The sequence below is a fragment of the Vibrio sonorensis genome (assembly GCF_001854765.1).
Taxonomy (GTDB): Bacteria; Pseudomonadota; Gammaproteobacteria; order Enterobacterales; family Vibrionaceae; genus Vibrio; species Vibrio sonorensis.
Map to the genome: position 1 here is coordinate 57,534 of NZ_LJJE01000092.1, position 57,671 is coordinate 115,204.

The 57,671-nt window shown below is 45.1% G+C and carries 48 protein-coding genes and 5 pseudogenes (1 of these 53 only partly in view); 23 read left to right on the forward strand and 30 right to left on the reverse strand.

The window, feature by feature from the left end; all coding sequences use genetic code 11:
* From BLO31_RS16075 to malT, 3 genes are all read right to left on the reverse strand, one after another.
* Positions 1-43: the beginning of a DUF4344 domain-containing metallopeptidase gene (locus tag BLO31_RS16075; protein ID WP_070968927.1), read on the reverse strand. Its footprint begins 740 nt before the window's first position; 43 of the gene's 783 nt are visible here — the first part of the coding sequence; it begins with the start codon at positions 41-43; its stop codon lies beyond the left edge, outside the window.
* 81 nt (positions 44-124) lie between these two features.
* The gene (locus BLO31_RS16080; protein WP_070968931.1) at positions 125-508 is read right to left on the reverse strand and encodes a VOC family protein; all 384 of its coding nucleotides are present in this window, start codon (positions 506-508) and stop codon (positions 125-127) included.
* A gap of 142 nt (positions 509-650) precedes the next feature.
* Positions 651-3,359, reverse strand: a complete 2,709-nt coding sequence (gene malT, locus BLO31_RS16085) for an HTH-type transcriptional regulator MalT (RefSeq protein WP_070968934.1) — start codon at positions 3,357-3,359, stop codon at positions 651-653.
* A 518-nt stretch (positions 3,360-3,877) separates the two neighbouring features.
* Here malT and BLO31_RS16095 point away from each other — a divergent pair.
* The 4 genes and pseudogenes from BLO31_RS16095 (at position 3,878) to BLO31_RS16110 (ending at position 12,230) form a co-directional block, all read left to right on the forward strand.
* Entirely contained in the window at positions 3,878-6,331 is a 2,454-nt protein-coding gene (locus BLO31_RS16095) for a glycogen/starch/alpha-glucan phosphorylase (protein WP_070968940.1), read from the forward strand.
* A 93-nt stretch (positions 6,332-6,424) separates the two neighbouring features.
* Positions 6,425-8,607 (forward strand): annotated as a pseudogene (gene malQ / locus BLO31_RS16100) (4-alpha-glucanotransferase).
* Positions 8,608-8,907: 300 nt separating this feature from the next.
* Complete coding sequence (glgB, locus tag BLO31_RS16105; protein WP_070968943.1) at positions 8,908-11,088, forward strand: 1,4-alpha-glucan branching protein GlgB; 2,181 nt, start codon at positions 8,908-8,910, stop codon at positions 11,086-11,088.
* A 170-nt stretch (positions 11,089-11,258) separates the two neighbouring features.
* Complete coding sequence (locus BLO31_RS16110; RefSeq protein WP_070968946.1) at positions 11,259-12,230, forward strand: aldo/keto reductase; 972 nt, start codon at positions 11,259-11,261, stop codon at positions 12,228-12,230.
* Positions 12,231-12,241: 11 nt separating this feature from the next.
* Here BLO31_RS16110 and BLO31_RS16115 read toward each other — a convergent pair whose 3' ends face one another.
* Complete coding sequence (locus tag BLO31_RS16115) at positions 12,242-12,592, reverse strand: MerR family transcriptional regulator (RefSeq protein WP_070968949.1); 351 nt, start codon at positions 12,590-12,592, stop codon at positions 12,242-12,244.
* Between the two features lie 85 nt (positions 12,593-12,677).
* Positions 12,678-13,232, reverse strand: a complete 555-nt coding sequence (locus tag BLO31_RS16120; protein WP_070968952.1) for a TetR/AcrR family transcriptional regulator — start codon at positions 13,230-13,232, stop codon at positions 12,678-12,680.
* A gap of 97 nt (positions 13,233-13,329) precedes the next feature.
* Here BLO31_RS16120 and BLO31_RS16125 point away from each other — a divergent pair, with 97 nt between their 5' ends.
* From BLO31_RS16125 to BLO31_RS16135, 3 genes are all read left to right on the forward strand, one after another.
* Complete coding sequence (locus tag BLO31_RS16125) at positions 13,330-13,791, forward strand: HPP family protein (RefSeq protein ID WP_070968955.1); 462 nt, start codon at positions 13,330-13,332, stop codon at positions 13,789-13,791.
* 96 nt (positions 13,792-13,887) lie between these two features.
* Positions 13,888-14,274, forward strand: a complete 387-nt coding sequence (locus BLO31_RS16130) for an MAPEG family protein (protein ID WP_070968959.1) — start codon at positions 13,888-13,890, stop codon at positions 14,272-14,274.
* Complete coding sequence (locus BLO31_RS16135) at positions 14,268-14,798, forward strand: DNA mismatch repair protein (protein ID WP_070968962.1); 531 nt, start codon at positions 14,268-14,270, stop codon at positions 14,796-14,798. The genes BLO31_RS16130 and BLO31_RS16135 overlap by 7 nt, the downstream gene beginning before the upstream one ends.
* Positions 14,799-14,841: 43 nt before the next feature.
* Here the strand turns inward: BLO31_RS16135 and BLO31_RS16140 are convergent, their stop codons facing one another.
* The gene (locus BLO31_RS16140) at positions 14,842-15,864 is read right to left on the reverse strand and encodes an acyltransferase (RefSeq protein WP_070968965.1); all 1,023 of its coding nucleotides are present in this window, start codon (positions 15,862-15,864) and stop codon (positions 14,842-14,844) included.
* A 190-nt stretch (positions 15,865-16,054) separates the two neighbouring features.
* Here BLO31_RS16140 and BLO31_RS16145 point away from each other — a divergent pair, with 190 nt between their 5' ends.
* From BLO31_RS16145 to BLO31_RS16170, 6 genes are all read left to right on the forward strand, one after another.
* On the forward strand, positions 16,055-16,648 hold the full coding sequence (locus BLO31_RS16145) for a TetR/AcrR family transcriptional regulator (protein ID WP_070968968.1): 594 nt from the start codon (positions 16,055-16,057) through the stop codon (positions 16,646-16,648).
* Between the two features lie 75 nt (positions 16,649-16,723).
* On the forward strand, positions 16,724-17,581 hold the full coding sequence (locus tag BLO31_RS16150) for an alpha/beta hydrolase (RefSeq protein WP_070968971.1): 858 nt from the start codon (positions 16,724-16,726) through the stop codon (positions 17,579-17,581).
* A 220-nt stretch (positions 17,582-17,801) separates the two neighbouring features.
* On the forward strand, positions 17,802-19,190 hold the full coding sequence (locus BLO31_RS16155; protein WP_070968974.1) for an SLC13 family permease: 1,389 nt from the start codon (positions 17,802-17,804) through the stop codon (positions 19,188-19,190).
* 237 nt (positions 19,191-19,427) lie between these two features.
* A complete protein-coding gene (locus tag BLO31_RS16160) occupies positions 19,428-20,369 on the forward strand; it encodes a M23 family metallopeptidase (protein ID WP_070968977.1) in 942 nt (313 codons plus the stop codon).
* Positions 20,336-20,701: a bactofilin family protein gene (locus BLO31_RS16165; RefSeq protein WP_245688517.1), complete on the forward strand. Its 366-nt coding sequence runs from the start codon at positions 20,336-20,338 to the stop codon at positions 20,699-20,701. Before BLO31_RS16160 ends, BLO31_RS16165 begins: the two co-directional genes overlap by 34 nt.
* Positions 20,702-20,810: 109 nt before the next feature.
* Complete coding sequence (locus tag BLO31_RS16170) at positions 20,811-21,062, forward strand: DUF3081 domain-containing protein (protein WP_070968980.1); 252 nt, start codon at positions 20,811-20,813, stop codon at positions 21,060-21,062.
* 54 nt (positions 21,063-21,116) lie between these two features.
* On the opposite strand, the gene BLO31_RS16175 is transcribed toward BLO31_RS16170, so the two are convergent.
* On the reverse strand, positions 21,117-21,473 hold the full coding sequence (locus BLO31_RS16175) for a MaoP family protein (RefSeq protein ID WP_070968983.1): 357 nt from the start codon (positions 21,471-21,473) through the stop codon (positions 21,117-21,119).
* A 171-nt stretch (positions 21,474-21,644) separates the two neighbouring features.
* Here BLO31_RS16175 and BLO31_RS16180 point away from each other — a divergent pair.
* A pseudogene (locus BLO31_RS16180) lies at positions 21,645-22,486 on the forward strand (LysR family transcriptional regulator).
* A gap of 52 nt (positions 22,487-22,538) precedes the next feature.
* On the opposite strand, the gene BLO31_RS16185 reads toward BLO31_RS16180, so the two are convergent.
* On the reverse strand, positions 22,539-22,742 hold the full coding sequence (locus BLO31_RS16185) for a hypothetical protein (protein ID WP_070968984.1): 204 nt from the start codon (positions 22,740-22,742) through the stop codon (positions 22,539-22,541).
* Positions 22,743-22,993: 251 nt separating this feature from the next.
* Between BLO31_RS16185 and BLO31_RS16190 the strand changes: the two genes are divergently transcribed.
* The 3 genes from BLO31_RS16190 to BLO31_RS16200 are packed head-to-tail and all read left to right on the forward strand — an operon-like array spanning position 22,994 to position 25,217.
* On the forward strand, positions 22,994-24,358 hold the full coding sequence (locus BLO31_RS16190) for an Ada metal-binding domain-containing protein (RefSeq protein ID WP_070968988.1): 1,365 nt from the start codon (positions 22,994-22,996) through the stop codon (positions 24,356-24,358).
* Positions 24,358-24,837 carry a methylated-DNA--[protein]-cysteine S-methyltransferase gene (locus BLO31_RS16195; protein WP_070968993.1) on the forward strand — a complete coding sequence of 160 codons (480 nt, stop codon included), beginning with the start codon at positions 24,358-24,360 and terminating at the stop codon, positions 24,835-24,837. The genes BLO31_RS16190 and BLO31_RS16195 overlap by 1 nt, the downstream gene beginning before the upstream one ends.
* Positions 24,834-25,217 carry a hypothetical protein gene (locus tag BLO31_RS16200; protein WP_070968997.1) on the forward strand — a complete coding sequence of 128 codons (384 nt, stop codon included), beginning with the start codon at positions 24,834-24,836 and terminating at the stop codon, positions 25,215-25,217. Before BLO31_RS16195 ends, BLO31_RS16200 begins: the two co-directional genes overlap by 4 nt.
* A gap of 4 nt (positions 25,218-25,221) precedes the next feature.
* On the opposite strand, the pseudogene nhaD reads toward BLO31_RS16200, so the two are convergent.
* Positions 25,222-26,657 (reverse strand): annotated as a pseudogene (gene nhaD, locus BLO31_RS16205) (sodium:proton antiporter NhaD).
* A gap of 338 nt (positions 26,658-26,995) precedes the next feature.
* The gene (locus BLO31_RS16210; RefSeq protein ID WP_070968999.1) at positions 26,996-28,300 is read right to left on the reverse strand and encodes a dicarboxylate/amino acid:cation symporter; all 1,305 of its coding nucleotides are present in this window, start codon (positions 28,298-28,300) and stop codon (positions 26,996-26,998) included.
* A 453-nt stretch (positions 28,301-28,753) separates the two neighbouring features.
* On the opposite strand from BLO31_RS16210, the gene BLO31_RS16215 reads away from it, so the two are divergent.
* Complete coding sequence (locus BLO31_RS16215) at positions 28,754-29,515, forward strand: MBL fold metallo-hydrolase (RefSeq protein WP_070969002.1); 762 nt, start codon at positions 28,754-28,756, stop codon at positions 29,513-29,515.
* Here BLO31_RS16215 and BLO31_RS16220 read toward each other — a convergent pair.
* The 5 genes and pseudogenes from BLO31_RS16220 to BLO31_RS16240 all read right to left on the reverse strand — a co-directional run bounded on the left by BLO31_RS16220 (position 29,495) and on the right by BLO31_RS16240 (position 34,519).
* Positions 29,495-31,537: a VIT and vWA domain-containing protein gene (locus BLO31_RS16220; RefSeq protein ID WP_070969004.1), complete on the reverse strand. Its 2,043-nt coding sequence runs from the start codon at positions 31,535-31,537 to the stop codon at positions 29,495-29,497. The genes BLO31_RS16215 and BLO31_RS16220 overlap by 21 nt on opposite strands.
* 121 nt (positions 31,538-31,658) lie before the next feature.
* On the reverse strand, positions 31,659-32,396 hold the full coding sequence (locus tag BLO31_RS16225; RefSeq protein ID WP_070969710.1) for a helix-turn-helix domain-containing protein: 738 nt from the start codon (positions 32,394-32,396) through the stop codon (positions 31,659-31,661).
* A gap of 17 nt (positions 32,397-32,413) precedes the next feature.
* Positions 32,414-33,726, reverse strand: a pseudogene (locus BLO31_RS16230) (alpha/beta fold hydrolase).
* A gap of 81 nt (positions 33,727-33,807) precedes the next feature.
* A complete protein-coding gene (locus BLO31_RS16235) occupies positions 33,808-34,185 on the reverse strand; it encodes a nuclear transport factor 2 family protein (RefSeq protein ID WP_070969007.1) in 378 nt (125 codons plus the stop codon).
* A gap of 97 nt (positions 34,186-34,282) precedes the next feature.
* Complete coding sequence (locus tag BLO31_RS16240) at positions 34,283-34,519, reverse strand: hypothetical protein (protein WP_070969010.1); 237 nt, start codon at positions 34,517-34,519, stop codon at positions 34,283-34,285.
* Positions 34,520-34,807: 288 nt separating this feature from the next.
* Here BLO31_RS16240 and BLO31_RS16245 point away from each other — a divergent pair, with 288 nt between their 5' ends.
* Positions 34,808-35,572, forward strand: coding sequence for a ferredoxin--NADP reductase (locus BLO31_RS16245; protein ID WP_070969014.1), 765 nt, complete (start codon positions 34,808-34,810; stop codon positions 35,570-35,572).
* A 15-nt stretch (positions 35,573-35,587) separates the two neighbouring features.
* Here the strand turns inward: BLO31_RS16245 and BLO31_RS16250 are convergent, their stop codons facing one another.
* On the reverse strand, positions 35,588-35,923 hold the full coding sequence (locus tag BLO31_RS16250; RefSeq protein WP_070969017.1) for a hypothetical protein: 336 nt from the start codon (positions 35,921-35,923) through the stop codon (positions 35,588-35,590).
* Positions 35,924-36,060: 137 nt separating this feature from the next.
* On the opposite strand from BLO31_RS16250, the gene BLO31_RS16255 reads away from it, so the two are divergent.
* A complete protein-coding gene (locus BLO31_RS16255) occupies positions 36,061-36,516 on the forward strand; it encodes a GNAT family N-acetyltransferase (RefSeq protein ID WP_070969020.1) in 456 nt (151 codons plus the stop codon).
* 13 nt (positions 36,517-36,529) lie between these two features.
* Here BLO31_RS16255 and BLO31_RS16260 read toward each other — a convergent pair whose 3' ends face one another.
* Together BLO31_RS16260 and nagB are read right to left on the reverse strand one after the other, a co-directional pair.
* Positions 36,530-37,429: a DMT family transporter gene (locus BLO31_RS16260; RefSeq protein WP_070969024.1), complete on the reverse strand. Its 900-nt coding sequence runs from the start codon at positions 37,427-37,429 to the stop codon at positions 36,530-36,532.
* Between the two features lie 197 nt (positions 37,430-37,626).
* Positions 37,627-38,427, reverse strand: a complete 801-nt coding sequence (nagB, locus tag BLO31_RS16265; RefSeq protein WP_070969027.1) for a glucosamine-6-phosphate deaminase — start codon at positions 38,425-38,427, stop codon at positions 37,627-37,629.
* A gap of 547 nt (positions 38,428-38,974) precedes the next feature.
* On the opposite strand from nagB, the gene BLO31_RS16270 reads away from it, so the two are divergent.
* A complete protein-coding gene (locus tag BLO31_RS16270; protein ID WP_070969030.1) occupies positions 38,975-40,141 on the forward strand; it encodes a tetratricopeptide repeat protein in 1,167 nt (388 codons plus the stop codon).
* Positions 40,142-40,219: 78 nt separating this feature from the next.
* Here BLO31_RS16270 and sstT read toward each other — a convergent pair whose 3' ends face one another.
* From sstT to BLO31_RS23585, 5 genes are all read right to left on the reverse strand, one after another.
* Positions 40,220-41,437, reverse strand: coding sequence for a serine/threonine transporter SstT (gene sstT / locus BLO31_RS16275; RefSeq protein WP_070969033.1), 1,218 nt, complete (start codon positions 41,435-41,437; stop codon positions 40,220-40,222).
* A gap of 209 nt (positions 41,438-41,646) precedes the next feature.
* Positions 41,647-42,696: a ribosome small subunit-dependent GTPase A gene (gene rsgA / locus BLO31_RS16280; protein WP_070969036.1), complete on the reverse strand. Its 1,050-nt coding sequence runs from the start codon at positions 42,694-42,696 to the stop codon at positions 41,647-41,649.
* Between the two features lie 244 nt (positions 42,697-42,940).
* The gene (locus BLO31_RS16285; RefSeq protein WP_070969039.1) at positions 42,941-43,429 is read right to left on the reverse strand and encodes a copper chaperone PCu(A)C; all 489 of its coding nucleotides are present in this window, start codon (positions 43,427-43,429) and stop codon (positions 42,941-42,943) included.
* Between the two features lie 2 nt (positions 43,430-43,431).
* A complete protein-coding gene (locus BLO31_RS16290; protein ID WP_070969042.1) occupies positions 43,432-44,019 on the reverse strand; it encodes an SCO family protein in 588 nt (195 codons plus the stop codon).
* Entirely contained in the window at positions 44,016-44,444 is a 429-nt protein-coding gene (locus BLO31_RS23585; protein ID WP_070969045.1) for a hypothetical protein, read from the reverse strand. The genes BLO31_RS16290 and BLO31_RS23585 overlap by 4 nt, the downstream gene beginning before the upstream one ends.
* Before the next feature lie 331 nt (positions 44,445-44,775).
* Here BLO31_RS23585 and BLO31_RS16300 point away from each other — a divergent pair, with 331 nt between their 5' ends.
* Positions 44,776-46,056, forward strand: a complete 1,281-nt coding sequence (locus BLO31_RS16300; protein WP_070969048.1) for an HD-GYP domain-containing protein — start codon at positions 44,776-44,778, stop codon at positions 46,054-46,056.
* Positions 46,057-46,101: 45 nt separating this feature from the next.
* Here BLO31_RS16300 and BLO31_RS16305 read toward each other — a convergent pair whose 3' ends face one another.
* The 4 genes and pseudogenes from BLO31_RS16305 to BLO31_RS16320 form a co-directional block, all read right to left on the reverse strand.
* Complete coding sequence (locus BLO31_RS16305) at positions 46,102-48,219, reverse strand: type I secretion system permease/ATPase (protein WP_070969052.1); 2,118 nt, start codon at positions 48,217-48,219, stop codon at positions 46,102-46,104.
* A 12-nt stretch (positions 48,220-48,231) separates the two neighbouring features.
* Complete coding sequence (locus BLO31_RS16310; RefSeq protein WP_070969055.1) at positions 48,232-50,142, reverse strand: bifunctional diguanylate cyclase/phosphodiesterase; 1,911 nt, start codon at positions 50,140-50,142, stop codon at positions 48,232-48,234.
* Positions 50,143-50,147: 5 nt separating this feature from the next.
* Complete coding sequence (locus BLO31_RS16315) at positions 50,148-50,810, reverse strand: transglutaminase-like cysteine peptidase (RefSeq protein ID WP_070969717.1); 663 nt, start codon at positions 50,808-50,810, stop codon at positions 50,148-50,150.
* Positions 50,811-50,859: 49 nt separating this feature from the next.
* Positions 50,860-52,250: pseudogene (locus tag BLO31_RS16320) on the reverse strand (HlyD family type I secretion periplasmic adaptor subunit).
* A 305-nt stretch (positions 52,251-52,555) separates the two neighbouring features.
* Here BLO31_RS16320 and pdxH point away from each other — a divergent pair.
* A complete protein-coding gene (gene pdxH / locus BLO31_RS16325) occupies positions 52,556-53,191 on the forward strand; it encodes a pyridoxamine 5'-phosphate oxidase (protein WP_070969058.1) in 636 nt (211 codons plus the stop codon).
* Positions 53,192-53,206: 15 nt separating this feature from the next.
* Here the strand turns inward: pdxH and BLO31_RS16330 are convergent, their stop codons facing one another.
* The 3 genes from BLO31_RS16330 to BLO31_RS16340 form a co-directional block, all read right to left on the reverse strand.
* Positions 53,207-53,932: a helix-turn-helix transcriptional regulator gene (locus BLO31_RS16330; protein WP_070969061.1), complete on the reverse strand. Its 726-nt coding sequence runs from the start codon at positions 53,930-53,932 to the stop codon at positions 53,207-53,209.
* A 366-nt stretch (positions 53,933-54,298) separates the two neighbouring features.
* Positions 54,299-56,122: an SUMF1/EgtB/PvdO family nonheme iron enzyme gene (locus tag BLO31_RS16335; RefSeq protein WP_070969064.1), complete on the reverse strand. Its 1,824-nt coding sequence runs from the start codon at positions 56,120-56,122 to the stop codon at positions 54,299-54,301.
* Between the two features lie 144 nt (positions 56,123-56,266).
* Positions 56,267-57,379, reverse strand: coding sequence for a PEGA domain-containing protein (locus tag BLO31_RS16340; RefSeq protein WP_070969068.1), 1,113 nt, complete (start codon positions 57,377-57,379; stop codon positions 56,267-56,269).
* Positions 57,380-57,671 lie beyond the last annotated feature (292 nt).

The window sequence follows — 57,671 nt, forward strand, 5'->3', positions numbered from 1 at the left end:
CAGGCAATATTAGGGTGAACAGTAAAAGTGCGCGTAGTTTCATTTTGCTTTATCACTTTGTAAGAACTTAAAGACATAGTGGCACAATCTCGCCTTATACTGAACACCCTACGAATCTATTCACCTATTGGTTTGAGTGAAACCCTATTGTGTTGCCTTCTGTATCTAGGGCTACCGAGATAAAGCCGTGCGGACCTATCGACATTTTGGGCACTTGCACAGTGCCGCCCGCATCAGCGACGCGAGATTCTTCTACCGCACAATCTTGACAAGTAAAATAGACGAGTGTGCTATTGCCACCCGCTGGTACATTGTCCATTTTCACTAAGGCACCCGCGGCGCCATACTTTTCCATGTCCGATGGAAAGGCCCACATTTGCATATTAAAGTTTGCCGGCATGTCGATTGCTTCTAAAGGTTTTTGAAAGACTTGCTCGTAAAAGCCTTTCGCTCTTTCCATGTCATCGACATAGATTTCAAACCAGCCTACTGGGTTGTATTGAGTCATTTGTCGTTCCTCCATTTCTTAATCAAGATAGACCAGCTTTTGAAAGAGGGAAATTTTACTTTGGTTAACTGCGATCTTTTGCCAGCACAAAATGAAAAAAGGAGTGGTACTCCACTCCTTTCTCCTTGTTACTGATCGGTGATCAGTAACCCATCAACTTAAGCAGATTCTCCGCGGTTTTAATGGCTTCTTTTCGATTAGCTATATTGAGCTTTTGGTATAAGTTGCGAATGTGGGTTTTAATTGTTGTTCCTGCGACGTCGAGTTCCTGAGCGATCTGCTCATTACTAAACCCGGAATAAATCAAACCGAGCACTTGCCATTCTCGCTGAGTGAGTGGGCTGGTTCTTACCAATTCTGGAATGTCGGGATGAGAAACCAAGCGATCTACAAACTCTTCGTCAAAGTGTACTGAGCGACTGCGTTCGCTACTAGAGATACATTTCACCAATTGCTGCGCACGATGGCGAGCTAAGTCTCCGAGGTCATGGCCATGAGCCAACTGCTCTAGATGAAGCGAAATCTTATCCCCATCGATAAGGTAATTGCCCAAAATACCGGTTTGATTGGTGAGTTCTAGCGCCTGAGCCAAATAGTCGGTCGCCAGCGGATGATTATCTTGTGTTGCCGCGTGAACGGCCTGAACGATCAAGTTGCGATTGGTATCTGTGACAAGTGCGTATTGCTCGGCTTCATTGCTCAAAAAGTCTAAGGTTTGTTGCGCATCGTCAAATCGGCCTAGGCTGGTTTGTACCCGCGCTATGTTACGCCATTGAAGCTGAGTGAAGTGATTACTCGCTTTATCTGGGCGAAATGCGGTGTCCAGCCATTGCTGCATCGCTTCTTTATCGTTTCTCGCCTGCCAATACAAAATTAACGAGAGTGAGGCATTGGCTGTCCAATCGACGTGATAAGTGGACTGCTTGAGTAGGTGGCGAATTTTTTCTATAAACTTGCCTGCTTTGTCTAGCTCTCCACGGCCAATGGCAATCCTAGCTAACATAGAGTAGCTCGTTAGGTGCTTGCTCGGATCGTGATTTCCAAGGGCATCCAAGCCTTTATAAGCATACTCTTCGGCATCGTCTAAACGATTCCAACACCAGAAAACTTGTGCACGTATCCGCAGTAAAAACTCGTGGTGTGGGACTTGGTGTAATTGCTGTTCTTCGATTAGTTTGAAGGCGTTGTCTTGTACTTCAAACGCGGCTTGCACATAGCCTTGAGCGATCAAGATTTCACTCTGTTGCAGCATGGCCCAAAGCGCTTGGTGATAGACTTGGTATTGCCTAGCCAGCTTTTCGGTTTGCTGCATCATAGAGAGCGCGCGACTGAGCTCTCCCGTCACATGGTGTACTTCGCCGACAATGGACGTGGCGACGATACGGCTGAGATAAACGGTACTATCCAGTTGTCCGAGGGCCAGCTCGGCCAGCTCTAGAGCGTATTCTGGCTTGTTTTGATTGATGGCAACTTGGGCTTTTAGCGTATTAAACTCGCCTTGTTGACTTGCATTTAACGCCACGTTGCGGCGCTCCATCTCGCGCGTTGACTTAGCGATTAACGCATCTACATGGTCAAATCTATGCTGAATCTGAGCCAACCATGCTTGCAGCATACAGAGTTTAGGTTCTTGATATAGCTGGTCATCTGACAGGCTATCGATAGCTCCTTCGAGGATATCTAGCTCGCCGTGGTTAAACATTTTCCAGCCATATTGGCTCAATATTGAGCCTGTTAGGCCGCTGTCTCCGGAGAGTTGGGCATGCCTGAGTGCTTGGTGGGGAGAGTTTTCATTCAACCAAGCTCTTGCGGCATTCTGATGGAGCTCTTGTTCCTGCTTTGGAATGCGAGCACTGCGCTCGTGAGCGAGAAATTCTGCAAACAGGTTGTGGAAACGATACCAGTTTTGTTCTCCCTCCAATGGATGAATAAACAATCCAAATTTGTTGAGGTTTTCAATAATTCCCAACGCATCTTCACGTTGAGTCAGGGCGGTGACTAGGGTGTCATTAAAATGGTCAAGAATCGAGCACTGCATTAGGAACAAACGAGTTTCTTGATCCAATAGGTCAAACACTTCTTCCACTAAGTAATCCCATAAGTGGCCGTGATTAAAGTTGGAAAAGGACTCTGCGGTTTGCGCTAAAGAGCGACGCTGGTGTTGGGCTTGCAGGGCGATCAGTTGCAGTGCTGAAGGCCAGCCTTCTACGTGATGGCGAAGGCTGTCAGCGGTGACATCATCGATCCCTTCGGTAATACGCTGGTTAAAAAATCGCGTGGTTTCCTCGGTATCAAAAGCCAGTAAGTCATTGCCAATTTCTATCATTAGATCGCGAACCCTAAGGTTTGCCGTGCCCAATGGTGGCGCCGAGCGGCTAGTGACGACCAAGGTTAGATTGTCTGGCATGTGTTTGAGGAAAAACCGCATCGCTTCGTGAATTTCATCATCACTGACAAGGTGGTAATCGTCTAAAACCAGATAACACTCCTGCTGAAAGTGGCTCAGTTCGGTAAACACTTCACCAAATAGAGAGTGTAGTGAGGAGAACTGCCTCTTTTCCGCAAGCTTCTGCGAGTTTGGACAAGCGTCCTGAGTCGCCTTGTTTAGCGCTTTTAACAGGTAGTTGATAAAGCGGAAGGAGTCGTTGTCACCATCATCTATGCTATACCAGCCGACGTTGCCTTTGTCAGCTAACCATTGTGCAGCCATAGTGGTTTTGCCGTATCCGGCAGGAGAGCGAAACAGTACCAGCTTATAACACATTGCTTGCTGGAGAAGGTCTAATACCCTTGGGCGAACGATAGCATTATGCAATCGTCCCGGACGAGTCAACTTTGAAGGAATCCACATAAGTTCTGCCCTTTTTGTATAAATGTTGACCATTCTGGTCTGATGAGAGGGATGTTACTTGATGTCATTCGGCAAGGAGACGGTCTAATCAGGACTTTTTCTAGCAATTCACATTTTGTACCAGTCTACGCCCCATAATTGTGACTTTTATCACTATTGGGTGGGGTGGGAGAGTGAGAATTAAGTTCGATTTGTACAAAGGATAGTGAAATATCTGCAAAATCGTAACATTTAGTGAGATCTATGTTGCATATTAGAACTTTGCTCAAATGGTACGACATCCTTCCTTCACACTTGATAGCTAACTTTATTGGTCGAAGCCTGTGATCTCTCTCACCGACATTAGCGAATGATAGCCGGATTAGTGAGAGTTTGATCACTCTAAGAGCGTGGCCTACGCCCCTACGCCCTAGCCCCTCCTCCCATTTGACCTTAAAGGTAGGAGGATGCTTAGCTGGTAATGTCCATGCAGGATATGGGCTAGATAAATTAAAACCAAATGTAAGTGAGATTTCGTCATGAAACCTGCGCATCAAAAGCAATTCGATAAAGCTGCATTCCAACAAAGTGTCACCAAGCACCTTTCCGCTACCTACGCGACTACTGCAGAGCAAGCTAATAGCCGAGCTTGGTATCTGGCCATGGGTCGTGCTTTGGCAGAGATCACCACATTTGATCTTCTGCAAACTGAAAAAGATGAAAAGATTGTCAACGCAAAAAGCGTTAACTACTTGTCGCTAGAATTCTTGATCGGTCGATTAACAGGTAACAACCTGATTAGCATGGGACTATACGATCAAATCAACGAGGCGATGAACGAGTTGGGTCAGAGCTTAACTGATCTGTTAGAAGAGGAACGCGATCCGTCATTGGGCAACGGTGGTCTTGGTCGTCTCGCTGCGTGTTTTATGGACTCACTGGCAGCGCAGGAATTTCCAACTGTTGGCTATGGCCTTCATTACGAGTACGGCTTGTTTAAGCAATCATTCAAAGAGTGCCATCAACAAGAAGCGCCCGATGCATGGTGTGGTGTTGAAGGCTACCCTTGGGAAGTCGCACGACCTGATTTAGCTCAAGAGATTGGTTTTTACGGTCACGTTGAAGTCGTGAATCAAGATGGTCGAGAACGTCGCCGTTGGGTTCCGGGTATGTCGGTTAAAGCCATGCCGTGGGATATGCCAATTGTCGGTTACGAAAGCGATACGGTTTATCCTCTGCGCTTGTGGGAATGCCAAGCTATTGCCCCTTTCTCTCTCGCGAGTTTTAACAACGGTGACTACTTCGAAGCCCAGCACTCGCTTATTGATGCGGGTAACATCACCAAAGTGCTTTACCCAAATGACAACCACGAAAAAGGGAAGACTCTGCGTTTGATGCAACAGTACTTCCACAGTGCAGCATCGATCCGCGATATTCTTCGTCGTCACGAAGTCGCGGGTCACACCTTGGCTTCATTGCCAAAGCACGAAACCATTCAGTTGAACGATACGCACCCTGCAATCGCTATCCCTGAATTAATGCGCATTTTAATTGATGACAAAGCACTGAACTGGGAAGAGGCATGGGCAATCTGTTCCCATACTTTTGCTTATACTAACCACACTCTATTGCCAGAGGCATTAGAAACGTGGGATGAGTCTTTGATTCAACGCCTGCTTCCACGTCATATGGAAATCATTTACGAGATCAACCACAGATTCTTACAAGAAGTTCGAGCCAAGTGGCCAGGTGACGTGGCGAAGCAACAGAAGCTATCTATTATCCAAGATGGATTCCACCGTATGGTTCGCATGGCTAACTTGTGTGTAGTGGGCTCTTATGCAGTAAACGGCGTAGCGGCTCTTCATTCACAACTGGTCAAGCGCGACCTGTTCCCTGAATTCCATGAATTGTATCCAACTCGTTTACACAACGTTACCAATGGCATTACGCCACGTCGCTGGTTGAAGTTCTGTAATCCGGGTCTATCGGCATTGATCACCGATAAAATAGGCGAAGAATGGCCTGCGGATCTGGATCAGTTAGAAGCGATTGCAAGATACGCCGACGATGCAGAGTTCCAGCAACAGTTTATGGCGGTGAAAAAAGAGAACAAGGCCCATCTTGCGAAATGGGTAAAAGAGAACATGGATATCGAGCTCGATACCAATGCGATTTTCGATGTGCAAATTAAACGTCTACACGAATATAAACGTCAGCACCTAAACATGCTGCACATTTTGTCGCTGTATCACCGCTTGGTCTCTGACCCAGACTTTGAGATGTCTCCGCGCGTTGTGTTCTTTGCGGCCAAAGCGGCGCCGGGTTATCACTTAGCGAAAGAGATCATTTATGCCCTCAACAAGATTGCAGAAAAGGTCAACAACGACCCTCGTATCGGCAACAAACTCAAAGTGGTCTTTATGCCAGACTATCGCGTGAGTATGGCGGAAATCATCATACCAGCAGCGGACGTCTCTGAGCAGATTTCTACCGCGGGTAAAGAAGCGTCTGGCACAGGTAATATGAAACTGGCACTGAATGGTGCGTTGACCATAGGCACGATGGATGGTGCTAACGTGGAAATTCGCGAAGAAGTGGGTGATGAGAATATCTATATCTTCGGCCTAGAAGTCGATGAGGTAGAAGCAACCAAAGCTCGCGGCTACAACCCTTACGATTACTACAATGCGGATCCATTGCTAAAAGCATCTCTTGACCTACTACTTAGCGACGAGTTCACACCGGGTGAACCCGGTAAGTTGCGAGCGACCTACGACAGCTTACTCGATGGCGGTGACCCGTATCTCGTTCTTGCTGACTTTGCTTCTTACGTTAAGGCGCACGAAGATATGGATAAGCAGTACCGCGACCAAGCAGGTTGGGCAAAGAAAGCCATTCTAAATACCGCTTTGGTTGGCAAGTTTAGCTCAGACCGCAGTATCCGTGATTACGTTAATAACATTTGGAAGTTGGAAGCCGTTAAGCGCTAACACCTTTCTCAGTAGCTGAGAGCTGTCTCGGCTACTGACCCCTATCAAATCAACCCTACATTTTGAAGGTGATGCAGTCCTTCGGAGAGAGCGATGAACCAAAACAATGTAATAAAACAAGTCGCTGAAATGGCGAGAATTGCCGACAGCTACGTGAGCGCGTGGGGAGAAGAAGCGAAAGTTGAAACAGATACCATTGTTCGACTGTTAACGTCTTTAGGCTACGATACATCGAGTGATGAGGCCTTATTGGCTTCTGCAAAGAAAAAACACAAACCAGAAGTTCTAGCATCTGTTACCGTGATCCAAGATGGCGCGCCTGCAGAAGTGTCTATGTTCTTGGGCCCAATGCCCGAGAAAGTGAATTTAGCTGGAAATTGCAAACGGAACAGGGGGAGATATTAGAAGGCTATCTTCAATCTCAGATCGTGAGAGATGAACGCAAAGAGGGTGGCCCTTTAGTATTTAGTCTTCCAGCGGATTTACCGTGGGGCTACCACACACTAGAGGTGGTGCGAAAGCGTCGCAAAGCGCCTTACGTTATGAAGTTGATTAAAACGCCTAAATCTTGTTACAAACAGCCTGAGTTAGACGAAGGCAAGAAGATGTGGGGCCCGAGTGTTCAACTATACACTTTGCGAACTCAACACAACTGGGGGATCGGTGACTTTGGCGATCTGAAACAATTGGTGTCAGATATTGCGTCTCGCGGAGGCGATTTTGTCGGCCTTAACCCAATTCACTCCCTGTTTCCGGCTAACCCCGAAGGGGCGAGTCCATATAGCCCATCTTCTCGTCGATGGTTGAATATACTCTACATTGATGTTAGCTCGGTACCCGAGTTTGCATTGAGTGCAGAAGCGCAAAAAATAGTGGGCAGTGCTGAGTTCCAGCAGCGTTTACAAAATGCTAGAGATTCCCACTGGGTGAACTATACGGAAGTTTCAAAGTTAAAGATGAACGTATTACCTCTTCTTTTTGAAGAGTTTAAAAAACGTCATCTAGATGAGGGAACCAGTCGCGCAGAAGCGTTTTTGAGTTTTGTCGAGCTTGGTGGGGAGAGCTTACTGCATCAGGCTGCGTTTGATGCTTTGCACGGTGAGCTGCACGCTAGAGATCCTGAAGTATGGGGTTGGCCCGCGTTCCCTGAAGAGTATCGTCGATTTGACAATCAGGCCGTTAGTGAATTTATTCGACGCAATAAAGATCAAGTCCATCTGTACATGTACCTTCAATGGGTTGCCGATATTCAGATCAAAGAGGCGCAAGTATTGGCGCAAGACAAAGGTATGTCTTTAGGCCTATACCGTGACCTTGCGGTAGGAGTCGCTGATTCAGGGGCGGAAACGTGGGCTGACGATGGCAATCTAGTATTAGACGCTAGTATTGGTGCGCCACCCGATATCCTTGGACCTCTTGGGCAAAACTGGGGATTGCCTCCACTTAACCCTCAGGTGCTCCAAGCGACGGGATATGAAGCTTATATCGATCTTCTAAGAGCGAATATGAAGCACTGTGGGGCCTTGCGCATTGACCACGTGTTGGGACTACTTCGCTTGTGGTGGATCCCAAAAGGTGAAGACGCCACAAATGGCGCGTACATTTACTATCCCGTTGAAGATATGCTGGCGATACTGGCGTTGGAATCACATCGTCATCAGTGCAGTGTTATCGGTGAAGACTTAGGTACGGTGCCTGATGAAATTGTCGAAATTCTTCGCGATGCGGGTGTGCACTCTTACAAGGTGTTCTTCTTTGAAACGTCGGAAGAGGATGGGGGCTACCTTTCGCCAGCGCATTATACGCCTCAATCTATGGCTGCACTGTGTACTCATGATATGCCGACCCTTCGCGGTTTCTGGCACTGCGACGATTTGAAAATGGGCAAAGAGCTGGGCTTGTATCCCGATGAAAAGCAACTTGAAGCCTTGTTTGACAATCGATTAAAGAGTAAGCAAGGCATTTTGGACTCTGTGGCGTGGCACGGCTACTTGCCAGAAGGTGTCGGTCGCGATGCTCAATACGTTCCTATGGATTCTTATTTGGCCGATTCTTTGCAACTTCACGTTGCGGCGGGCTCTTCCGCACTGCTGAGTGTTCAGTTGGAAGACTGGCTGGAGATGGACAATCCGGTCAATATCCCTGGTACGGTGGATGAGTATCCAAACTGGCGTCGAAAACTGTCGATGAATCTTGAGCAAATCTTTGCTCATCAAGGGGTAAACCGCATTGCTCAAAAGTTGACCGAGGTACGCGCTAAAGCGAGTAAAAAGTAGCAGAGCTCTATTTCAGGCATGATTATTACTGTTAGTTTTACTACTTGGGTTAGTGATATATTTTCGTTGGATCACTTTGCGCAAAACAAACTTGAACCTCGGCAGTTCGGCTAGCGAATCAAGTATGAAAAGCAACGAGTTACATACGAAAGTATCGGTTCAGTCACTCTTGATGTTTGCAGAATTCGGTACACTAACCACACGCTGTTTTTAGCCCGCCTATTAGCGGGCTTTTTCGCTTTTACTCGGAGCGTAGTACTGCTCTGGATAGTCTAGAAAGTTAGGTTAGGAGAGAAAGGATTGAAAAAAACATCAATAGATAAAAAGACACAAGCGTATAACCAGCTTTCAAACGCTTCGTATGCAGATCCATTTGCATTTTTAGGCCCGTATATCAACAAAGGGCAAGGCGGACTTAGGGTATGGATGCCCGGCGCCGATGGGGTGGAACTTGTAATTAAAGGTGAGCCGCGCATTACTCTGGAAAGAGAAGACGCCTCTGGTTTTGTATTAACGGAGTCGCGCGATTTAAAATTCACTCACTATCAGTTAGCGGTAAACTGGAATGGTGTCGAACAGTTGATTGATGACCCATACCAGTTTCACGAAATTTATGCCGAGTATGATCACCTTCATACTCCGAAAGAGATGTATCACCACATGGGCGCACAGTTGATAACCATTGAACGAGATGGTCAGTCAATTCAAGGGGTGCGTTTCTTGGTTTACGCTCCTCACGCGAGTGCTTGCTCACTGGTGGGTGAGTTTAACGACTGGGACGGCCGTCGCCAACCTATGCAGCGCTTAGACTACGGTATTTGGGGTATCTTTATTCCAAATATGGATGTAGGAGTACGATACAAGTTTGAGTTGAAAGGCCCTGATGGCAAAGGTTTACCTCATAAAGCTGATCCTTGGGGTTTTTACTCTGAACAGCATCCGTCATTTGCGTCAGTAGTTTATGATCACAAGGCCTACCAATGGCAAGATACTAAATGGCAGACTAGACCTGTCGAAGAAAAGAGAAAACAAGCCCTCTCTTTCTATGAGCTTCACCCTGGTTCATGGCGACGCGATGACTATGGGAACTTCCTAAATTACCGAGATCTCGCGGATCAACTGGTTCCTTATTTACTGGAATTGGGATACACCCATGTAGAGCTTATGCCAGTGTCTGAGCATCCATTTTATGGCTCTTGGGGATATCAGCCTGTCGGGTTGTTTGCCCCAACTAGCCGATACGGTTCGCCCGACGATTTTAAGTACTTTGTTGACAAGTGCCACCAGTCGGGAATCGGCGTCGTTTTAGATTGGGTTCCGGCTCATTTCCCATCGGATGACCACGGTTTGGCAAACTTTGATGGTACGCCGTTGTTCCACGATCCAGACCCTCGTCGAGGCTGGCATCAGGATTGGAACTCTTATATTTACGATTTGGGCCGTGAGCACGTACGACGCTTTTTGGTATCCAATGCTCTGTATTGGTTCGAACATTTCCACATTGATGGTATTCGAGTTGATGCTGTTGCCTCTATGCTTTACTTGGATTACTCGCGCAGTCATGACCAATGGGTACCCAACATAGATGGTGGAAACGAAAACTACGACGCTATCGCCACTTTGAAATGGATGAATGAGGAAGTGTACAAATACTTCCCTAACGCCATGACAATTGCCGAAGAATCTACGGCATTTCCCGGTGTTTCTGCGCCGACCTTTATGGGTGGCTTAGGTTTCGGCTTTAAATGGAATATGGGATGGATGCACGACAGCTTGGCATACATTAAAGAAGATCCTGTTCATCGCAAGTATCACCACAATACGGTGACTTTTCCGTTGATTTACGCCCATAGTGAAAACTACGTCTTGTCGCTGTCTCACGATGAAGTGGTATATGGCAAAGGCTCGATCCACAACAAGATGCCGGGTGACGAATGGCAGCAGACTGCAAACCTTAGAGCGTATTACGGCTACATGTATGGTCAACCGGGCAAAAAACTCAACTTTATGGGGGCGGAATTCGGTCAAACGGGAGAATGGAATCACGATGATCAACTACAGTGGTTCTTGTTAGATTTTGAACGTCATCAGGGCATTAAAGCGCTGACGCGTGATCTCAATACTCTGTACCGAGATGAAAAAGCGCTGCACGAACTCGACTGTGAGCCTCGTGGGTTTGAGTGGCGATTGCAAGACGCCGCCGACGCAAGCATATTGGCACACGAACGTTTAAGTGACAGCGGGGAGCGAATCTTGGTGGTCACTAACTTTACTCCAGTGCCTCACGAGAGATTTCGTTTAGGTGTTCCTCTAGCGGGTGAGTATCAGTTGAAGTTGAACACTGACGACGCGCTGTACAGCGGTAGTAACTTCCCAGTGAAAGAGAGCATCATGTCTGAAGAGTTGCAAAGCGAAGGATTAAATCAATCCATTGAAATCGCATTACCACCGTTAGCCACCCTGTTTTACAAACTTGTATAGGTACTCCAACAAGCGTCTAAGGCCGGTATATCACCGGCCTTTTTTATCTTTAGTCAATATTTAATGTGATTTTAATCACAATATGAAATTCTTGCTTTTGCCTTAGAGTTAACTCAAACCCTTTCAATGTCGGCCAACCACAGATAACTCGTTAACTCGGAGAACACATTATGGAAACTCGTCGTCTAGGTAACAGCGATTTGGATATCAGCGTATTGGGGTTAGGCAGCTGGGCTATTGGCGGAGATATTGGAGAATGGGGCTGGGGGAGCCAAAACGAAAAGCACTCTATCGCGACAATTCACAAAGCTTTGGATGAGGGGATCAATTGGATAGATACTGCGCCTGCCTATGGGTTAGGGAATGCGGAAGTCGTGATTGGCAAAGCCTTAAAACAGAGCTCTCACACTCCATTTATTTTCACTAAGTGCGGATTTCGTTGGGAGGAAGGCGGCAGTGGTGAGTTGATTAATCGTCTTTCTCAGCAATCCATCGTTGAAGAAATTGACCTGAGTTTGTCGCGTTTGGGCGTGGAGTGTATCGACCTCTATCAAATCCATCGCCCCGTTCCCAATTACGAACTCGAAGAAGCTTGGTACTGTCTAACTGAACTGCAAAAAGCGGGGAAGGTAAGGCACATCGGCGTTTCAAACTTCGAAGTGGATCAACTTGAAAGAGTTGCTGCGATTGCGCCAGTGGTGTCTAACCAGCCGGGGTTTTCTTTGCTTAATCGCGACGTCGAAAGCGAAGTGCTCCCTTGGTGCGAAGCGCACAATGTGGGTACTATTCATCACTCTACTATGTCTAATGGACTTCTCACTGGTAGTTGGAGTTTAGAGCGCAGAGCAAACTTAGATAAACGAGATTGGCGAAATAAGAGTCATCAGTTTGCTTCTCCTCTGTTTGAGAAGAACCTAGAGTTTATAGAGTTTTTACGCGGTGTAGCGCTAGAAAAGCAGGTGACGGTTGCCCAGTTGAGTATTGCTTGGACGTTGACGAACCCTGCTTCTACTGGCTCTATTCTAGGAGCGAGAACTCCAGAACAGCTTGAGCAACTATTACCTGCTGCGCAAGTGACGTTAACTCAAGATGAACTTAAGCACATCGATAAAGTCCATGCTAACTTGTTTCACGGTTTGTAAGCGTCCTTGGCTTAAAGCAGAGTGTTGTAGTGATTGATTTTCCAGTTTACGTGTTCCAAACACTCCTCGATGTCCGCTTTTTGGGCGTCGAGGCGCGTTTTGTGTTCAACGAGAATCTCCAATAGAAAGTCGTAACGCTTCTCTTGGTCGAGTGCGATTTTTGCGTAGTTTTGAATATCTTTAAGCGGCATACCTGTTTTTTTTAAGCACTGCACAAAGTGAATCCAATGCAGGTCTTGTTCGCGATAGTAGCGATGCCCTGACGCGTCCCTAGGGACATTGTAGATAAGACCTTGTTTTTCATAGTACCTAAGCGTATGACAGGACAGGCCGCTCTTTTCTGCGACTTCTTGAATTCTCATTTGTACTTCCCTAAAAGTGTCGAATCGAAATTGAGTTAGAGTCTACCTCAATAGAATCGGCAAAAATTGCGATCCGCCTCTGAAATTATATAGAATGCTTTTCTTTTAAAAACATGGCCTTAGCTTTTTTTGCAGCGTTCAAATCTCGGCTGACATAAGCGGATACAATCGCCCCTTCTTTCACTAGACATAGATTGTCGAGCAGGGATTCGTCTTCACGTGGCATCGCCTCTTTGATGCGATTTTTAATCTTGGTTTTATGGGCGAGGCAGTAGCGCGAAATCTCCGTTTCTTCTTCGCTAAACTCCGCGCTGGTGTTGATAAAAAAACACCCTCTAAACGGGCACAAGTGTGATACGCGATTGTTGAACCAGTTGTCCAAGGCGTCGAAAAGAGCAGAAATCATGGCCTCATTGGTTGGATGCCCATTGATTTCGTTTGTCAGCCAGTCGACAAAGATGGCGTCTCTTTGCTTGAGTGAAGCTAAAATTAACGCATCTTTACTTTCGAAGTGGGTATATAGGGTTTTTTTAGCCACTTTAGAAACTTTTAACACCTCGTTGATACCAATGGTGTTAATGCCAAATCGGTAAAAAAGATCCAGTGCCGTATCGATAAGTAGCTGTCGTTTGTCTGCCATTTTTTCCTCCTAATCATTATTATCTTGACATGAGTAGACCGATCTGTCTACCGTAAAAGGAGACAGACTTGTCTACTTTTAATGGTTAGGAGATATTATGAAAGAGATTTGGGGACCTACTATTGCGGGTGTGGCTACCGCGGTAGTCATTGGAATACTTGCTTGGCTAGATCAGATCAATGGTCAACTCGCTTTGATCATGGCGCCCTTTGGTGCGTCTGCAGTTTTGATATTTGGATTACCTGAAAGCCCGTTAGCTAAAGCGAAGAATGTGATTGGCGGCCATTTTGTTACCGCATTTATCGGTGTGCTGTTTACTGAATATTTAACGGTTTCCCCCATTACACTAGCGTTGGCGACTGGTTTGGCAGTGACGACTATGCTGGTGACGAAAACCACACACCCTCCAGCAGGAGCCAACCCAATGGTGATCATGTTAAGCGGTCAAAGTTGGCTATTTATTTTGTTTCCAGTGTTAGTGGGAGCAATGACTTTGGTTGCTGGTGGAAAGGTCTGTCGACTGCTTTCTAATCAACTGAAGACAAAGAGCGCCAATTAAATTTCGATAAACTGATTAGTATGATGGTGCCATAAGCTAACCTTATTAGAACAGGTGCTTAACGCACACTGAGGTTTTGTAATAAGGAGAGTGGTTATGGTCACTGCACTCTATGCAGTTGTTCTAGCAGGGTTACTGCTGTTTCTTGCCATTCAAGTGATTTTTCAGCGCAGAAAAGCCAAGGTGAAATACTCAGACGGAGGCGTGGAAGCATTGGCAATCGCAAGAAGTGCGCATGGCAACGCCGTCGATTATATTCCCATCGTGCTGATTTTGATGGCTTTAGTGGAGTATAACGGTGCGCCATTGTGGTTTGTGCACCTAATTGGGGGGCTATTTGTTATCTCTAGAGTGATGCACGCTCGGGCGATACTAAACGAGCGCCTTTCCTACCGAGTGAAAAGTATGAAACTGACCTTCACGTGTCTTGTTACTTTGATGGTGGCCAACGTTTTTTTCTTGCCTTGGGGCTACCTATGGTAATAAAAAAAGCTGTGCCTCCCGCTTGGTTACTGGTGTTGATAGGTTTGCTCCTCAACATCGCAGCGATAGTTATGTCCAGCATTGTGCTGGATGACCTCAGTGATGAAGTGGCAGAACTGAGTGAAAAAAAGGAAGAAAACCTCTATTCCATCCAATTAGCTTGGAACCACGTTGAAACCTTAGAACGAAAACGAGAGTTTTTGCTGCTCTACTTTTCTATTGCAAATGATCAGTCTCACGATAACCCCGTTACTACAGCAGTTAAAGAGCAGTTGGCGCCTTGGATTAATTCAGAACCGAAAAATCTTGCGCTTGAATCATTGCCAACCTTTCTCGACAAAATAGAGATGGCTCAGCAAGTTCAACGCAATCGAATCGATGATTTGTACTTGGGAAATGTGGCAGTGTCAGAGCAAATGCTGGGGTTTAATGAACGCATTGCTTGGTATAAAAACATTGGTTTGTTTCTGCAAGTTTTTGGCTTAGCGCTTATATTGGCAAGAGACTTAGCGCGCAAACCATAAAAAATGGCCGCGCGGTGCGGCCACTTGTCTACTGGGTCAATGGTTATCGAATCAACCATTTTTGTAGAGGAGTTCGCTCTACAATGGCGACAAACAGCAGGGTGATAACCACCGTACCACCAAATACGACCAAGTCACCCATTGGACCTTGGAAGCCATACATCCCCGCCACGTTCTGCATAGCAATGATAAAAATAATATGGCTTACATAAATAGCGAGCACTCGCTTACCCAAGTAGTGCACAACTTTGTTGTTTCCTAGGTCTGGGTGGTTGAGTAACCAAAGGAAAAGACCAGTAGCCCAAAGCGCTGTACCAAAGAGGTAATCATGTGCGTTAAAAGCGGCATCATAGCCATCAAGTGCAAAAGCTTCGCCGAAGTGGATAAGCAAGCCTAAGACGGCGATTGCTGCTGCGGTTTTTGACTTTAACGTAAACTCGTTTTGGCGAATCAAATAGCCAATAGCGACCATTAGAGTGGCAAAGAAAGGTCCATTTCGGGTGAAAAATGGCGAAGGCAGGTCAGTGACAACGACATAGCTTCCAGCCAATACGCCATAAATGTAAAGCACGACCGCAATTGGTAATAACAGACGGGTTTGCTTGTAGTGGTTGAGTAAAGCAATAAGACCGACCGCCATGATTAGCGCAGGAATAAACCACAAGTGAACTAACCCACCTTCGAGCAATGAGTTAAGTGGCGCTTCACCAAGATAGCCCCAATAGCCTTTTCGTTCGGCGAGATAGCCGTTTTGCATGACGACGTGCCACTGGAATGGGAAAAGCAGACTAATTGCGCTCCATACCACCCAGATCCTTACCAAGGGTTTTGAATACTGTTTGAGGGTGTCAAGTGGGGCAGTTGCCAACTTTGGTTGAACAAAAAAACCAGCCAACAAGAAAAACAGCGGAACGCCAAAACGCGTTAGCTGATTAAATATGTAGGCAAACCAAGGTTCTTCGTTGAACTGGAAATAGCTGTAAAACATACCGCAATGCATCGCTAAGATAGCAAAGATTGCCACGACTCGTCCCAATTCGAGACTACTGATAATCTTCTTATTCATACTTACACCAAAATATTGATAATTAAGCTAATTTATCATGGAGATGATTTAATAGTCTGTTTTGGTTCAAATTTTAAGCTTCCGTTACATTAAGAATAATTTAAGATTCGTGTATTTTTAGAGTCAATTAACACTTGATTAATAGTACGATCGTGCTAAAAATAGTAAGCAACAAAAGTAGTGAGTGACAATGGGTAAAGGTAAAGCAACAAAAGAGCATATTCTGGCAAAAGCATTTGAACTTGCTAGCGAAAATGGTTTGCAAAGCTTAACCATTGGCGCATTGGCTAAGCACTGTGCTATGTCTAAAAGTGGCTTATTTGCGCATTTTAACTCGAAAGACAATTTGCAAATAAGTGTACTGGAGTATGCCAATCGCACTTTTATCACCAGAGTTATTACGCCTGCGCGAACGGCAAATTTCGACAAAGTGGAGAACAAGATCCACGCGCTACTTGATAACTGGCTAAGTTGGAATCACTCCTTTCAAGGCAGTTGCATGTTTTTGGATGCTTGGAGAGAAGTAGACAGCGAACAAGAGCCGACGCAACTGGCACTAAAGCAGACCATTACCCACTGGATTGATTACCTTGCTATTCAGATTGGCAAAGGCAAAGAGTCGGGAGAATTTCGAGCAGACTTAGATGTTAATCAAGCGAGCTTCGAACTTTATGGTCTTTACTTGAGTGCCCATCTGTTTTATTCGGTCAAGGGAAAACAGGCCAGTTGTGAGCACTTCTGGTGCGGTGTAAAGCGCCTGATAAGTGATTGGCAAACTAACTAATTCTACAAAAAGCAGACTCGGTTTCTGCTTTTTGTTTAAACTAAAAAAGCACGGTCGTTCTAAAAGGACAAAACAATGAGTGAGAAGATCTATTTTAATACCTCTCAAGGCTTTAGCTTTCGTCGAAGCCTGATAGGAATGAGCACAAAATTGCACCATGCACTTGCCCCCAAACACGCAGAAAAAACGGCAAGAAGACTCTTTCTGACTCCAAATCGAAGTCAGCCTAAGAACAAAGCGCCAAAAGATCTTATTAAAGGTGAAGTACAATCTAGTGAAGGTAGGCTTGCGACCTACTCTTTAGGTGAAGGGCCGGTATGGGTACTAACTCATGGTTGGTCGGGAACAGCGAGTCAGTTTTACCCCTTGATGCAGCATATTGCGGAGAGAGGCTTCACGGCTTTGGCATACGATCATCCTGCCCATGGAGAAAGTGAAGGGGTATACGGCCACATACCCGCATTTGTCCACGGTTTAGAGGCAGTATTGGACAGTGTTGATCATGTAGCTGGCGTCGTTGCTCATAGTATGGGAACGGCCTCGGCGTTAGAGTGTCGACACGCAAAGATTAAAGATTGCCCGCTGTTGTTGATTGCGCCGGTTTTAGAGTACCTAGAGAACCTGTTCGGCAGCGTTGAACGTTCTGGATACTCTATGCGTTTGTTTAATGCGGTGGTTTCTGAAATCGAGCAAGAATATCGATATCCAATTACTAACATTGACCCATATGGCCGACTAGAAAACAGGACTTCGGCAACGGTGATAGTGCACGACAAAGAAGATAAGTTCAGTCCGTTTTCTGTTTCAGAGAAAGCTGCCGTGGAACTTGATATGGTGGCTTTAGTGGCGACAAAAGGGCAAGGACACGGGCGAGTAATGAAATGTACTCAAGTTATGGAAAGCTTTGACTTGATTGCACAAATTGATAAATAACGCAGCGCATAGATTTGGTACGTTTGGCTTAAGTTTTCGACTTTTGTAATGGGTATGTTATGAAAATAACCACAATGTTGATGTGGTTAACAAATTCTGACGAATTAATATCTCCTTAGTTAATTGTATGGGATCCTATAACGGCTAAGCGACGTTCAAAAGAACTTGGAGCAGTTCGGTCGCTTGGGATAGTGAGCCCATCCTGACAAAGGAAATAATAATGAATAAGAACGATACCGTACCCTTACCCACCAACACTCGTGAATGGTTTTTTAACCGAAACAGTCTAATTATACTGGCAGATGTTCTTTTGTTTGCCATTCTCTACCACACTTTGCCCTTTGATCCTCAGGTTGTACTGGGGATCAGTACACTAATCTTTATTGCTATTTTATGGCTAACGGAAGCCCTTCACGTCACTATTACTGCCATATTGGTCCCGATCATGGCGGTGCTTTTTGGCGTTTTTGATACACAAACGGCGCTTAACAACTTTTCAAATTCGATCATTTTTTTGTTCCTTGGTGGCTTTGCTCTTGCTGCGGCAATGCACCGACAAGGTTTGGACAAAGTGATTGCCGATAAAGTACTGGTTATGGCTAAGGGAAGAATGAGCGTCGCCGTTTTTATGCTATTTGGCGTCACTGCGGCACTATCGATGTGGATCAGTAATACAGCGACCACGGCGATGATGTTACCACTGGTGTTAGGCGTATTGAGCAAAGTGAATGCTGAGAGTGAACACAAAACATATGTGTTTGTTTTACTTGGCATCGCCTACAGCGCCAGTATTGGTGGCATTGCCACCGTTGTTGGAAGTCCACCTAACGCTATTGCGGCTGCGGAGGTCGGCTTAACTTTTACCGACTGGATGGCATTTGGTCTTCCAACTACCTTGATCATGCTTCCTGTCGCCATATTAGTTTTACATCTAGTATTGAAACCGGATCTCAGTGGCGAATTTGAGCTGAATTTTGAACCAGTGAACTGGGATAAGGGCAAAGTCGTCACTTTGCTAATCTTTGCGACTACGGTTGTCTTTTGGATTTTTAGTAAGCCTATTAACGCTCTTATCGGTGGCTATGCTAGGTTCGACACTATTGTAGCCCTAAGTGCTATCGTCGCGGTTAACTTTGCCAGAGTTGTGCATTGGAAAGATATTGAAAAGACTGCTGATTGGGGTGTGTTGATACTATTTGGCGGAGGTATCTGTTTGAGTAATATCCTCAAAGCGACAGGAGCTAGTGTCTTTATTGCCAATAGCTTAAGTGAATGGATTGCCCATTGGGGGATATTCCCAATAATCGCCGTGGTAGCCCTATTTGTGGTTTTCTTAACAGAGTTTGCCAGCAACACAGCAAGCGCGGCGCTACTTATCCCCGTGTTTGCGAGTGTGGCGGAAGTGTTTGGAATGTCACCAGTGATCCTGTCTGTACTTATCGCCGTTGCCGCTTCGTGCGCTTTTATGCTTCCGGTGGCCACCCCACCTAACGCGATAGTGTTTGGTTCTGGTCATATTAAACAGCAAGAGATGATGAGAGTGGGAGTGATTTTAAACCTAGCGTGTATCGCTGTATTAGCGATGATTGCACAGGTTTTTTGGCTCTAGATTACCGTATGAAGTTTAAGGTAAAGACCGGTGTTTGTGACACTGGTCTTTATTTTTTCTAGCTTCAAAATTTATATGGTTTATTTTTTGATTTTGCCCACTATAATTCGAGCCTCAATCACAAAGTTAACAATAAGCGTGTGAGTTGGGTGCAATGTTTGAGTCATGAACTTTTTTTCCCAAACTCGCTACTGATAGTATCCTGCTGCAGGAACAGAGCTTACCACCACAATAAATATGAAAGACAGAGTAGTGGTCTCAGTATCATCGATACATGGGACGAAACATTTTCACTTTGGTAAAAAGCTAAGACGCCTATTGAAAGGGGTCAGTTGCTCTATTCTTGTGGGCGCAGTGATCGCTGGAACCACTATTTATTACTTGAAACACGAACGAGACTTTGCGGTTGTTAAACAGCAGGAACTGCAACAAGAACAGATGTCTCTTACCGAAGAAGTCGAGTCGCTGAAAGACTTAAAAGCGAACTTAGAAAACGACTTAGTTGAACGTGAAGAAAAGTTTAATTTGGTTTCCGATCGCTTGGGCGATCTTGAAAAGGTACTCGGTGTTGGTGAATCGGAAGGCGAACTTGATACTCGCCTTGATACTGCTGCGATTACTTCTTCTGTTCGCGTGGTGATGTTAACTCAGATTCCTAGTGGTGCACCTGTACACAATGCGCGTTTGTCTTCTGGTTACGGTAAGCGCAAGCATCCAGTGACAGGGTTTATCAAGTTTCATCGCGGACTCGATTTTGCGGTGAATACTGGAACGCCGATTTACGCACCAGCCGACGGTGTTGTCGAAGTGATTCGTCCGAGCAAAAAAGGCTCGGGTAATTTTCTTCAATTGCAGCATTCGTATGGCTTTACCACCTCGTATTCACACTTGAACAAGTTTGCCGTTAAGCGCGGTGAGTTTGTTCAGAAAGGGGATCTGATTGCTTACTCAGGTAATAGCGGTTTGTCTTCAGGTCCTCACCTTCATTATGAAGTGCGTTTTGTGGGACGAGCTCTGGATCCAAGGGCATTTGTCGATTGGGGGGTCGATAACTTTGATACTATTTTCACTAAAATCAGAGGCATTCAATGGGATTCTTTAGTAAACAAGGTCGAGCAAAGGGTCAGTACTCAGCTACAACTATCATCTCACAAGGCTGCCAAGTCACCGGACAGCTAAAACTTGAAAAAGACCTTCAGGTTGACGGAAAAATTGAAGGACAGATCCATGCGGATCAAACTTTGTTGATCAGTGAACAAGGTTCGGTTTATGGGGATGTTTACGCTTCGCGGGTGGTTATCAACGGGACATTCGACGGCAACTGCCATGCAGAAAAAATCGAAATTCTGTCGCAAGGTAAAGTAACTGGTACCCTATATACTGACGACTTGAGCATTGAGCAAGGCGGTAGGTTCAACGGTGAAACTAAGCCGGGTAAAGCCAAGCCGGTGGTTGATATTACTACTGCGACCGATGGGCAAAGTGAAAAAAAGCAGATTAATGCCAGTTAACGCGTACTAATCTTTGCAACACTTGATCTGAGTCACTTGTCAGTTTGGCGCACCAACTCTTCCTCGACCATACTTATATGTAGGTGACGTCGAGAGAGGAGGACAAGTGATGAAAAACGAACTTGATCCCAACAAAATTTTGCATGCTTACGAAATGGTGATGGAACGAGGCACCCCGACAGAGCACGGCAAGATGTACGAGGGTATTGAGGCTTTCTCAGATTATGATGGCTACAATATCTATATGCGTGGCAATGGTGTGGAGCTTAAAGTTGGCTTTCACAATACCTATCACCTTGAGTACGATCAAGAGCACCTCAGAGACAGCTTTTTAAAGAAAGTTGCTTTGCTCTCCAAGTAACGCTTACCGCAACGATATTATCTCAGCCCGATTAAGGGGCTGAGATAAAGATTGTTAGTCTTCTACAAGGCTTACTTCTTCCGAAAAGTCTTCGCTAACACTATCGGGTTTACTGCGGCCGTTAAGGGTGTGAAAACGTTTTCTTCCCCTCGCCAATTGGGTGTATTTCAGCCAAGTACGCTCTAGTTTTGTTTTGGCTTTCCCTGGGTTATCTAACACCTTTAGAAAGTGTTTTTCTTCACTGTTTTCAGCGTGGATCTCGCCATTTTCTAGTGCAACCATAGTGTCACCATAAAAGATTAGGATCTCTTCTTCGCTGAGCGTAAAATCTCCCGATTTCGCAAAACCTCGCGGAAATTTAGTGTTGTCGTAAAATCGTTTTTTACCCGGACGAAATTGAATATCGGACATAGTCCCGTGCCCCTGTGAGCTAATAGAATGATTCAAAGCGAAAATTAGGACTAATTGGCCAAAAAGAAAAACAAAAGTTTTTTATCGTCAGGATAGAATTTTATTATTAATCTGTATTCATAATAAGTTAAACAACAATGACACATTTGGCAGTTATGCCGGAGTAGAAAAATGGACGTAAAAGTCTTTAAAACGTTTTTGGAGTTAGCTAAAGTTCGCCACTTTGGAAAAGCGGCAGAGAATCTGTATATCACCCAAGCGGCCGTGAGTGCGAGAATCAAGCAACTGGAGAGCTATTTTGACACCCAGTTGTTTATTCGAGATCGCAATAATATCAAGCTCACTTCTTCCGGTGAACGTTTGATAGGTTACGCAGAAGTGATGGTGACGACCTTACAACAAGCGAAGATGGAATTGTCATTAGAGAGTGGTAAGGCACTGCAACTCACCATGGGTGGCACGCCCAACGTATGGGACGCTACTTACAATCCTGCTTAAGTGTGGTCACTGGAGCATTTGGTGGTTACGGATTTATCGCGGAAGTGATGGGCCGCGAAACATTGACGCGTAACTTGCAAGAACGCACTTTAGATATGGCGTTTGCTCTAGACCCGATTAAAGCTGACGAGTTTTATTGCAAACAAGTATCTAGTCTCACATTGGTATTGGTCTCTACGGAAAATAAAAACTTAAGCGATATTTTTGCGAGTCGATACATTTACGTAGATTGGGGCACTCGTTTTTCTTCCGAACACGGAGAACGCCACCCCAAAATACCCGCACCCTATTTGCGAACCTCTACCGCTCGAATAGCGTTAGATTTTATTCTTGAAAAAGGTGGTTCGGCCTATCTACCAGAAAGTTTGGTAGAACCGCACTTAACAAGCGGGGAGCTGTTTAGAGTCGGTGACGTTACGCCTTGGCCTCGGCCAGTCTATTTGAGTTATAGAAAAGCGAGCACATCGATAGAAGCGATAGAACAAGTCGAAAGGCTGTTGCAAGGCGACGACTAGTTGGCAATTGAACGCCCCAACGGTAGGGGCGTTTTTCAGCAAGCGTACGGCGTTATAAATCCATTAAACTCTCAATCGACTCTTCAAGTGATAAGTGATGAAAAGAGTGGATTTGACCGTTTTCCGAAGCATCGATCAACACTTTCTCGATACTAGAATGGCCGTATTGATCAATAAAGCCCAAAGACTGATCTACGCTAGAGCTGGTCAGCTTTAACTGATTATTCAAAACGATAGTACAAGTATGTAAGTTCATAGCCAACTTCCTTGTGAACAGAAGTATTATTGTCGTTAAATAGAGAAATCGTGATTATTTGAATTGCGATCTACTCCAAGCCTTCACTAACCTTAGACAACAACTTTGCAAACATGCAAACTTATTCGACGAGCTAATGAGTTTGTCTCGGTGCTTTTCGATACATTCAGTTCCGAAAGTGGCGAGTACTTAAGATAGACTGGCGTAAAATAAAAGGACGTAAATCGCTTCAAGGTGTTTTAAGGACAAGTATGTTTCCAATTGACCAGCCACTAAATCGCGACCAGTGTCAGAAAGCTCGTATGGCTAGGGATGCCCGTTTTGATGGTGCCTTCTACATCGCGGTGAAAACGACCAATATTTTCTGTCGGCCAATATGCCCAGCTAACTTGCCTAAAGAGGAAAATGTCGAGTATTTCCACGATCAGTCACAAGCCTTAAACGCAGGGTATCGACCCTGTTTGCGTTGCCGTCCAGATAGTGCACCAAGGTCATATGCATGGAAAGGGGTTGAAACCACCTTTGAACGAGCCATCAACTTAATCGAACAGGGTGCACTGAGGGAAGGGAGTTTATCGCAGTTAGCTGAGCGATTGGGGATAAGCGATAGGTACCTTCGCCAATTGTTTAAGCGATACTTAGGCGTCTCACCAAAGCAATATGCCCTTTATCACCAGTTGATGTTTGCTAAGCAATTACTGCATCAAAGTAAAATGAGTATTACGGATATTGCCTTTGCAAGCGGTTTTAGAAGTGTTCGCCGATTTAATGATGCGTTTTTAAAAACCTTGCAGCTTTCACCGAGTCAAATAAGAGGTAAAACAGCAGTGGGCGATTCATCTCATCAAATACTGCTGACGTTTAAAGGTCGCATAGATTGGGATAGAACGTTGGATTTTTATCGCCTTCGAGCTGTTGAAGGAATAGAAAAGGTCGATGATGTTAGCTATGAGCGCCATGCCTGTATTGGTGATACCAAAGCTTGGATAAGAGTCCAAAAAGCGACAGACCACTCTCTCCTACTCGAATACAAAATTGAAGATATCACTCGTTTAAATCTTCTCGTTCGACGCGTCAGACGAGTATTCGATTTAGATGTAGATTTAACCTCGGTGGAAAAACATCTCTTGCATGTGTCTCCTAAACTGGTCCGTTATTCAGGCATTCGCATCCCCGGGGTTTGGTCAACGTGGGAGGCTGGTGTGAGAGCAATACTGGGCCAACAAGTCTCTGTAAAAGCGGCGATAACGCATCTAAATCACCTTGTGAGCAACTTGGGTGATGGAGATAATCACGCTTTTCCAACACCACAGCAAGTCCGAGATGGGGACGTTTCCTTTTTAAAGATGCCCAACAGCCGAAAAGAGACGTTGCAACGCTTGGCGAGCTGGGTGTGCGACAACCCAGAAGGGTCGGTAAGTGATTGGCTAACCCTGAAAGGCATCGGGCCATGGACAGTTAACTATGCCTTGCTGCGAGGGCAAAGCGAAAGTAATCGTTTTTTAAGCGATGACCTGGTTGTCAAACACGCTTTAAAAAAGTTTCCTGAGTTAAATGCTGAAACCGTCTCTCCTTGGGGGAGTTACGCCACCTTACATTGCTGGAGTCATGCATAATGAAAAAATACACTATACTCAACACACCACTGGGGCTTTTGACGATTCAAACAAGTGACAAAGGGCTGTGTGGAGCTTGGTTCGAAACTCATACTACAAGACCCGAACAGCTCGGTGAACGAGACGATGAAAATCCTATCTTGACAAAGGCTTGTGCACAGTTAGTAGAATATTTTGACGGGCATAGAGCCGTTTTTGATTTGCCAATCGATACTCAGGGTACAGATTTTCAAAAACGCGTTTGGAATGTGTTACAAAAAATACCTTACGGTAAGTTGTGTACATATCAGGATGTAGCGGATAATATCGGCAACCCCAAAGCAGTACGGGCGGTGGGTGCGGCAAATGGGAAGAATCCCCTCTCTATTATCGTGCCTTGCCACCGAGTTATTGGTAAGAGTGGCAAACTGACAGGATACGCCGGAGGTGTTGAGAGAAAAGCCGCTCTGCTAGATTTAGAACAATCGGAAACAGAATGATAAACAAAGGGATGGCGAAAGCCATCATGTTAGTGTGTAGCAGCTCAATGCTTCAAGGATGTTTTGAAGAAGAGCTGGATCAATGGGCAAATAGAAAAACTTACGATTTTAAAGGCGAATACATTAATCAATACAATAGTGATCGCCTGATTTTTGACCAAGGGACGGTATATCACGAGATCGAAGGAATGACGCGAATTAGCAAAGTTTATCGCGTCGAAGATGGCATGATATATATCCAGCAGAGAAATAGCTCCAAAGAACATCGCGAAGATATCAAGATGCGTATCCACGGCTCTGGAGAATTATTAACTTGCCAACAGTGTGCCAAACACCAACTTTCCAATGTTTGGCAGCTCGCTCCGCAAGAGCTTCAGTAAATGCTTAACTGGTAAACAGGGTGCCGTTGAGCAATAGGTGGGCGGCGATACTCGCTACATAGCCCACCATTATGACCGGAGCCCACTTTAAATGACCAAAGAAAGTGTATTTTCCGTGCGCTGCTCCCATCAGTGCCACACCTGCTGCACTACCAATAGAGAGTAAGCTACCACCAACCCCAGCGGTGAGTGTCACCAGAAGCCAGTTCCCCATTGACATGACGGGCTCCATTGTGAGTACGGCAAACATAACGGGAATATTATCGACAATAGCGGACAGAACGCCGACCACAATATTGGCCCAAATTGGATCCCATTGGGTATACATAATGTGTGATATTTCCGTTAAGTAACCGAGCAGACTCAATCCACCGACACACATCACCACACCGTAGAAAAAGAGTAAAGTATCCCACTCGGCGTGGGAAACCCGTCGAAACACATCGAATGGAACCACCGATCCTAGACGTTTAAGCGCGTAGTCGTCGCGGTTAGCAATGGCGAGTGCGGCTTTTTGGCCAGTGAACGTTTGAGTGTTTTGCGAAGGTAAAAGCCAAAAAATTGTAGATAAGCGAGCCCCATCATCATACCGATAACCGGTGGGAAGTGGAGTACAGCGTGGAAGGCTACCGCCGTCGCTATAGTGAGAATAAACAGGGCGACAATGCGACGTGATCCTCGCTTTAACTCGACGTGTTGGTGGACGACATCAGGCTTGGTGTTGGGAATAAAGAAAGACATCAGAATTGCCGGTAACAGGTAGTTGATAACTGAAGGCAAAAACAGCGGCATAAACTCTGAGAAGGAAACGTGCCCCGCCTGCCAAACCATCAAGGTAGTAATATCACCAAATGGGCTAAATGCGCCCCCGGCGTTAGCGGCGACAACAATGTTAATACAGGCTAAGTTGATAAATTTTGGGTTGTTTCCGGCGACTTTCATCACTACGGCGCACATAAGTAATGCGGTGGTTAAGTTGTCCGCAATGGGCGAGATAAAAAATGCCAAAATGCCCGTTAGCCAAAACAACGAGCGAAAGTCGAAACCTTTCCCTGTCATCCATGCCTGTAGCGCATCGAATAACCTCCGTTCTTCCATCGCGCTGATGTAGGTCATCGCGACTAGAAGAAAGAGCAATAACTCGGCGTATTCAAGTAAGTTGTGCTCTAGTGCAGACTTGGCGAGTTCTATTTCACCTGATTGACTAAAGGCATAGCCGATAATGGCCCAAATTAATCCTGCGGCCAGTAAAACGGGTTTGGATTTTCTAAGTTGAAGGTACTCTTCAAGCATGACTAGAAGGTAAGCACTAACAAAGATCATTACACACACATAGCCTAAAGTGGTATCGGTAAACTGGTCGCTAGTGTGGTTTGATGCAAGGGCAAAAGAAGGCAAAAAAATAGAAAGAAGAATCGTCAAGCAGGTCAATTTCGGCATGGCTCATTCCTTTGAAAGATTTGTTGTTTTAATTCTCGATCATTGTGATGCTGCTAACCTGACGTCCCAACAGGCGTATTGACCGAGATATACCCGTACTCAAAGCAGGTACAACACTTATTCTAAAGGGGTTTTTTTGACCAATGTGTGAAGTGGGTTTGATCGTGACTAACTAATTAGAAACAAAGTTAGACAAAGATATTTTCAATCTGTTAACGCGATTGCACAAATAGCGTTGTCGCTTTTAGAATGATAGTGAAACGACTAAAAACAACGAGTTAAATGCTCGAAAGAGCAAGGATAATCCCCGAACTGAATCGGGGATTTGGAAAAAAGAGTTACGCTTTGGATTGTCTTAAGTGAACTTCTTCTTCTTTTTCTCCGGCGTGTGGGTCGTGGAATCGAGACTCATCAAAAGCGCCTTCTGATTTGGCAACAATCACCGATACTGCGCTATCACCAGTGATGTTTACTGCCGTACGAATCATGTCCAGCAAGCGATCAACGCCCATGATCAGTGCGATACCTTCTAGTGGTAGACCAACTTGATTGAGAACCATCGCCAGCATAACCAGACCAACTCCCGGTACACCTGCGGTTCCAACCGATGCTAGCGTCGCCGTCATGATAACCATAAGATAGTCGGTCATGGTGAGGTCAATATTGAACGCCTGAGCAATAAAGGCGGTAGCCACACCTTGCATGATTGCAGTACCGTCCATGTTAACGGTAGCCCCCAGTGGAACAGTAAACGAAGCAACTCGGTTGTTTACGCCCATTCTGTTTTTCACCGTCTCCATTGTCACTGGAATAGTGGCGTTGGAAGAGGCGGTTGAAAATGCAAACATAATGGCATCTTCCATTTTGCGCAGGAAGGTGATTGGGCTAAGTCCTGTTAGGCCTTTGAGCATCAAGCTGTAAGTGACCAAGCCATGCAGAATCAAGGTGCCAGCAAGTACTAAGAAGTACTCAGCAAGATTGACAATGGCGCCTAGTCCCAAGCCAGTAAAAAGCTTTGCCATTAAGAAGAACACGCCGTAAGGAGCGATGTTCATCAAGAGGGCAACTAACTTCATTATGACTTCGTTTAAGTCTGAGAAAATCGCAGCGATGCGCTCACCGGGCTTACCCGCTGCACTGATCGCGATACCAAACAACACGGCAAAGACAATGACCTGCAACGTTTTCCCTTCCGCCATTGCACTAATAGGGTTGGTTGGGAACATGTCGATGATCACTTGTCCTAAAGATGGCGCTTCTGCGGAAGTGAAAGTGTTTGCTGCGGTCAAGTCAGCACCGGCACCTGGTTGGAACAAGTTACCCATCACAAGGGCTAGGGTGATGGCTACCGCAGTGGTCGTGATGTAAAACGCGAGGGTTTTACCTCCCATACGACCCAAGGTAGAAATATCTTTTAGAGAGCTAGTACCACATACTAGCGAAACGAAGATCAGTGGTACCACGAGCATTTTTAAGCTTGCAATAAAGATTTTTCCACCGACTTCAAAAAGTCCATTTACTATGTATGCGTCTACAAATCCGTTGTCTGTAAATAGGGTACGAATAATGAACCCCGTCAAGATACCCGCTACCATGCCTAGAATCACTCGGCTGGTTAACGACATAGGTTTCTTGGTATTCATAGTGAACACTCCTTATAGTTATGCACTTCGACGTCATTTCGAAGTGAACCGGAGGTTATCAGTGCTGTTAGATCTTCAACAAACGCAAAACGGCGTAACGATTCCTATGTGTGATCTCGATCACTTAAAATTACCAAAATATAACGCCAAATTAACAATTGTTTATAGTGTTATTATCTAATTTTATCACCCTGTAACATATATTGTGTTAACGTTTGCTTTAGATACCTTTATCAATAGATAGGCAGTTGGATGCAAGGCATCTCAATGCCCATAACTAACATCGAACTTTTCCGCTGTTTACTCAGCTTATATTCGAAATTTAACCAAATTTTTAGAGTGCTATTGGCAATTAAATTTGCGGTTTTCGATATTGGTAGGGTGAGTAAAGTGCAACTAAACTAGAAAGGTTTTAGCACTCTCGTTTCCTTCTCATCCAAATTTGGAGGTTGTATGGCTTCTCAAGATATTCAACACTTTTTCCACCCTCAGTCAGGCACAATAAGTTATGTGGTCTCTGACAAAGCGACAAGAGAAGCCATCATTATTGACCCCGTTGCCGACTACGATGTTGATAGTGGAAAAATTGCCTTCGACTCAGTACAAGAAATTCTCAACTATATTGAAGAACATCAATTACATGTCTCTGCGATTATGGAAACCCATATTCACTCCGACCATTTGACCGGGTCTTTTTATTTAAGTGAAAAACTAGGCGCGCCCATTAATGTTGCTGAAGGAGTAAAAGAGGTCTATTCGCAATGGAAAGACGATCTATTGCTGAAAGACCTGTATGAGTTCGAGCATTTACTGCTCGATCAAGAGCATCTTGAATTTGGAGATTCCGATTTAGAAGTGTTACATACACCGGGGCATAGTGAGTGTGATATGACATTTAAGATTGGCAACGCCATGTTTGTTGGAGATGCGCTTTTTCACAAAGAGAGCGTAGAAAAGCATAGTGGCGTTGCAGGTGAGCACCTGTATCAGGCGCTAACCAAGTTGTACAACATGGAAGAGAGCACTCACGTCTACTTAGGACATGAGTGTTCAACTGGTGGAGAAAAAAAGCTACACGGAGCCAACTGCTTAAAGGAAGGCGTTAAACCGGAGGCGGAACCACCTCCGGCGGTCTGCTTACCCGAGCAACAAAGACATGATAAGCAAATATTAAAGTCGGCGATCTCGTACAATCTAACGGCGAAACTTCCTTAGTCGACTTATCGATAATCCAAATAAGGCAAACAGTACGAGATAGTTCAGGCTACCTCCGCCTCCAGAGTGAGTCGGTGCCGGCGAAGAGAACATGGGATCTTGAGAGTCAGCTCGTGTACTGTCAGCGTTACTGTTTTCTCTGTTAGCACGCTGCTGACGTTCGAGGTTGACTCGTTTTAGGTTACTTCTCTCGATTCCGAGCTGTTCAAATACCTGTTCTTCGACCACTAGCAGTGAGGTGTAGTCGGTGAGCAGGCCGTATTCTAGAGCGATATCTATCATCGCCTGCTCGGTTTCGGTGCGAGTTTCTCCGAGATAATCCGCTTCCCTCGCCAATTTTTCGATGTTGGAAAATGCCCATAACCTTTCTAACTCTGGAAATTCGGGGCTTTCCTCTGGTAGCTCAACTTGCGTTTTATAGGTCTTTTCAACGCCATTTATCGTGGCTGTCAAAGTGATATTGCTAATACCCGATGAGAAATAATGCCCCATCAAAGTGAGTTGTTCACCGCGGTATAGGCGGCTTGTCGGGGAGATCACTATATCTTTAATATCCGTCCCGTCGACATCGACCTTGATGTTTTGAAATGCTAGGTGGCTGAGCTTACTGCTGACGTTGGCAATATGCCCATACATGTCGTCAGAGTTGGAAATATTGACTGCAAATCCATTGGAAATCTCAGTCATAGGAACCAATAGAGGTTTGTTGGCTCCGTTACCCATGATAAAGGTAAACAACCTGACATCTTGCTGTCGAATCAAATCGAGAAAACGGGCTCGTTCGGTCACACCGACATTGGCTTCACCATCGGTCACGAGTACAACCCCAGTTGGTCGATCGGTGTTTAGCCCCTTAAGTCCCTTTTCCAGTGCCGCGTATAGATTAGTGCCACCGCTTGGTTGATGCTGATTTACACTGTTAATTGCGTTTTTCACGTTAGCCGGTGTTGCGGTTTCAAAACTCGAACTGAGCGCATAGGCGTTATTATCAAATAATACGATTTTGAAACGGTCTGACTTAGGTAGGCGAGAAAGTCCTCGCTTCACTCCGTCTAACAGTGAGGCGTACTTACCGTCCATAGAGCCGGATTTATCCAAGATAAAAACCCAGTCGCGTCCTTGTGTAATTGCGGATAAGTCATCACCGGGCGTAAAGGTGAGCTTTACGGTTCCCCTATTACTTTGCTCAGTGTTGCGGTAAGCAACCATATCGAGTCTGGCGGGCAGACCCTCGGCTAATCTCCAATAAACGGAAATGTCTTTGTTTAACTGGAGTGGCGTTTTGTCCTGTTCACTTTCTAAATTAGCACTATTGCTCAGCTTTGCTTGCCAGATCCCTAGACTTTCACCATTAGGATTAGATAAGTGTGCCTCTGGGTGTGAGGGTAGGTACATGGCATCGATTGGATAGCCTGACTTTACTCTAACGTTAAATGAAAAACCCGATTCGACGGTGTTCTCACGATGCCAAAATGCTTTCGCTTGTTCGTCTACGCCACCCTCTTCTAGCGGATATACGTAATGTCCAACACCGTGGTCGAGAAGTTGCCCTTGCAAGTAGACCAATCGGATTTTAACCGTATCTAGTGATGGCACCGGAAAGACTCGAATTCTAAAGTCATAGTGCTCATTTTTTTCAGCGACGGCTGCGGATTGACCTTGAGATTTTTGCTGCTGATAAATCTCTTTTGCGCGATTTTTTTCTACGGCTTCTGCAATGACTTGCTGCCCATTAATCCAGTAGCTGAACTCACCTACGACGGCTTTATCTGGAATGGGAAAGCTGTAAAGGGCTTCGAGTTCGGTTGCGTTCGGATTGTAAAACTCTTGTTCTACCACCGTGGTTGCAAATCCATCTTCGATGAGAACATCGACGTGATGATGTTTGATGGTTAGTGGAAGGAGCTGGCTCTCTTTTGGTGATAATAGACCACTGGCGAGTAAGTTTGGGCTGATCAATACAGCGACGATAATTACGACAAAAGCCAGTGCTTGTTTGATTACTGGGATGAATTTCGACATTTTAAGTCTCCTTGACTGCGCGGTATAACCGCTTCCTCTTGGAGCTAGAATGTCGAATAGAAAAGGCGGAAAGAAGTTTGCTTAGCCAAGTAGCGTATATTGCAACTTTGGGTGCTAAGTTTTACGACTTCTCCAGTTGGTCAAACAACGGAAGGTTCCACGGTCTAAGCGCGACCACCATAGAGGTGCCGTGGCGCTCTTCCATATTCAGTTGAGTGTCTTCTTTGCACGTGGCGTAAAAATCGCTGACCAACTTGTCGATCTTATTTTGCAACTTGTGGTGGCTGGCGTTAGAGAGAAGTCCAGTGCTCATCACTAGCTTCTCTTCAGGCTTATTAAAGTAGCTGCGGAAAAACTCATTCAATACGTGCTGGTGGAAGAACACCTGAATGGGTCCACCAGGTATCCAGCGAAACGCGGGTGATACTTTTAATCGAATGCGATCTCCGGGTAAAAGGTCGATGATTTTTAGACGGTCGAGTAAAGCGAGCTTTTGAGTCAGTTCGTTCTTGCTCAGGTCATATTGCTCTAAGATATCTTCACAGGAATAGCCGTTGATGGCACAAACGGAAACAAGGAGCAAAACTTTGTCATCAATCAGCTGTTTTTCTTGTTCATAGGTCAGCTCTTTTAACCCGCGATTGTGGGCGTTGGCTAGTTGAAATAGTTCGCCCATTTCAATGCCAATCATAGTGCAAATGGCGTTCAATCGTTCCAAACTTAGACTGGTGCCTTCTGCCAGTAGCCTTTTTACCGAAGCTTCGCTAAGGTCGAGTTGCTTGGCGACATCGGTGTATTGAATATCGCGCAGTTTCAGTTGGCGTTTAAGCTCAGTGATCACTCTTTGGCTTTCTGACAAGGTATCGTCCTCCACACTTATGACTGTCGATGCAAACTTTGCTGATTTTCTATTTTATCAGCCATTTGTATTAGAGTATCAAGAATCCGCTTACCATGGGTTCTGATACCATTGTGTTCAAACTCATTTGTGATCCAAGCAGAAGCGTTGGGGATCTTTGCCAAGGTATGGCGACTGAGCATCATGTCGACAAACATATCTTCAGCATATACCGCGCAGGCGAGGGGAACTTGGTTGTTCGCTAACACTTCCTCTTTGTACAGAGGTTGCCAGTCGGATTTCTCAGCGAGCTGATGCGCCGCTTCTTTTAACGGTGCAAGGCTGGCGTATTGGTCGAACATCCACGGGAAGACCATTTCTCCAGTAAAATAAAATGGTTTGTCTCTTTGGTAGTTAAACTCGCCAATAGACTGTCTAACGCGGTGCGCGCTCCAATTGGATGCGGCGTTCTGACAATAGATAGATTCGTGCAAAATGGCGTAGAGAGGGTTGGTGTGAAACACTTGATCGGAGAGCATTTGATAAAGAAACTCATCCTTAGTACCTCCTTGCCGTTGACCTCTATAAACGCGTTTTCAAGTAGGTAATAGATGGGTAAAAATTGGTTCGCCATACCAAAGTGAATGCCCAGTTGCTGAAACTGCTCCACCGTAAAACGTTGTCCATTGGGCAGAACTACCGGGTTGTCTAACAGGTAATTGGCAATTTTTTGGCAAAGTTGCTGAGCTTTGGGAAACTGTTGAAAGAACGCGAAATTCTTTTCTTTGGTTCTTTCAAATGTGGCTTGGTAAACATCATCAGCATGGCTAGCGATCGGCGCGACACCACCGGTGATATAACACCTTGATAAGCTATTGGGAAAGTGAGAGAGATAAGTAAGAGTGCAAAAACCACCGAAGCTCTGGCCCAAAATGGCCCATTTTTCAATCTTCATGGCTTTTCTAATTTCTTCCGCATCTCGCACTATATTGTCAGCTCGAAAAAGGGATAGGTATTCACTTTGCTGGGTCGGTGTTAAATGAGCGAGGGTTTGTACACTCAGTACGTGACTATTGCCAGTTCCCCTTTGATCAATAAGCAATACTTGATAGTGCTCGCAGGCGAAACTCAGCCATTCCAACTCGGAGCCACTGCGCGGGGACGGGAAGCCGGGTCCCCCCTGCAGGTATATCAGCCATGGCTTGTTTTTTGATGCGGGACTGTTTTTTCTCACTTCTCTGGCAAAGACAGAAATAGTATCTTTATCCCTTGCGTTGTAATTCAGAGGAACCTTGAAACGCATTGGGTTAAAACAGAGGTCAGCATCAATAAATGGCGCATAAGTCGGCATGGTGTATTCCCTTGAGTATTGGCTATAAAGCCATCCAATCAAGGGGTTACTTTAACCTGTATAGGCCGATGCTCAAAAGAGTTATTGACCAATTCTCGCGGTTGATTGAGCGAGGACAATCTGAGCTTTGTTGTCTTTGTAGCGCCAAACTCGGGTAAAGATAAAGCTTCCACTGGCATCAGCCCCATTAAAGACCCCGGTTATTGCTGCGTCGACGGTCACCGTAGCGATATCATTTGCGATTGAAATGTACTGATTGCTCAACTCGATACTAGATATTTTTAATAGGCCAGATTGGTGAGCACCAATGTCGTCTTGTTTACTCAATCGCTGTCCCAAATGGCTGATAAATACGAGGTCATCAGAAAGTAACTCATCTAACAGAGTTACATTAGAAGACAACATCGCTTGTTGGAGTGTTTTTTCTAGCTCAATAACCGAGTGTTCAGTGAAATACATCAGCGGCTTCCTTTTTAAATATGCAATGTAATTAATATGATGCAGTATCAATAGAGGAAGTGGAAGGTGTAATACTCCACTGAGATCAAAGGTTAGATCAAAAATCGCTATGCATACAAACCGTATTAGTGGGGTTTGATGCTGGAGATATAGTGGTTGTTGTGAATGAGGCCAGCTCGAGCACGACAAAATTGAGATCGGGTTTCAGACCATTGACAGTTTTCCAGTTTATTGGCGTATAGCTCTGCTTTTTGCAATATTCGGCGGCACTTAGCCAGTCGTGCCTGATCTCAGCCTCACGTGCCAAATTGGCGTAATACATATAATCATTCATAGGTTAATCCTCGCTTTATAAGTTCCCTACGGCAGAGTTGGACTGCTTGGTTGAAAGGGGGTATTTGGGAGGATTCAATAGCATTGGATAAAGGAGATAGCTAGAGCATAAAGAACTATATTGTTAATGGAGTGCATTGCTGAGAAATTATTGGGATTGTCGTCTTCTCCTCAGTTTTGAGAATTCACTGTTATCATTTTGTGAAATAGTATGGGTTGATAAATTAAATGCTTTACTTAACTTTGTTAAAGATCTAGTTTTAAAGGGTGTTTCGGAAGAGGGCAAGTGATGAAAAAATTCGCCGGATTTACTGCCGCTACCGTTGAGCAGAGGACGGATTGGACGCAAGATTTGTTTAGCCTTCGAATTGGCGGAGCGCATCTAAGTTTTAAAGCGGGCCAGTTCACCAAATTGGCACTTCCCAATGAGAATGGCGACTTAATCAGTCGAGCTTATTCTATTGTTAACGCTCCGCTAACCAGCCATGACCTTATTGAGTTCCTTCTTGTTTCGAATAGAAATGGCAAGTTAAGTCCTAAACTGCAAGGCCTTAAAGTTGGGGATACCGTGTATGTTGGGGATAAAGCCAATGGCGATCTTGTCTTCGACACCATTCCTAAATCTGCACGCGATTTATGGCTGTTCTCGACAGGAACGGGCATAGGACCATTCTTATCATTATTGGATGATATGAGCTTTCGTCCCGCTAATGAATGCATTATTTTGGTGCACGCGGTGCGCCACAAAGGTGATTTAGTTTATCGCTATCTGATTGATCAACTCGTCACTCAGTACGAGGGGCGTCTAACCTATGTCCCTGTTGTGAGTCGAGAAAAAATTCCCGGAGTACTGCAGGGCCGCATACCTGATTTGATTGAGGATGGGACTTTTGAAAAGCAACTTCAGCTAGAGTTTTCACAAGATAAAAGCTTTGTGATGCTCTGCGGTAACCCTGAGATGATTAAAGACACCCAATCTGTGCTACTTGCAAAAGGTCTCGAAAAATATCGACGCGCGACTGGGGGCAATATCGTCTACGAGAGATATTGGTGAGGCTAAGTCTCTATTTCAGTTGTCGTATATGGTCTCCGAGCGCTTCCACTTCTTCAAAGTTTCGATAGGATTGTTGCAATATCCTAATAAAATCTGATATTTAGGGTCGTATGGTTCACCGATGTAAGTGGTTCGTATCCATTCGCCACTCTTGAGATCGATTTGGGTAACGACTCTACCTTTAAAATTGTGGAATAGCGCAAACTGTTCGCTTTCATAAACCAATTGCTCTTTATAGAACCAAAAATTGTCCCTGCTATTGAGCAGCATGCACTTAAGCGGCGGAGTAGGTAACTGATCTTCGTCGGCAGGGGTTGTTAATAGCAGTGTGGCTAAAATTAGACTGTTCATCGTGGTACTCCCTATCCCCACATAGTCACTCTAAGTATAAATCATTCTTCGAACTTCAAAGACCAAACTTGCGTTCAAACCATGGCATGCATTCTGCTTTAGACCAACTTAACGGTCAGAGTTTTAAAGGAATAATGATGAATATACTTGTTGATCTAATCGACCACCCTAAGGTGATCAGTTTGCTTGAAGAGCACTTGGAAGATATGCGTTCTACCTCTCCGCCTGAGAGTGTTCACGCGTTAGATCTCAAAGGCCTCAAGCAGAACGGTCTAACGTTTTGGACGCTATGGGACGGGGACGAAGTGTTGGGGTGTGTCGCGCTAAAAGAACTAGACAAGCAACACGGTGAGATTAAATCAATGAGAACGAGCAATGAATCTCGCGGTAAGGGAATCGGTAAAAAGTTGCTAGAGCATGTGATTGAACAAGCGAGTTCGAGAGGCTACCAACGATTGAGCTTAGAAACAGGCTCTATGGATTTTTTTAAACCAGCTCGATCCCTATACAGCAAACGCGGTTTTCAAAAATGTCAGCCGTTTGCAGATTACACCAATGATCCAAACAGTGAGTTTATGGCACTCGTTCTTTAGTACAGCCCCAGAGCTAACGAGCGGCGTTGGCTGCACGATTTGACTTTAAGAGTTGTCGGATAGAGAACCCAGTGACAAGTGAAGTACCAGTGAGCACCATGGCGGTGCCTAAAAGTGTGTTCCATCCCACTGGTTCATCAAGTATCAGTGCTCCCCATAAAATGCCAAACATTGGAATCAAAAAGGTGACGGACAAAGCGGACGCCGGACCGATATCGTTAACTAACTTAAAATAGAGTAGGTACGCGACGCCGGTGCAAAGTACCCCCAAAGCGAGTACCGATGACATTTCTATTTCAGTCGGTACTTGACGCATAGGAATAAATGCCAGTAGTGGCAGCACAATGATGACCGCGGCCCACATACTGCCATGTGCATTTTCAAAGGAAGGCACTGAGGGAGCGGTTTTGGTGTAATTGGTCGCAATCCCATAGCAACACGACGCCATAATACCGGCGGCAATAGGCAGCGCGCTGGCTTTCCCTAAAGCCGCAGCGTCCCATCCGACAAGGACAGCTACACCAATAATGCCTACTCCCAAGCCTATAAGGGCTTTGGCATCTAGCCGAGTTTTGTGCCAGACCACACCAATCACGGCACCCCATATAGCGGCAGTGGAGTTTAGAATGGCTAACGTTGAAGCGTTTAAAGTCTGGGCGGCATAAGCGAAAAGCAAAAACGGAAGGGCGGTATTAAATAAACCGATAATAAAAAAATGTCGGCTATGGGCTCTAAAAGGCAACTTTTTGCGCAAGAAAAGTGACGCGATAAATAGGCTGATTGCTGCAAACCCCACTCTTAACTCAATTAGATAAGCGGGGCCAAAAGTATTGGCAGCAATTCGCATAAACAGGAAAGAACCACCCCATATAGCGGCTAAGCATAGCAAACGGACAAAACTGCCTAAAGACATGAACCTAAACCTCACAATCAGGGGGAGAGCACTAAGAAGGTTTCTTAAACAGAAAGGCGCAAGAAACCCGATCGCTAATGTGACTGAAATCGCGGGTTAAAGCAATGAATAAAAATTGGGATGGCGTTCGGCGAAATAACAACAGATAAACAAAAGGGAAGCCTTTGGCTTCCCTTAGTGATGCTGACAGCAAAAGATTAGAAACCTTTGATGTTCTCTGCTTCAAGTTCAGTGAAGTACTTAACTGTTTTTACTTTCAGTTCTTGAGTTGCAGGCTCGTCACATACAATCACTGATTTAGGGTGAAGTTGTAGTGCAGAAACTGTCCATAGGTGGTTAACGCTACCTTCTACTGCCGCTTCAAGCGCTAGCGCTTTGTTGTGACCAGTTACAAGGATCATGATTTCATGAGCGTCTAGAAGTGTACCAACACCGATAGTTAGTGAGTACTTAGGTACTTGGTTGATATCACCGTCAAAGAAACGAGAGTTTGCGATACGAGTATCTTCAGTCAGTGTCTTGATACGAGTGCGTGAAGACAGAGAAGATGCAGGTTCATTAAAGGCGATATGGCCATCGTTACCCACGCCACCCATGAATAGGTTGATTTTGCCGTAAGATTTGATCTTATCTTCGTAGCGCTGGCACTCAACTTCGTGGTCCGCCGCGTTACCATCAAGAAGGTTGATGTTTTCTTCTTGGATATCGATGTGGTTGAAGAAGTTAGTGTACATAAATGAACGGTATGACTCTGGGTGGTCAGCTGGAAGGCCAACGTACTCATCCATGTTAAATGTCACAACGTGTTTGAAGCTTACTTCACCTGCTTTGTGCATCTCGATTAGCGCTTTGTATGTCGCTAGTGGAGTACCACCGGTTGGCAGACCAAGAACAAAAGGACGCTCTGCAGTTGGTTTAAATTCGTTGATGCGCTTAACGATATGAGCTGCAGACCATTTACCTACTTGTGCTGCTTTATTCAGCGGGATAAGTCTCATTGTGTTGCCTCTAATGGTTGTATTCTAAATCTAAATTTATTTTGGATTATAAAATAAGTGATAAGCCCGCGCCATTGTTTTTGGTCAATTTTTCCTTAATTACAATGTAAGTGATAGCTTACCTTTAAGTTACACGTTTGCGTGATACAAATTCTATAAAGAAATACGTGCTACTACCGACGTGGTTAATGAAAATTTACGACGAGAAATAAGATCGTGCTACTGCTGAATTTGTGCTCTCATCGTTTGAGTTAACTGATTAGATTGTCGATAAAAATCAGAAATATATTTTATATAACAACCAGTTAAACTTATGGTCTATTTATTTCTTCAAGTGTCGTACTCACTTAGAACGGGGGGAAATGCCTGTCAGCTTGGCTGAGGTTCAAAAGGGGGGGGGGCGAAGTAGAACAACTGGTCAGGTCACGTTGATGAATATTGCGCATTACCTGAGAGCCAATGTAGGCTAACATGCAGATAGCAAACTATATTTAAAATGTTGGAGTTTGTCTGTTTTGGACAATACTCCGCTAAGAAAGAAACAAAGATGAATTTAATTGGTATTGCGATAGGCGCTACTGGACTGTTACTACTGGGTACTTTTGTCTGGATGCTGGTGCTTTCGCTGCGCAAAAAGCGATTAGAGCAAGAGAGAAGAGAGCGTGATATAGCGTTCAGGAAAGCTTTGCAAAAAAATCGAAAACAAGAACGCGAAGAGCGCGTTTTCAAAGCCGAAAATGGCCATATCCCTACCATTCTTTTTTTAGCTAAAGAAGCTGAGCGCAGCAACCCTAAAGAAGCCCTTTATTGGTACAACAAAGCGGCTAATCTGGACAATATTACGGGTATGTACGGTATCGTGCGTATCAGTAACCGCATTCGAGAAGATTTGATCCTCAAAGAACAAGCCAAGTTTTGGCAAATTAGCATCACAGCACTTGAAGGTAGTTTGGCTCACCAGTTTAAGCGCGGTGAAGCGATGTTTCACGGTAAAGGCGTTGATCGAAACTTAGTTAAGTCGATAGAAATATTGGAAGACGCGGCCGAGCGAGGGAACATAGAGTCTATGCTCTTTCTGGGTGATTGGTACGCTTCTCCAAGTAATGCTCAACGCATGCCCACTCGTTCACTTGACTGGTTACGCAAGGCAGCGAGCCTGAAAAGCAATGAGGGGCGGACAAAGTTGGGGCTCAACTATATCAAAGGCATAGGCACTCCCCCTGATCACCTTAAAGGCTGCTATTGGTTAGAACGTGCAGCCGAAAAAGGTCATACTGAAGCGATGTACAGAGCAGGTGAAGCTTGGATGGATATTTCGCCTAATGGCAATGCAATAGCCTATATATGGCTGTTTTTGGGTGGTCAACTCGGTCATGAAGGCGCAAGGGTGTTACGGGATCAAGTCGCTTTAAATATTGGGGTCGATACCGTAGTAGGCTTGCAGGCGATTTCTAAGCCGATGTTGAAAAAGATCAAAGAGAACAAAGTGGGTAAGCATGCGCTTATTAAGGCGTTGAACAAGATATACAAGCGCAAAGTCACTCTTATTGATACCGTAATAGAGCCTCAAGAAGAACTGGAATCTGACACGCAAGAGCCAAAACTAGACGTGCCAATGATGGAGAACTTGCCTGAGTCTACGGATGATGGAACAGAAGACACGGGTGAAAAACTGGATTTTAGTCAATCGCCAATAGACAGTAACAAGCCATAAAAAGACCCCCAATAATTGGTGTCCAACTATTGGGGGTCACTTCACAAATGGAGCGGTTTTTTATCGAATATCTTCAGGTTACTGAGACTTTTTCTGCTGTGATTTACAAACAGCCGCAGTAAACACAACATCAGTTGAGCTGTTAAGCGCAGTCTCTGCCGAATCTTGAACGACGCCAATAATGAAGCCAACGGCAACCACCTGCATTGCGATATCGTTAGGGATACCAAAGAGTCCACAAGCCAGTGGAATCAGCAATAGCGAACCACCTGCAACGCCAGAAGCACCACACGCCGATACCGCCGCTACTACGCTCAGCAGAATAGCCGTTAAAAAGTCTACCTCAATCCCCATTGTGTGTACGGCGGCTAACGTTAGCACTGTAATGGTAATTGCTGCACCAGCCATGTTGATCGTCGCGCCAAGAGGGATGGATACCGAATAGGTGTCTTCATCTAACTTTAGCTTGTCACAAAGCGTCATGTTTACCGGAATATTTGCCGCACTTGAACGAGTGAAAAATGCGGTAACGCCACTTTCACGTAAACATTGGAACACCAATGGGTATGGGTTTTCACCAGTTTTCACCAATACGATGATTGGGTTAACAACAAGAGCAATGATCGCCATCGCACTTAGTAGTACAGCTAAGAGTTTTGCGTAGCCAGTTAGCGCTTCGAATCCAGTAGTGGCAAGTGTAGAAGAGACTAAGCCGAAAATACCAAATGGCGCTAAGCGAATGATAAAGCGAACAATGGTTGATACGCCGTGGCTCAAGTCTTCAAAAACAGCTTTAGTTGTGCCAGAAGCGTGGTGAAGCGCAAGACCCAAACCGATCGCCCATGCCAGAATACCGATGTAGTTTGCGCTCATTAACGCGTTGACTGGGTTATCGACAAGTTTAAATAGAAGGGTGTGGAGTACTTCGCCAATACCCTGTGGAGGATTGGCGCCTTCAGCACCAGTAACAAGAGTTAACGTGGTCGGGAAAAGAAAGCTCAGAGCGACAGCGGTCAAAGCTGCCATCAATGTGCCAAAAAGGTAAAGAACCACGATTGGACGCATATAGGTGTGCTGGTTTTTCTTTTGGTTCGCGATTGACGCTGCAACCAAAATAAAAACAAGTATAGGAGCGACGGCTTTTAGTGCGCCGACAAATAGACTTCCGAGTAGTCCCGCATCTTTTGCTAAATCTGGTGAAACAGTTGCCAGAGCGACACCGATAACGATACCCGCTAGGATCTGTAACACCAAATTACCGCGTGCAAAACGGGCAATAAGAGAGTTGTGTTGCATAAGTATTCCTGCAATGAATTATTTTATAGGTATTAAATGATTTCAGTTATTTCAACTGAAGCAGGCAATATTATCGGTTTGAAATAATGTGTCTAGATTTAATTGATAAATAGCATTAATAATTATGTCATTGCTATTATTGTAAACATTATGTTGTAAAGGTGAGTGGGTGTCGTTACAAAATAATGGGGGTTGCCCCCCATATATCGTTAGTATCCTTTCTTTCGTTTTCGACTCTCTGCCTGTGTTGATTTTACGTGCTTACCAAACTGACGGTGTCGCTCTCTCTGCTCAGCGATGGACTCGGAATTTCTCCGTTGTTCACGCTCCAGTTTGAGGTAGTTGCTAAGACGTCGAGCCGACAGGGTTCCGTTATCTATTGCTTTGTTGACAGCGCAACCCGGTTCAGACTCGTGTTGACAATCGCTAAAGCGACAGCGTTCGATTAGCGTAATAACATCTTGAAAGGTCTCTTCAAGTCCCTCCGTACAATCGAAAATTTGTACTTCTCTCATGCCCGGAGTGTCGATAACTATGGTACCGTCGGGAACCCAATGCATTGAGCGTGACGTAGTAGTATGGCGACCTTTTCCATCGTCCAGGCGAATATCATTAGTCTGTTGAACTTCTTGCTGACTCAGCTGATTCAACAATGTCGATTTACCTACGCCAGAACTCCCTGTGAGCGCAATGGTTTTTCCTTCACCACACCAAGGTGACACAGAATCTATTGCTTGCGCGTCAAGGCCATTAACCGCTTGAACACTGATAAAGGGATCAATACTTTGAACCTGTTGAATGTAGTGCAGTGTATCTTCACATAGATCGGCTTTACTCAAGATAACAACGGGCTCTGGCCCGGCTTCTCTCGCTAGGGCGATAAAGCGCTCAATTCGACTGAGATTAAAGTCTTCGTTCAACGCACAGACGATAAAGAGAGTATCAATGTTGGCTGCAATAAATTGCTCGCTTATTTTTGACCCAGCGGCTTTTCGTTTAATCAAAGACAAGCGTTCTAGGCAACGAACAAAATGACCTTGTTTGTCGATCAATACCCAATCTCCAACTGTCATTGGAGGTAAGCTGTGGTGCATCTCAAGCTTGTGTTCGCCCTCTTCACCAATAAGTAAATAGTGAGTGCGATGCTGCTGAGTGACCCGAAACGGTGTGCATTCGGTCAGTTCGTCAAGTGATAGCTGTTGTTGAAACGAGTGTTTCCAACCTAATTGACCTAAGGTCATAGGTGTTGAAATAGTCATGGATAGTAATACCCCAGTTTGCAGATAATATCTGCACAATAAAGCTAGGGTCTATAAGACCCCGGTAGATAAACACCGGGTGAAAGAGGAGGGTAGAAAAAGGTTACTTGTCCTGCTTCACCGGGTGGGTATGTAATACAATCATCTTTTCCTCCGTAGAAAGTTTGAAAATAAATCCGCTTAATAATAGCAAAAAGAGTGGGGATAATCCCACTCTTTTGTTTGTGACTTTATTAATAGAACCTTAGTGATCGTGTTTGTGCTCATGACCGTGATCATGTGCATGGTCATGTTTGTGCTTCATTCCCTTCATGACTTTTTTGATAGGGGCGGTAAAGCTCTGCTTTTCACCATTGGCAAACACAACTTCAACCTCGATCTTGTTTCCTTCTTCCAGTGGTTGTTTTAACTCAAACAACATGATGTGGAAACTTCCAGGCTTGAGTACGGTTTTGCCGTTGGCAGGGATCTTAAAGTTCTCAACCTGACGCATTTTCATAACGTCACCGTCTTTAATCACATCGTGAAGTTCTACTTTACCAGCGGCATCAGTAGATGCTGAAACGATAAAACGGTCGGCATCACCAGCATTGGTGATTTCGCCAAATACCGCGCTGTTTACCGCTGTTGGCGGTGTAGCACGAGCATATGGGTCATCTACCTGGATATCTGACTGGGCATATGCCAATGGGCTCAAAACCAGTGATGCGAGCAGTAGAGTGCGTAGTTTCATTGTTATTTTCCTTCTGAAGTAATTTTATTCATAGCGGCAACGATCGGTGCCGGTGTCATAGTGTGAGGTACTTTAGTAATCAAGGTACCGTCGGGCTTTAAAAAATAAAAATAGGAGCTGTGATCTAAGGTGTAACCCAATTGAGAGTTCTCTAGTTCAGTTTTTCTAAAAATCACGCCATAGCTATCTGCAAGCGGTTTAGTCACATCTAGTGGAGCAGATAAGCCTTCAATCATAGGGTGGAAGTATTGAGCGTACTTGTGCGCATCAGCCGCGGCGTCCCTGTCGGGGTCGAGGGAGATAAAGAGCGGCCAAAATTGCTTTTGTGCGCTTTCATCAATCTCATTGAGCGCACCTGACAGCATTGCTAGAGAAGTTGGGCACACGTCGGGACATCGAGTAAATCCAAAGTAGACCACACGCACCCGTTGATCTTGTGTATTAAATAGATCAACGGCTTGGTTTTCTTTACCAAATAACACGGTGGATTCTGGTTGCTGTTCTATTTCTGCCTGTGAATCAAAATAGGTTTTGATACCAAAACCCAAAGCAAATGCGACGACTAAGAGTAACGACCAGTTTTTGCTCATTGTTGCATCCTCAATGCCGCTTTGCGGGCTTGTTGTCCATCTGAAATTTCACCCATCCAAGTCATTTTCTCGGTGGTGCAAACAGGGAGTAATACCTCACCAGAAAAAGCACCGTCAGGCTGTTTACTAAGAATGTATTTTGCCACTCCCATATCCATTTCAACCCCCTCTAACGTGACAGAAAGCTGTTTTGCTTGCGTGTCTGGCCAGTGAACGGTGATAGTGCTGGGTACTAAAGGGCGTGTGATATCGGTGTCCATAGCCATGGACACCCCATCGGAATTACACGTTTTTGTCGATAGCATGCAGTATTCGCTAAGAGACTCCGATGAAGGGGAGTCCTTAACACCTTTAAGCAACTCAGGGGCAAAAAAGCCCGCTAACAAAGCGACGGCTATCAAGGCGATTTTTATACTAGAGTGCATAAATATTCTGATAAAGATGACGTTGGCGTATCTTAGCATAGCCAGTACGTCTAATCGCAACGTGTTAGAAAAATTGTGTTTGCAATCAATCTAATGGATAAATGTAGCAAAACTGTTTGAGATTTTTATCAAACTTTCAACACCAATGTCGAGTTGTACCAATATGTAACCTGTTGTAATAATAGTGGTTTTGCTTGTGGCACGAAAATGACCGCTTTCGTTATAACTATCACATTTCTCGCAATAGTCCTTAAAATTGTGTGGTTTCTTCATTGTCAGTTGTATTAGCCTAGCGCATCAATAATAAAGAGTCTCCGAGTAAAACTTTTCAATGAATGACAGCTTAGATAGCGTGAGTGTCGACTTACGTCAAGTGATGCTTGGTATTGCTACGGCGTTAGATGCGGTTGGTGTGGATGATATCCACCATGGCCATAGAGTTGGATACATCGCTTATCAGTGTGCAAAGCGAATGGGATGGGATGAAGAGCTCGCTCAAATGGCTTTTGGCGCCGGGCTTATTCACGACTGCGGTGTTTCACAAGAGACGGAAAGGCGTCAGCTTCTCTCTCAACTTATCCCTGAAGACACTCTTCACCACTGCCGCAAGGGATATGAACTGGTAGAGGCGTGCAAGCCCATCTCGGCACTTTCTAAAGCAATTTTGTATCATCACACACATTGGATTGAGCTTTCTAGAGTGTCTGGTATCGACGATTTAGATAAACAGCTCGCCGCTCTGATTTTTCTTTCCGATCGCATCGACTACCTATTCGTGCACTCAAAGCCAGACCAGTTTGGCAACATAACCAGTAGAGATAAAACCGCCATTATTGACGAACTAATTTCTCGCAGCGGATTGGTGTTTGAACCCAATATGGTGGTACATATGTGCGAGTTGATAACGACCGACGACTTTTGGTTTTCTATGGAGGCGAACCATATTGAAAGCTTAGTTGCGCGACTACCTGAAGTACGTTTTTTTGACAGCCATACTGGCTTAGATCAGACGATAGAAATGGCAGAGTTACTGGCTAAAATCATTGATGCCAAGAGCCCTTTTACTTTTCAACATTCCAAGCACGTTGCTGAACTCTCCGCTTTTTTTGGTCAAGCGCTTGGCTACTCGGAAAAAATGCAACGCATGCTCTATCTTTCGGGGCTCTTGCACGATATCGGCAAGATTAAAACCCCATCGTCGGTATTGCACAAGCCATCGAGTCTAAATGAAGAGGAATACGCCTGTATTAAGCGACACTCCACGGATACGCGTTTTGCATTACAAGGTATGATTCGCTCTAAACAGGTGGTGTCTTGGGCGGCGAACCACCACGAAAGATTGGATGGCTCTGGTTATCCGCTAGGTAAAGTGGCAAAAGAGTTAGACAAGCCAAGCCGTTTGATCGCTGTCGCCGATGTGTTTCAAGCGTTAACTCAATCTCGACCCTATCGAGATGGACTCTCACTTGAAGATACGATGACCATTCTTCATCAGCAGGCAAATCAGGGTTTGCTGGATGCTCAGGTCGTCGAGTGCTTAGAGAGAAATAAACAGGTCTGCTATCAGATTTCGATTGGCGAAATAGGTTTTTTTCAGACGTCCAACAGCTAGGTGTGAGAGACAAAAAAAGGGGCGATTATTATCGCCCCTTCTTATCTATTGGTTGACGGCTCTTACTTTGCCTTGTTTAAGTTCATTGAGCACTTGCTCTTTAGGCCCATCGGCGATAATTGCGCCTTTCTCCATAACGACAACTCGATCAACAACGTCCAACATAGACGTTTTGTGGGTGATCAAAATAAGCGTTTCGCTATCTTTTAGCTGAGAGAGCTGATGCTTAATATGCATTTCAGAACGGTTATCCATTGCACTAGTTGGTTCGTCCATCAAGAGTACAGGAGGTCGGCCCAGTATCGCTCTGGCAATAGCGACTGCCTGTCTTTGACCACCAGACAAGAGTAAACCGCCTTCGCCAACTTGTCGTTCTAATCCCGCAGGATCCTGCTGAGTAAATACAGTGACACCTGCTCGGTTAGCAGCATCCATTACGTCGCGGTCGTCTGCGAGAGGTCGGCCTAAGGTGATATTGTCTCGAATGGAACCATAAAACAGCTGGCTATCTTGTGGTACACAGCCAATATTTCTTCGAATGTCGATATGGTGCAATTGATCGATATCGGTATCGTCAATCCGTACATGACCTTCTGTTGGCTTGTACAACCCCATGACCAACCTTTCCAGTGTGGTTTTACCTGAACCAATTCGACCAATAATGGCGACCTTTTCACCAGGCTTAATGGTTAGACTCAAATCGCGAATAGAGGCGATTGGGGAGTCTGGGTAGTGGAAAGTGACGCGTTCTAGTTCTATTTTACCGTGAACAATTGGGCGGTGAATGTAGCGTTTGCCCTCTTCCTGTTCGTCAGGCATCGACATCACTTGCTCAATAATGGACATGGATGATTTAGCTTGGTTAAATCTGGTCGATAGCAAAGAGAGTTGAACCATAGGACCAATGGCTCTACCGCTCAGCATAGTGGCTGCGATCAGGCCACCCATGGTGAGCTCGCCTTCCGAAATAAGGTAAACCCCCAATATGATCATGCCCACATTTGAGGCTTGCTGAACAAATCCAGCAGTGTTTTGGATGCCGTCGGTAATACGGCGACTTTTTATGTTCCAATTTGCCATATGTGCAACCGCTTCTTCCCAGCGGAACTGGAACTGACTTTGCGCGCCAAACAGTTTAACGGTTTCTAATCCAGATAAGCTTTCAATTAAGTTGGCGTATTTCTGCGAAGCGAGGCGTGAACCTTCTTCTATGGTTCGGCGCAGCGGTCCTTGGATCAGTAGCGAATAGATCACAAGAATCAAAACACCAGCAATCGGCACCAGCACTAAATTTCCGGCCATCAACCAGATTAAAAACAGGAATAGCAATGCAAAAGGCAAGTCTATCAGCGAGCCTATAGTTGCGGAGGTGAAGAACTCTCGGATCGACTCAAATTCTTGCAAATGTCTGGCGAAGGCCCCTACCGATGGAGGGCGGGCTTCCATCCGAATCCCCATCACTTTGCTAAACAGTTTAGAGGAGATGAGAATGTCGGATTTTTTCCCTGCGACATCGATAAAATAGCTTCGCATTAACTTAAGTGTTAAGTCGAACAAGAAGATAACGAAAATACCGCTTGCCAGAACCCATAAGGTCTCAAATGCGAGGTTGGGTACCACTTTGTCATACACCAAACGCGTAAACATAGGTGCGGCTACCGCAAACAGGTTAATTAATATGGAGGCGATAAGTACATCGCGGTAGATGCGCTTAGATTTCCATATAGTGCCCCAGAACCAGTGTCCTTCCGTGGTTTTTAGTACTTCTGGTGAGCGCTCGTCATATCGAAACTGCTTTTTAACCAAGAAGTAACGGCCGATATAGAGTTCTTCTAAATCAGATAACGGCAGAGAAACAGGGACTAAGCCCGACTCTCCAGTTACCACTTCGGCTTCTTGGGTATCAGCATTGATGCTGTTTAATACACAAGCATCACCACTTTTTAACAGTAACACCACGGGAAGAACGAGTTGGGAAATCTCGCTTAATTGGGAGCGGTTTTCTTTGGCGACTAGGCCCGCTCGCTCAGCGGAGCGAGGAAAGAGAAATGGCGTCAGTTTGCCATCCGACAAAGGAAGCCCGTTAATTAACGCCTCCGGTGAATTGGCTAAACCGTAATAGCGACTGACGTAAATAAGGGAATTGAGTAGTGGATCCTGCATTTATGTAACCTTTTATTTATCCACAATAAAGCCTTGGAACACTTCAATAAAGTGCTCTGACAAGAAGTTCAGCTGGGTTTGTGTCTCTACGCGAGAGGCAATGGTGGTTATTCCCAAGTTATGTGCCGTTCTAGAGACAGAGGTTAAAGTAAACTTCTGTTTTTCATCATCTAAGTGGTGAGTGTATAAGTAATCCAGTTTGACATAAGACGGACGGAACTCGTTAATGTAGTCCAAAGATTGGAAGTTTCGCCCGTAGTTGTCGACACCAAAATCGGCACCTGCGCTGCGCACTGCATTACAAAATAGTGCGGTGTGGTGCGGAGAGTGGATAAAGCAGTTCTCTGGGATCTCAAAGTGGAGCTTATCGGCAATATTCTTGTGTTTGCCAAGCAACTGACTCACCCAGCGAATAAAGCTAGGTTGAGCGATACTGCTTTGCGAAATGTTGATTGCCACTGGCTCAGAAAATTCGCCCGCAATCAGTTTTTCTACAATAGAACGGATTACGTACTCATCAAAGATATGGCTGGCATGTAGCTGTTCTAGAGCAAATAGGTATTGATTTGCGCTGTAACGCTCGCCATCTTTTTCTATGGCAGAGAAAACCTCGCGGTGGAACGTTTGACCAGAGTTGTTATTCGCCGCCTGAAAGCGGAAAGTGATCCAGTCGTTACTGATCGCTTCTTCGACCAAGTTTTTCCACTGCTGTTTACCCATCAGGTTCTGTTCGCTGTCGCTGCTGACGTAGCCATAAGTGAGCTCAGGGTTGGCCTTAGCATTGGCTAAAGCGTTGTCCAGCATAGTGAGGATTTCGGTCGTATTATGAGATTGCTGGTTGTAGACTACACCGAGTGCGATTTCGGCATCTGCTGTACCAGTCGGGTCTGGGTTGACATCTTGAACGTAGTTGGCGAGGCTTTCAGCCACTAGCTTGATTTCAGCACTGTCGACATTGGGCATAATAAAGCCAAATTCTTCGGTCGAAATACGTGCAATGGTCATCCCCGGAAGTGTGAGTGAAACTTTTAGGTGGTCGGCGAGTTCGCGAATCATACCATCACCGGCTTCATAGCCTTTGTCATCGTATAGCTCTTTAATAAAACTTGCTTCTAGTATTGCCACACCACCTGTCCCGCCTTCACCAAGCCAAGAGTTCAGTTGGCTCATATAGTAGGCGCGGTTACCAAGTTGAGAAACCGGGTCGATATAGGCTCTTTCGCGAAGCTGTTGAGCTTCTTTTGCTTGCGCTTTAAACGCCTTTTCTACTTGAGCCGACATGCTGTTAATTCCATCAACAACATAGATAAGGTCTTTAGTTGCAGGCCTTGGAAGCGGATCGCCAAACTGGTTTCTGGCCACCTGTTCCATTTTGGTTACGATAAGTTGAAGTGGGCGCAATGCTCTTTTGAGAATAAAAGCGATGGCGAGAAGACCGATAGTGAAAATGATTGAAAATGCAAAAACTAAACGTTCAAACGCTTTCCATAACTGGGAGTAGGCGGCCCCAGGATGGCTAACGATTTCCACTTCTGCAAGTTGCATCCAACCACTGGTAACGACTCTTCGATCGTGAATGCGGTCGAACAGGTGAAGGTTGGTAAACCACTCGGGTACATCCGTGGGTTTAATTGGATAAGAACGTAGGATCTCGTCGCCTGTATCTAAAAAGATCAAGCGAACGATGGAATAACTACTACCATCAAACAAAGCGTTAATTACAGATTCAACCGCAACTTGGTCCTTGTTTTCAAGGTAAGGTGCCAAGGCCAAACCCACCGTGTTGATGGTGTTGTTCACCTCAGAGCGTTGTTGCAACTCTAAGTTGTTTCGTGTGGTATTGAACTCAATAATGAACACTGACGCCATTAGCATCACGAACACTGCTATCATCCCCACCACGAGTTGTTTATATAAAGTCATAGTGCCTACTCATCGAAATTGACTATCGGTTTTTTAAGTTTGAGCTCTTTTTCCCTTGCTCTTAGGTCGTTCCATAGGCTCAGTCTTGAAGATTTACCTGCAAGCTGGCCTTTTTGTGATTTCATCAACCACAGATTCTTACCATTAAAACTGTATATCGGTAGCAAATCCCTACGAGTGGATGCGCGTTTTATCTGTGGATTGATATTGTCCAAAATAATCGGTTCTGCACTCGGTTTGGAATAGTATGCCAGAACCATATGAAATTGATTGAGTTCTATTGCCTTAACATAGACAAGGCGCAACTTTTTATCTGATACCCCCAACTCTAATAGGGAGAAGTACTTGGCAATCGTAAAGTCTTCACAGTCGCCGGCGTTACTACCTAAAAACTCTAATGGCGTCGCCCAGTAGTCGTTTTTTCCCCAAAGATTAATATCGTTGATAAAGTTGAGTTGGTTGAAGAAGTTGTTAACGGCGGTGAGCTTATCTCGCTCTCCCAACCCTTTGTACTGCTCCATTTCACTTCGCCAAGTTTCAACTCGGCGCCCTGCTCGATCACCATATGTGGCACGTACAGCGTCGACCCATCTTTGCTCTTTGGTGTTAAGAGCTGACGGGGCAAAAGAGGTGGCTAACAATGTGGCTAAAATGAGCCAACGCTTCATACCTATTGGCCAACCTTGCTGACAGTGCACACTAAATTCATTCGAACGATTACTCCTTTAAAGCGTTGTTTTTTGCACCCAGTATCGGCTTAAGCAGATATTCCATCACGGTGCGTTTACCAGTAATAATATCGACAGAAGCCGTCATACCGGGAATGATCGGTAAGGTCTCATCGTGACCGAGAGACGTTTCCTTCGTTCGGACTCTGACCAAGTAGAAGCTATTACCCTCTTCGTCTTGAGTGGTATCAGCACTAATGTGTTCTAACGTCCCGTCAAGACCACCGTATTTAGTGAAGTCATAGGCGCTGAACTTAACAATTGCGGGTAAGTCAGGCCTTAAGAAAGCGATATCTTGAGGGGCTATTTTGGCTTCTACCAAGAGTGTGTCTTCACTCGGTACAATTTCGACAATATCCATACCTGGTTGGATCACGCCACCAACCGTATTGACATTAAGGGTCTTCACGGTGCCGTTTACAGGGGAAATGACGACGGTTCGATTTACTCTATCTTCCAAGCCAACCGCAGATTCAGTGAGCGCCGAAAGCCTGTCTTGTGCTTCGTTTAGCAGCCCTTGCTGTTCTGAACGGAATTTTTGTGCCGCATCAATTCGACTTAATATTGCTTCTCTAATGGCAGACCGGAGTACCGGCACTTTTAGTTCACTAGAGGTAAGTTCGCGCCGTGTATCGTTAACTTGACGTTGTAGTTTTAGCAGCTCGATTTGGGGTACTACGCCTTCATCAGCAAGAGGTTTGGTGATTTCTAACTCTTTTCGAGCGAAGTTGTAACTGTCTCTTAGGTTGCGAACCCGCGCTTGGATCTCTACGAGATCTTGCTGTTTTTGCTTAACTTGCTGGTCGATCACAGAGAGCTGGTTGCGAAGCCTATTGAGATCTTGGCGATACTCTGCAATCTGGCGGGCAACTAGCTTAGGGCGTTGTTCAATAAATGGCGTTGGGAAAGCAGCTTGCTGTAATCAATATTGATACTTTCTTGCCAATCCTTTTCCGTGAACTCTTCATTGACAGTGACACTGGTAATGGACGCAGAAAGCTGCATAACGCTAGCGGTCAGGTTGGCAACTTGTTGCTCTCGTTCGCGAAAATCTGATCGAAAACGAGTGTCGTCTATCAGTAGCAACTGCTGACCTTTTTGGACTTGCTGACCCTCGCGAATCAATATTTCTTTGACCAAGCCACCTTCCAAGTTTTGCACGACTTGGATTTGTGAAGAAGGTACAACTTTACCTTGTCCCACTGTCACTTTGTCGATTTCCGCCCAAGAAGCCCAAACCGCTGCCAAAACAAAAAATAGCAACATAATCCAGAGCATCAATCGAGCGCTGGAAGGTGTGTTCAATAACAGCGCCGCTGTTTTATCGTCCACGTAGTCTAGTTCCGAAGGAGCAAGCTTATCGTAACCGCTCTTACTCATAAAAAGTCCCTGTCAATAAAATTACTAGACTCAAGTCAGATTCGAAAAGGCGTTATAGGAAATGACTTGGGTATATATATTGCTGATTTTATTACCCTAGCGGCCAAATGTTAAGAACTTGCTAGTAAAACCGAGAGAGTTATTTTAAGTATTTATAGCTTAGTTGCCTGTATAGCATCTCGCCAATGACGAAAAGTCGCGGATAGAAGCGCTATCTATCGGTAAGTGTGATTGTTTTTTCGATCTCAACTTGAGATCTAATACGTATAAGCGCACAATCAGCAAAAACTTAGTCGGGAGATAAGATGGAACTTAAGGACATTCGCCGCGAGTACTCCAAAGGCGGACTTAGACGCAAAGATTTGTGTGATAACCCAATCGATCAATTTAATCTTTGGCTACAACAGGCAGTGGACTCTGGTTTGACGGATCCAACGGCTATGACAGTAGCCACGGTCGACGAAAGCGGTCAACCTTATCAGCGCATCGTGCTACTGAAAAACTTTGATAAGCAAGGTTTTGTTTTTTACACCAACTTAGGTAGTCGTAAAGCTCAGCAAATTGAGTCTCATAGCAAGGTAAGTCTGCATTTTCCTTGGCACCCACTTGAACGCCAAGTGCACATTACTGGTGTCGCAGAAAAGTTGTCTATGGTTGAAAACATGAAGTACTTCTCCTCTCGACCCAAAGAGAGCCAAATTGCTGCTATTGCGAGTAAGCAAAGTAGCCGCATCTCTGCGCGAGGGATCTTAGAAGGCAAATACCTGGAACTTAAAAAGAAGTTTGAAAAAGGTGAAATTCCGGTACCGAGTTTCTGGGGTGGCTATCGAATTCGCCCTGAAAGCATTGAGTTTTGGCAAGGGGGAGAGCATCGCCTCCACGACCGTTTCTTATTTACCAAAGAAACGGATGGGTGGGATATCGACCGCTTAGCGCCATAGAAAAAAGTGCCTGACTTAGTCAGGCACTTCGCCATTTAAGGCAACGGAAAGCTGCGTTTTTAGTAGTGTTTGAGGTATCTGAGATCCGTAACCTTGGTCTAACGCTATTTCGATTAACTGAGCTTGGCTATGGGCGCCAAACTTGCTTCTTAAACGCATGACATAGCTTTCAAATGTCTTAATAGAGATCCCCATCACTTCGGCAATTTGCTTTGGCTTTTTTCCATACAGCAACAGGAACAGAACCTCAGACTCTCTGGTTGTCAAAGAGACAGACAAGTCGTGGGTTGATCCAAATCCTTGTCCAAGACGCAATCCTTTTTCACTACTATGGGTCAGGCCTGTCGCTCGGCATACCCAATGTCCGACCTCTAAAATGGCGGTATTAGTGAGTTCTTGTCCGTAAAAAATGGTGCCTTGAATATGACCTTGTTCATCGTGCCACGGAGTTTTGGTAAAGATATGTGCTCTAGAATGGCCGTCGTGATAGGGGTGGATATCCAACACTTTAAGGGGCTTGCCTGTTTTGATGACATATTTATCTTGGCGTTGAAATGCTTCGGCGCAATTTGTTGTGGGGCTGGGCATATCAAAATCGGTAAGGCCAATACAAGCTTGGCTATCGGGGAGCCCGACAAGCTCGGCATAGGATTGATTGGCATAGACAAAGACCGAGTCTAGGTCTTTACAACCCCAATACCCCGGTAACTGATTGAATAGGGTAACTAACTTGTTATCCACGATGCTATGCTTCCTTACTTATGCGATTTTATCATCCTACTATTAGTTCTTCGTTAATTCTATCAATAAGTTACAAGCAAATGTTGCGGTTATTTTTGCATAATTTCTGCTTATATTAGTCGTTCTTATTATTGCTCTTATCACTTGTGTTTAAGCGATAAAAAAAACCAGCCAATTAGGCTGGTGAATATAAGAATTGTCTTATCGACGTTTCGAAGAGGTCTAAAGCTTAGCGAGGGCTGCTAAGCAATAGAGATATCAATAGATACCTGACCAATGCCAAGCGAGCTTAGCGGTCAAAATTTAATGTAAAGCTTTACAATGAAAGAAAAAAGGGGGGATTTCCCCCCTCTTTATTCGATGTGTCTAGTTGATCTCACGAACGACTCGGAAGCCGACGTAGTTGGCAGTGGCTGAAGGTGCCAAGAAGAGTTTTTGGTGTGCTGAGGCCATAGAAGGTGCGAAATTCCAAGCGCCACCTTTGGCTACGCCTCTAGAGTCTTCTGTCCATTGCCATACGTTGCCCACCGTATCGTAAATACCATAACGGTTAGCTTCGAATGCGGTGACTGGGGAGGTACTTTGGTTTGACCAAGGTGTGCCACTCCAACCCGTGTTGGCTTTGCCGGTTAGAAACTTATTGCCCCACCAATAAGCGGCTTGGCTACCAGAGCGCGCAGCAATTTCCCATTCATCGACATCTGGCAAACGGTAGTTATACCCAGTTTGCTTGCTTAGCCATTTGGCGTATGCAATGGCGTCGTTGCGACTTACGCATACAACAGGTGAGTCTGGTGTTTGTTTAAAGCCGGGATCTCGCCAGTAGCTTTTAGCGATAGGGGTAATATCGCCATCTCGAATCGTGTTACAAGTATTTTTTAACTCAGCATCGGTTTGGTAATTGGTTGAACCAACAAAAACTTCAAACTGAGAAACCGTGATCGGAGTAGCTCCAATACCGAAAGCATGATCAAGGTGAATTTGCTTTGAGCCGTGCTCGCCTGTTAGGTATTCACCAGCGACAAGAGTAATGAGTTCAGGGCCTTTTGGTCCCGCTTTCATTGTGTCGGCAAATTTATCACCAGCGCGTAAAACATTGGCACGTTCGACGAGATTAGCGCGCAGAGTTTGGTCTGAGCGCAAAGAAAGTGTGCGATTAAAGGACTTGTAGCCCTCTTTTTCGATGGTTATTTCGTGCTGCCCCATAGGTAGCATGATATCAACTGGTGTACTGCCGTAGTTGACATCGTTGATCGTCACTCGGTCACCGTATTGGTTTGAACGAACGGTCAGATTGACCCAAGCAACCTCAATCTCTTGCAGTCTCTGCGCTTCTTCGTAACCGGGTGCAAAGCAGTATTTGCTCTTAATGCCTAACAGTTTGCAGGCCGCACTCTCTGATGGGCGAGCTTCCAATACTACCCCTAAGATATTGCGGTAACGAACACCATCGTAGAATCCCGCTTCTTTAACGCTATGGCGTAAAACATGGATGTTTAGAGGTACTTTATTTGCGTTCTGTTTTGCTATCACCGCCTCGGTGGTGTCTTCAATCAAAGCCGCTTTAAACTGCTTTACCGCTTTTTGCAGTGTGAGCTCTCTGGTTTGGGCGTCACATTGGGCAATGGTTAGGTTTGCTTGGCAGCGATTAGTAAAGCTGACATTTAGTGTCTTGTTATTTGAAAGCTCTTCTTTTAATCGGTTGGCGCGAGCGCGCAGTTTAGACTCATCGAGAAGATGGATAGATTGCTGTATTTGCTCTAACTCTGATTGCTTGTTGCTGAGTACCAGCTTTAAGTCATCTAACGACTGTTTGGACTCTAGGCGTGTTTTCTGATTTTGCTTAACACTTGCCCAAGCATCTTGATATGCTTGCTGACTTTTAGAGATATCAACTGAAGGGTCGTCGATAACGCGCTCGTAATCTCGCTCTAAGTTGCGCTTTGCTTTTGCAAGCGCTTCATCGAGAGCCTTAGCGTTTTTCTCTAAGTCGGCAACTTGTTGCTCTTGCTGTTCAACTTTCTCGCGTTGCTCATCTCGCGCTTTGTGCGCTTCAGATAGCTCGCTATGACGAGTGAAAAGCTGGTCGTCAATTGCTACCACAGACGCTGAGGCTTGTTCCGCCTGGACGGGGAGTGTGCCCAAACACGTGCCTAGCGCTAGCAAAAGAGCGGGTATACCTTGTCGCATTATCAATCTTCTACGTAAATTATTTGAATAATTGGTTCATTCTAAACGAAAACGCCACTTTGGCTAAAGTCATCTTGAGATAACTTCGCGACAAAATGGCGTTTTTGCTGCATCTTTGTGAGTTGTTACCTAAAACAGCGTCACTTAACTTTGCTTATTTGGTCGCAGTTTAACCCATACCGTATCGTTGCCGCTGACACTAATGACTCGATTGTATGTTTGGTATCCATCTTTGGACACGGTTACTTGATGCGTACCTTTAGGAAGTACCACTTCTACTGGCGTGCTTCCATATTCCACACCGTTAATCACTACAGCATCGTTGTATTGATCTGAACGAACAGTCACATTTACTAGGTCTTTTTTGCTGCTATCTTTCGTGCTTTTCTTTGCACTTGATTCACCTTGTAAACAGTAACGCGATGAAACGTTGAGAAGTTTACATGCGGCGACAGCTTCTGGTTTTGCCTGAAGCTGAGCTTGCATTTGAGTAAAGTAATTGTTGTTGCCTTCAAAACCAGCTCGGATGATTTGGCTCTCTTGAACGTGGATGTTCAGTTGAACGCCTTTGGAGTTCTGCTTAGCGAGTGTCGCCTCGGTTAAGCTATCCATTAAGCGAGCCTTGAAGGTTTTCACTGCTTTTTGCTTAGTAAGGTATTTACCTTGATTTGAACACTCGCCCAGCGTCATTGTCGCCGAACAAGTTGTCTTATAACTGGTTTCCAGAACTTCGCTTTCACGTAGCTCAGCAGCGATGCGCTTCACACGCGCTTCAACTTTTTGCTCTTCAAGATAAGTAAACTCAGTATTCAATCGAGCTTGCTTTTGCTTAACCTGAGACAGCTTCATTTCACTTTCAGTGATAGCTTGTCTTGTTTCAAGGACTTGGTTTTGGTTCTCTTTAACAGAGCCCCATGCCTCTTGGTAAGCTTTCTGGAAGGTAATTAAGTCGGTATCCGGATCTTCTAAAAGACGAGAATATTGTTTGTCCAGAGCACTCTTTGCGCGGTTTTGCTTAGCGTTAAGCTCTTTTTCATCGCGCTTCAGCTTAGCTAGCTGATTCTGGAGTTGCTGTAAACTTTCCGATTCTGAGGAGAACTCGGAGTTCATTGTGTCAATTTCGACTTGTTTATTCGATAGTCTGGAATCGATAGCAGCTACTGGATCGCCTTGTACGGCGTCTTCAGCTAGTACCGATGTCGAAACCCATACCGGGCACAGCGCAAGCATAAGCGCTGGGATGCGACGTGTTATCATAAGTCCCTGCAACAATTAACGTGTTAACTCACCAATGTATAAAAGACAAACTTTTGACAGCTTTAATCCATGACTGCCTAACAAAGGTATTTATATTCCATTTCACTCTCAAGACTACAGGATTTTTGCGCAAAAGCTAACCCTCTGTAAGTCATAAGAAAGTGATGTTCCTCATTTTGAGCAGATTAGAGAAATATGCAAGTGGAGATTCTCAATATCGGTTTGATTAAAGCAGAAGAAATGACATCGGCCGTAATTTATGTGCACTTGATCATTGTTCCGAACTTCTCAA

Coding starts and splice junctions, on each gene's coding strand:
- BLO31_RS16080 (WP_070968931.1), bottom strand. CDS start 508: ATGACTCAATACAACCCAGTAGGCTGGTTTGAAATCTATGTCGATGAC.
- malT (WP_070968934.1), bottom strand. CDS start 3,359: ATGTGGATTCCTTCAAAGTTGACTCGTCCGGGACGATTGCATAATGCT.
- BLO31_RS16095 (WP_070968940.1), top strand. CDS start 3,878: ATGAAACCTGCGCATCAAAAGCAATTCGATAAAGCTGCATTCCAACAA.
- BLO31_RS16110 (WP_070968946.1), top strand. CDS start 11,259: ATGGAAACTCGTCGTCTAGGTAACAGCGATTTGGATATCAGCGTATTG.
- BLO31_RS16115 (WP_070968949.1), bottom strand. CDS start 12,592: ATGAGAATTCAAGAAGTCGCAGAAAAGAGCGGCCTGTCCTGTCATACG.
- BLO31_RS16120 (WP_070968952.1), bottom strand. CDS start 13,232: ATGGCAGACAAACGACAGCTACTTATCGATACGGCACTGGATCTTTTT.
- BLO31_RS16125 (WP_070968955.1), top strand. CDS start 13,330: ATGAAAGAGATTTGGGGACCTACTATTGCGGGTGTGGCTACCGCGGTA.
- BLO31_RS16130 (WP_070968959.1), top strand. CDS start 13,888: ATGGTCACTGCACTCTATGCAGTTGTTCTAGCAGGGTTACTGCTGTTT.
- BLO31_RS16135 (WP_070968962.1), top strand. CDS start 14,268: ATGGTAATAAAAAAAGCTGTGCCTCCCGCTTGGTTACTGGTGTTGATA.
- BLO31_RS16140 (WP_070968965.1), bottom strand. CDS start 15,864: ATGAATAAGAAGATTATCAGTAGTCTCGAATTGGGACGAGTCGTGGCA.
- BLO31_RS16145 (WP_070968968.1), top strand. CDS start 16,055: ATGGGTAAAGGTAAAGCAACAAAAGAGCATATTCTGGCAAAAGCATTT.
- BLO31_RS16150 (WP_070968971.1), top strand. CDS start 16,724: ATGAGTGAGAAGATCTATTTTAATACCTCTCAAGGCTTTAGCTTTCGT.
- BLO31_RS16155 (WP_070968974.1), top strand. CDS start 17,802: ATGAATAAGAACGATACCGTACCCTTACCCACCAACACTCGTGAATGG.
- BLO31_RS16160 (WP_070968977.1), top strand. CDS start 19,428: ATGAAAGACAGAGTAGTGGTCTCAGTATCATCGATACATGGGACGAAA.
- BLO31_RS16170 (WP_070968980.1), top strand. CDS start 20,811: ATGAAAAACGAACTTGATCCCAACAAAATTTTGCATGCTTACGAAATG.
- BLO31_RS16175 (WP_070968983.1), bottom strand. CDS start 21,473: ATGTCCGATATTCAATTTCGTCCGGGTAAAAAACGATTTTACGACAAC.
- BLO31_RS16185 (WP_070968984.1), bottom strand. CDS start 22,742: ATGAACTTACATACTTGTACTATCGTTTTGAATAATCAGTTAAAGCTG.
- BLO31_RS16190 (WP_070968988.1), top strand. CDS start 22,994: ATGTTTCCAATTGACCAGCCACTAAATCGCGACCAGTGTCAGAAAGCT.
- BLO31_RS16195 (WP_070968993.1), top strand. CDS start 24,358: ATGAAAAAATACACTATACTCAACACACCACTGGGGCTTTTGACGATT.
- BLO31_RS16200 (WP_070968997.1), top strand. CDS start 24,834: ATGATAAACAAAGGGATGGCGAAAGCCATCATGTTAGTGTGTAGCAGC.
- BLO31_RS16210 (WP_070968999.1), bottom strand. CDS start 28,300: ATGAATACCAAGAAACCTATGTCGTTAACCAGCCGAGTGATTCTAGGC.
- BLO31_RS16215 (WP_070969002.1), top strand. CDS start 28,754: ATGGCTTCTCAAGATATTCAACACTTTTTCCACCCTCAGTCAGGCACA.
- BLO31_RS16220 (WP_070969004.1), bottom strand. CDS start 31,537: ATGTCGAAATTCATCCCAGTAATCAAACAAGCACTGGCTTTTGTCGTA.
- BLO31_RS16235 (WP_070969007.1), bottom strand. CDS start 34,185: ATGTATTTCACTGAACACTCGGTTATTGAGCTAGAAAAAACACTCCAA.
- BLO31_RS16240 (WP_070969010.1), bottom strand. CDS start 34,519: ATGAATGATTATATGTATTACGCCAATTTGGCACGTGAGGCTGAGATC.
- BLO31_RS16245 (WP_070969014.1), top strand. CDS start 34,808: ATGAAAAAATTCGCCGGATTTACTGCCGCTACCGTTGAGCAGAGGACG.
- BLO31_RS16250 (WP_070969017.1), bottom strand. CDS start 35,923: ATGAACAGTCTAATTTTAGCCACACTGCTATTAACAACCCCTGCCGAC.
- BLO31_RS16255 (WP_070969020.1), top strand. CDS start 36,061: ATGAATATACTTGTTGATCTAATCGACCACCCTAAGGTGATCAGTTTG.
- BLO31_RS16260 (WP_070969024.1), bottom strand. CDS start 37,429: ATGTCTTTAGGCAGTTTTGTCCGTTTGCTATGCTTAGCCGCTATATGG.
- nagB (WP_070969027.1), bottom strand. CDS start 38,427: ATGAGACTTATCCCGCTGAATAAAGCAGCACAAGTAGGTAAATGGTCT.
- BLO31_RS16270 (WP_070969030.1), top strand. CDS start 38,975: ATGAATTTAATTGGTATTGCGATAGGCGCTACTGGACTGTTACTACTG.
- sstT (WP_070969033.1), bottom strand. CDS start 41,437: ATGCAACACAACTCTCTTATTGCCCGTTTTGCACGCGGTAATTTGGTG.
- rsgA (WP_070969036.1), bottom strand. CDS start 42,696: ATGACTATTTCAACACCTATGACCTTAGGTCAATTAGGTTGGAAACAC.
- BLO31_RS16285 (WP_070969039.1), bottom strand. CDS start 43,429: ATGAAACTACGCACTCTACTGCTCGCATCACTGGTTTTGAGCCCATTG.
- BLO31_RS16290 (WP_070969042.1), bottom strand. CDS start 44,019: ATGAGCAAAAACTGGTCGTTACTCTTAGTCGTCGCATTTGCTTTGGGT.
- BLO31_RS23585 (WP_070969045.1), bottom strand. CDS start 44,444: ATGCACTCTAGTATAAAAATCGCCTTGATAGCCGTCGCTTTGTTAGCG.
- BLO31_RS16300 (WP_070969048.1), top strand. CDS start 44,776: ATGAATGACAGCTTAGATAGCGTGAGTGTCGACTTACGTCAAGTGATG.
- BLO31_RS16305 (WP_070969052.1), bottom strand. CDS start 48,219: ATGCAGGATCCACTACTCAATTCCCTTATTTACGTCAGTCGCTATTAC.
- BLO31_RS16310 (WP_070969055.1), bottom strand. CDS start 50,142: ATGACTTTATATAAACAACTCGTGGTGGGGATGATAGCAGTGTTCGTG.
- BLO31_RS16315 (WP_070969717.1), bottom strand. CDS start 50,810: ATGAAGCGTTGGCTCATTTTAGCCACATTGTTAGCCACCTCTTTTGCC.
- pdxH (WP_070969058.1), top strand. CDS start 52,556: ATGGAACTTAAGGACATTCGCCGCGAGTACTCCAAAGGCGGACTTAGA.
- BLO31_RS16335 (WP_070969064.1), bottom strand. CDS start 56,122: ATGCGACAAGGTATACCCGCTCTTTTGCTAGCGCTAGGCACGTGTTTG.
- BLO31_RS16340 (WP_070969068.1), bottom strand. CDS start 57,379: ATGATAACACGTCGCATCCCAGCGCTTATGCTTGCGCTGTGCCCGGTA.